The organism is Salinimicrobium sediminis (genome assembly GCF_900215295.1).
GTDB classification, from domain to species: Bacteria; Bacteroidota; Bacteroidia; order Flavobacteriales; family Flavobacteriaceae; genus Salinimicrobium; species Salinimicrobium sediminis.
Genome location: NZ_OCMF01000005.1, coordinates 1 through 57,671, shown reverse-complemented (window position 1 = coordinate 57,671; position 57,671 = coordinate 1). Strand labels below are relative to the sequence as shown.

General features: G+C 41.9%; 50 protein-coding genes and 1 rRNA gene (1 of these 51 running past the window's edge). 34 read left to right on the top strand and 17 right to left on the bottom strand.

Translation table 11 applies throughout. From position 1 onward, the window contains the following. A protein-coding gene (locus CRO16_RS16435; RefSeq protein WP_097057212.1) for an endonuclease crosses the window boundary here: on the top strand, window positions 1–1,007 show its 3' portion. The gene continues 832 nt to the left of window position 1, outside the view; only the last 1,007 of its 1,839 coding nucleotides appear in the window; its start codon lies beyond the left edge, outside the window; its stop codon occupies window positions 1,005–1,007. A gap of 126 nt (window positions 1,008–1,133) precedes the next feature. Then, window positions 1,134–4,811 (top strand): phosphoribosylformylglycinamidine synthase, encoded by a 3,678-nt coding sequence (purL, locus tag CRO16_RS14930; RefSeq protein ID WP_097057211.1) that lies wholly within the window; start codon window positions 1,134–1,136, stop codon window positions 4,809–4,811. Between the two features lie 268 nt (window positions 4,812–5,079). Here the strand turns inward: purL and CRO16_RS14925 are convergent, their stop codons facing one another. Continuing rightward, on the bottom strand, window positions 5,080–6,684 hold the full coding sequence (locus CRO16_RS14925; protein ID WP_097057210.1) for a hypothetical protein: 1,605 nt from the start codon (window positions 6,682–6,684) through the stop codon (window positions 5,080–5,082). A gap of 200 nt (window positions 6,685–6,884) precedes the next feature. Here CRO16_RS14925 and CRO16_RS16230 point away from each other — a divergent pair, with 200 nt between their 5' ends. The 4 genes from CRO16_RS16230 (at window position 6,885) to mgrA (ending at window position 11,209) form a co-directional block, all read left to right on the top strand. Continuing rightward, window positions 6,885–7,025, top strand: a complete 141-nt coding sequence (locus tag CRO16_RS16230; protein ID WP_179670558.1) for a hypothetical protein — start codon at window positions 6,885–6,887, stop codon at window positions 7,023–7,025. Window positions 7,026–7,214: 189 nt separating this feature from the next. Continuing rightward, the gene (locus CRO16_RS14915; RefSeq protein WP_097057208.1) at window positions 7,215–8,990 is read left to right on the top strand and encodes an AMP-dependent synthetase/ligase; all 1,776 of its coding nucleotides are present in this window, start codon (window positions 7,215–7,217) and stop codon (window positions 8,988–8,990) included. 134 nt (window positions 8,991–9,124) lie between these two features. Beyond that, window positions 9,125–10,207, top strand: a complete 1,083-nt coding sequence (locus CRO16_RS14910; RefSeq protein WP_097057207.1) for an SGNH/GDSL hydrolase family protein — start codon at window positions 9,125–9,127, stop codon at window positions 10,205–10,207. 3 nt (window positions 10,208–10,210) lie between these two features. Continuing rightward, window positions 10,211–11,209, top strand: a complete 999-nt coding sequence (gene mgrA, locus CRO16_RS14905; RefSeq protein WP_097057206.1) for an L-glyceraldehyde 3-phosphate reductase — start codon at window positions 10,211–10,213, stop codon at window positions 11,207–11,209. A 24-nt stretch (window positions 11,210–11,233) separates the two neighbouring features. On the opposite strand, the gene CRO16_RS14900 is transcribed toward mgrA, so the two are convergent. Continuing rightward, window positions 11,234–12,226, bottom strand: a complete 993-nt coding sequence (locus CRO16_RS14900) for a type I phosphomannose isomerase catalytic subunit (protein WP_317042536.1) — start codon at window positions 12,224–12,226, stop codon at window positions 11,234–11,236. A 120-nt stretch (window positions 12,227–12,346) separates the two neighbouring features. On the opposite strand from CRO16_RS14900, the gene CRO16_RS14895 reads away from it, so the two are divergent. The 7 genes from CRO16_RS14895 (at window position 12,347) to CRO16_RS14865 (ending at window position 20,886) form a co-directional block, all read left to right on the top strand. Next, complete coding sequence (locus CRO16_RS14895) at window positions 12,347–13,099, top strand: peptidase associated/transthyretin-like domain-containing protein (RefSeq protein ID WP_097057204.1); 753 nt, start codon at window positions 12,347–12,349, stop codon at window positions 13,097–13,099. 156 nt (window positions 13,100–13,255) lie between these two features. Continuing rightward, window positions 13,256–13,693, top strand: coding sequence for a MarR family winged helix-turn-helix transcriptional regulator (locus CRO16_RS14890; protein ID WP_097057203.1), 438 nt, complete (start codon window positions 13,256–13,258; stop codon window positions 13,691–13,693). A gap of 41 nt (window positions 13,694–13,734) precedes the next feature. Then, complete coding sequence (locus CRO16_RS14885) at window positions 13,735–16,140, top strand: 3-hydroxyacyl-CoA dehydrogenase/enoyl-CoA hydratase family protein (RefSeq protein WP_097057202.1); 2,406 nt, start codon at window positions 13,735–13,737, stop codon at window positions 16,138–16,140. A 33-nt stretch (window positions 16,141–16,173) separates the two neighbouring features. Next, window positions 16,174–16,536, top strand: coding sequence for a four helix bundle protein (locus CRO16_RS14880; protein WP_097057305.1), 363 nt, complete (start codon window positions 16,174–16,176; stop codon window positions 16,534–16,536). 57 nt (window positions 16,537–16,593) lie between these two features. After that, window positions 16,594–17,787 (top strand): acetyl-CoA C-acyltransferase, encoded by a 1,194-nt coding sequence (locus tag CRO16_RS14875; RefSeq protein ID WP_097057201.1) that lies wholly within the window; start codon window positions 16,594–16,596, stop codon window positions 17,785–17,787. Window positions 17,788–17,880: 93 nt separating this feature from the next. Then, window positions 17,881–19,701: an acyl-CoA dehydrogenase family protein gene (locus tag CRO16_RS14870; protein ID WP_097057200.1), complete on the top strand. Its 1,821-nt coding sequence runs from the start codon at window positions 17,881–17,883 to the stop codon at window positions 19,699–19,701. 264 nt (window positions 19,702–19,965) lie between these two features. Next, window positions 19,966–20,886, top strand: a complete 921-nt coding sequence (locus tag CRO16_RS14865; protein WP_245859079.1) for a mechanosensitive ion channel family protein — start codon at window positions 19,966–19,968, stop codon at window positions 20,884–20,886. Here the strand turns inward: CRO16_RS14865 and CRO16_RS14860 are convergent. Next, window positions 20,837–22,654 (bottom strand): glycoside hydrolase family 15 protein, encoded by a 1,818-nt coding sequence (locus tag CRO16_RS14860; RefSeq protein ID WP_097057198.1) that lies wholly within the window; start codon window positions 22,652–22,654, stop codon window positions 20,837–20,839. The two genes, CRO16_RS14865 and CRO16_RS14860, sit on opposite strands and share 50 nt — an antisense overlap. A gap of 95 nt (window positions 22,655–22,749) precedes the next feature. On the opposite strand from CRO16_RS14860, the gene CRO16_RS14855 reads away from it, so the two are divergent. The 3 genes from CRO16_RS14855 (at window position 22,750) to CRO16_RS14845 (ending at window position 26,837) form a co-directional block, all read left to right on the top strand. Further along, entirely contained in the window at window positions 22,750–24,966 is a 2,217-nt protein-coding gene (locus CRO16_RS14855) for a bifunctional alpha,alpha-trehalose-phosphate synthase (UDP-forming)/trehalose-phosphatase (RefSeq protein WP_097057197.1), read from the top strand. 145 nt (window positions 24,967–25,111) lie between these two features. After that, window positions 25,112–25,378 carry a YtxH domain-containing protein gene (locus CRO16_RS14850; RefSeq protein WP_097057196.1) on the top strand — a complete coding sequence of 89 codons (267 nt, stop codon included), beginning with the start codon at window positions 25,112–25,114 and terminating at the stop codon, window positions 25,376–25,378. Between the two features lie 97 nt (window positions 25,379–25,475). Beyond that, window positions 25,476–26,837 (top strand): M28 family peptidase, encoded by a 1,362-nt coding sequence (locus CRO16_RS14845; protein WP_097057195.1) that lies wholly within the window; start codon window positions 25,476–25,478, stop codon window positions 26,835–26,837. 35 nt (window positions 26,838–26,872) lie between these two features. Here the strand turns inward: CRO16_RS14845 and CRO16_RS14840 are convergent, their stop codons facing one another. Then, window positions 26,873–27,835 carry an App1 family protein gene (locus tag CRO16_RS14840; protein WP_097057194.1) on the bottom strand — a complete coding sequence of 321 codons (963 nt, stop codon included), beginning with the start codon at window positions 27,833–27,835 and terminating at the stop codon, window positions 26,873–26,875. A 64-nt stretch (window positions 27,836–27,899) separates the two neighbouring features. Between CRO16_RS14840 and CRO16_RS14835 the strand changes: the two genes are divergently transcribed. From CRO16_RS14835 to CRO16_RS14810, 6 genes are all read left to right on the top strand, one after another. After that, the gene (locus tag CRO16_RS14835; protein WP_097057193.1) at window positions 27,900–28,775 is read left to right on the top strand and encodes a diacylglycerol/lipid kinase family protein; all 876 of its coding nucleotides are present in this window, start codon (window positions 27,900–27,902) and stop codon (window positions 28,773–28,775) included. 157 nt (window positions 28,776–28,932) lie between these two features. Continuing rightward, window positions 28,933–29,565 carry a hypothetical protein gene (locus tag CRO16_RS14830; protein WP_097057192.1) on the top strand — a complete coding sequence of 211 codons (633 nt, stop codon included), beginning with the start codon at window positions 28,933–28,935 and terminating at the stop codon, window positions 29,563–29,565. Between the two features lie 24 nt (window positions 29,566–29,589). Further along, window positions 29,590–30,426, top strand: a complete 837-nt coding sequence (locus CRO16_RS14825) for a hypothetical protein (RefSeq protein WP_097057191.1) — start codon at window positions 29,590–29,592, stop codon at window positions 30,424–30,426. A 148-nt stretch (window positions 30,427–30,574) separates the two neighbouring features. After that, complete coding sequence (locus CRO16_RS14820; protein ID WP_097057190.1) at window positions 30,575–31,792, top strand: bifunctional alpha/beta hydrolase/OsmC family protein; 1,218 nt, start codon at window positions 30,575–30,577, stop codon at window positions 31,790–31,792. A gap of 115 nt (window positions 31,793–31,907) precedes the next feature. After that, window positions 31,908–32,510 (top strand): superoxide dismutase family protein, encoded by a 603-nt coding sequence (locus CRO16_RS14815; protein WP_097057189.1) that lies wholly within the window; start codon window positions 31,908–31,910, stop codon window positions 32,508–32,510. A gap of 144 nt (window positions 32,511–32,654) precedes the next feature. After that, window positions 32,655–33,425: a carbonic anhydrase family protein gene (locus tag CRO16_RS14810; protein ID WP_097057188.1), complete on the top strand. Its 771-nt coding sequence runs from the start codon at window positions 32,655–32,657 to the stop codon at window positions 33,423–33,425. Between the two features lie 55 nt (window positions 33,426–33,480). Here CRO16_RS14810 and CRO16_RS14805 read toward each other — a convergent pair whose 3' ends face one another. Continuing rightward, entirely contained in the window at window positions 33,481–34,791 is a 1,311-nt protein-coding gene (locus CRO16_RS14805; RefSeq protein WP_097057187.1) for an NAD(P)/FAD-dependent oxidoreductase, read from the bottom strand. A 118-nt stretch (window positions 34,792–34,909) separates the two neighbouring features. Here CRO16_RS14805 and CRO16_RS14800 point away from each other — a divergent pair, with 118 nt between their 5' ends. Both CRO16_RS14800 and CRO16_RS14795 read left to right on the top strand, forming a co-directional pair. Next, complete coding sequence (locus CRO16_RS14800) at window positions 34,910–35,404, top strand: RNA polymerase sigma factor (protein WP_097057186.1); 495 nt, start codon at window positions 34,910–34,912, stop codon at window positions 35,402–35,404. A 7-nt stretch (window positions 35,405–35,411) separates the two neighbouring features. Beyond that, window positions 35,412–36,050, top strand: a complete 639-nt coding sequence (locus CRO16_RS14795; RefSeq protein ID WP_097057185.1) for a hypothetical protein — start codon at window positions 35,412–35,414, stop codon at window positions 36,048–36,050. A gap of 91 nt (window positions 36,051–36,141) precedes the next feature. Here CRO16_RS14795 and CRO16_RS14790 read toward each other — a convergent pair whose 3' ends face one another. Both CRO16_RS14790 and CRO16_RS14785 read right to left on the bottom strand, forming a co-directional pair. Next, entirely contained in the window at window positions 36,142–36,957 is an 816-nt protein-coding gene (locus CRO16_RS14790) for a lysophospholipid acyltransferase family protein (protein WP_097057184.1), read from the bottom strand. A gap of 46 nt (window positions 36,958–37,003) precedes the next feature. Then, a complete protein-coding gene (locus CRO16_RS14785) occupies window positions 37,004–37,645 on the bottom strand; it encodes an NUDIX hydrolase (protein WP_097057183.1) in 642 nt (213 codons plus the stop codon). Here CRO16_RS14785 and CRO16_RS14780 point away from each other — a divergent pair. Further along, window positions 37,644–38,387: a peptidylprolyl isomerase gene (locus CRO16_RS14780; protein WP_097057182.1), complete on the top strand. Its 744-nt coding sequence runs from the start codon at window positions 37,644–37,646 to the stop codon at window positions 38,385–38,387. The two genes, CRO16_RS14785 and CRO16_RS14780, sit on opposite strands and share 2 nt — an antisense overlap. On the opposite strand, the gene CRO16_RS14775 is transcribed toward CRO16_RS14780, so the two are convergent. Beyond that, window positions 38,388–39,101 carry an RDD family protein gene (locus CRO16_RS14775; RefSeq protein ID WP_097057181.1) on the bottom strand — a complete coding sequence of 238 codons (714 nt, stop codon included), beginning with the start codon at window positions 39,099–39,101 and terminating at the stop codon, window positions 38,388–38,390. Window positions 39,102–39,137: 36 nt separating this feature from the next. Between CRO16_RS14775 and CRO16_RS14770 the strand changes: the two genes are divergently transcribed. Genes CRO16_RS14770 through CRO16_RS14745 form a run of 6 tightly spaced genes read left to right on the top strand, consistent with a single transcriptional unit; the run spans window position 39,138 to window position 45,217 of the window. Next, window positions 39,138–40,118, top strand: a complete 981-nt coding sequence (locus CRO16_RS14770; protein WP_097057180.1) for a stage II sporulation protein M — start codon at window positions 39,138–39,140, stop codon at window positions 40,116–40,118. Then, window positions 40,093–40,959, top strand: a complete 867-nt coding sequence (locus tag CRO16_RS14765) for a hypothetical protein (protein ID WP_097057179.1) — start codon at window positions 40,093–40,095, stop codon at window positions 40,957–40,959. Before CRO16_RS14770 ends, CRO16_RS14765 begins: the two co-directional genes overlap by 26 nt. Window positions 40,960–40,961: 2 nt before the next feature. Beyond that, a complete protein-coding gene (locus tag CRO16_RS14760) occupies window positions 40,962–41,708 on the top strand; it encodes a DUF4129 domain-containing protein (protein WP_097057178.1) in 747 nt (248 codons plus the stop codon). Continuing rightward, entirely contained in the window at window positions 41,692–42,885 is a 1,194-nt protein-coding gene (locus CRO16_RS14755; RefSeq protein WP_097057177.1) for a DUF4350 domain-containing protein, read from the top strand. Before CRO16_RS14760 ends, CRO16_RS14755 begins: the two co-directional genes overlap by 17 nt. After that, window positions 42,886–43,884: an AAA family ATPase gene (locus CRO16_RS14750; RefSeq protein ID WP_097057176.1), complete on the top strand. Its 999-nt coding sequence runs from the start codon at window positions 42,886–42,888 to the stop codon at window positions 43,882–43,884. It abuts the gene before it with no gap. A gap of 1 nt (window position 43,885) precedes the next feature. Then, complete coding sequence (locus tag CRO16_RS14745; RefSeq protein ID WP_097057175.1) at window positions 43,886–45,217, top strand: DUF58 domain-containing protein; 1,332 nt, start codon at window positions 43,886–43,888, stop codon at window positions 45,215–45,217. A 718-nt stretch (window positions 45,218–45,935) separates the two neighbouring features. On the opposite strand, the gene CRO16_RS14735 is transcribed toward CRO16_RS14745, so the two are convergent. Genes CRO16_RS14735 through CRO16_RS14700 form a run of 8 tightly spaced genes read right to left on the bottom strand, consistent with a single transcriptional unit; the run spans window position 45,936 to window position 52,933 of the window. Beyond that, window positions 45,936–47,246, bottom strand: a complete 1,311-nt coding sequence (locus CRO16_RS14735; RefSeq protein ID WP_097057173.1) for a cryptochrome/photolyase family protein — start codon at window positions 47,244–47,246, stop codon at window positions 45,936–45,938. Further along, a complete protein-coding gene (locus tag CRO16_RS14730) occupies window positions 47,231–47,998 on the bottom strand; it encodes a TspO/MBR family protein (protein WP_097057172.1) in 768 nt (255 codons plus the stop codon). The genes CRO16_RS14735 and CRO16_RS14730 overlap by 16 nt, the downstream gene beginning before the upstream one ends. Beyond that, window positions 47,995–48,717: a lycopene cyclase domain-containing protein gene (locus tag CRO16_RS14725; protein WP_245859077.1), complete on the bottom strand. Its 723-nt coding sequence runs from the start codon at window positions 48,715–48,717 to the stop codon at window positions 47,995–47,997. Before CRO16_RS14725 ends, CRO16_RS14730 begins: the two co-directional genes overlap by 4 nt. Next, window positions 48,717–49,184 carry a sterol desaturase family protein gene (locus CRO16_RS14720; protein ID WP_097057170.1) on the bottom strand — a complete coding sequence of 156 codons (468 nt, stop codon included), beginning with the start codon at window positions 49,182–49,184 and terminating at the stop codon, window positions 48,717–48,719. The genes CRO16_RS14725 and CRO16_RS14720 overlap by 1 nt, the downstream gene beginning before the upstream one ends. A gap of 43 nt (window positions 49,185–49,227) precedes the next feature. Continuing rightward, the gene (locus tag CRO16_RS14715; protein ID WP_143544558.1) at window positions 49,228–49,719 is read right to left on the bottom strand and encodes a hypothetical protein; all 492 of its coding nucleotides are present in this window, start codon (window positions 49,717–49,719) and stop codon (window positions 49,228–49,230) included. Further along, the gene (locus CRO16_RS14710) at window positions 49,719–50,555 is read right to left on the bottom strand and encodes a phytoene/squalene synthase family protein (RefSeq protein WP_097057168.1); all 837 of its coding nucleotides are present in this window, start codon (window positions 50,553–50,555) and stop codon (window positions 49,719–49,721) included. Before CRO16_RS14710 ends, CRO16_RS14715 begins: the two co-directional genes overlap by 1 nt. Then, window positions 50,539–52,035, bottom strand: coding sequence for a phytoene desaturase family protein (locus CRO16_RS14705; protein ID WP_097057167.1), 1,497 nt, complete (start codon window positions 52,033–52,035; stop codon window positions 50,539–50,541). Before CRO16_RS14705 ends, CRO16_RS14710 begins: the two co-directional genes overlap by 17 nt. A 1-nt stretch (window position 52,036) precedes the next feature. Further along, complete coding sequence (locus tag CRO16_RS14700; RefSeq protein ID WP_097057166.1) at window positions 52,037–52,933, bottom strand: MerR family transcriptional regulator; 897 nt, start codon at window positions 52,931–52,933, stop codon at window positions 52,037–52,039. Window positions 52,934–53,157: 224 nt separating this feature from the next. On the opposite strand from CRO16_RS14700, the gene CRO16_RS14695 reads away from it, so the two are divergent. The 3 genes from CRO16_RS14695 to CRO16_RS14685 are packed head-to-tail and all read left to right on the top strand — an operon-like array spanning window position 53,158 to window position 56,576. Beyond that, window positions 53,158–53,379 carry a DUF6095 family protein gene (locus CRO16_RS14695; protein ID WP_097057165.1) on the top strand — a complete coding sequence of 74 codons (222 nt, stop codon included), beginning with the start codon at window positions 53,158–53,160 and terminating at the stop codon, window positions 53,377–53,379. A 32-nt stretch (window positions 53,380–53,411) separates the two neighbouring features. Further along, window positions 53,412–55,778: a TonB-dependent receptor gene (locus CRO16_RS14690; RefSeq protein WP_097057164.1), complete on the top strand. Its 2,367-nt coding sequence runs from the start codon at window positions 53,412–53,414 to the stop codon at window positions 55,776–55,778. A gap of 3 nt (window positions 55,779–55,781) precedes the next feature. Then, entirely contained in the window at window positions 55,782–56,576 is a 795-nt protein-coding gene (locus tag CRO16_RS14685) for a DUF4249 domain-containing protein (protein WP_097057163.1), read from the top strand. Window positions 56,577–57,579: 1,003 nt separating this feature from the next. Here CRO16_RS14685 and rrf read toward each other — a convergent pair. Next, window positions 57,580–57,671: ribosomal RNA gene (gene rrf / locus CRO16_RS14670) — 5S ribosomal RNA — on the bottom strand; the annotation flags it as partial.

The following is a 57,671-nucleotide window of genomic DNA, read 5'->3' as shown; positions in this document are numbered from 1 at the left end:
TACCTCAAAATGTTACTGTAGATGAAGTGACCTTTGAAACCGTAACCTTAAGCTGGGAAGCTGCGACAGATAATGAAGGGGTTGCAAAGTATAATGTGAATGTTGACGGAGAATATTATACTGCCGTTTCTTCAACTTCGGTTACCGTGGAAGGTCTTGATCCCGGAGTAACTTATGAATTCACCATTACCGCAGCAGATGCTGCCGGAAATATTTCTGATGCCAGTGCCGCTGTTGAAGGTACCACTAATGCCGATGAAGAAGCTCCATCTGTTCCACAGAACCTAAAAGTTTCAAATGTAGCAGTAACCTCTGTTACTTTAACCTGGGATGCGTCTACAGATAATGCAGGAATCGCCGGCTATGATATCTACATGAACGGGGAATTCTACGAAACTGTAGAAACCAATGAATATACTGTTGCCGGACTTACAGCAGTTACGACTTACTCCTTTGCTGTAGCAGCCAGAGATCTTTACGATAATGTTTCTGAAGTTTCTGCCGCAGTTGAAGTTACCACAGAAGTAGCAACCGGAGAAACCGGAAGCACAGATCTAATCATCAGTGAATATACCGAAGGTTTTGGATATAATAAGATCCTGGAAATTGGTAACCCAACTTCTGAAGCTATAGATCTATCGGCATATTCCCTTAAGAAAATGACAAATGGTGATCCTGCAAGATGGGGTGACGCTTACCAGCTTCAGGGAACTCTTGAAGCAGGTGCAGTTCTGGTAATCGCTAATGAAGGTGCAGATTACGCCGGTTTACAGGCAGACATTGAGATCAACCATGACATCGTGAATTTCAACGGTAATGATCCTGTTGCCCTTGTAAAAAATGGCGAAATTATAGACTTGATTGGAGTTGAAGGCGGGGCAGATTTTGCCAAAGACGTGAATATGAGAAGAAAAACAACCATAACTTCTCCCAGCTCTACTTTCCTTACAGATGAATGGGTGATAAGTACCGATCATGAAGATGTTTCAGGATTTGGCGAGCTATAGGTTCTCTAAAATCTAAAATTAAAAGCCACTTTTTCAGTCTGCTGAATTAGTGGCTTTTTTCTTTTGGGACAGGAAAACAAATATTAAAAAATGTAAATTTGCGGCACAACACACAAAACCCACAGAATGATCTTATTCTTCGGAAATTACCCCAATAAAGTATATGCGGTCGATACGCATAAGGCACTTTCGGCCGAAAATATCGCTAAACTTGACTGGCTTTTTGGAGACGCACAATATTTAGAAAAATCTGCCCTGGCAGATTTTTTTGTTGGTCCGCGTGCTGCCATGATCACTCCCTGGAGTACAAATGCCGTGGAGATTACCCAGAATATGGGTATTGAAGGCATTCGCCGTATTGAAGAATTTTACAAAGTTGATGAGCATTATCATGATTTTGATCCTATGCTTTCCCAGAAGTATAAAGGTCTGGATCAAAATATCTTTACCATCAACATAGAACCCGAACCTGTAAAAGAAGTCGATAATATAGCTGCCTACAACAACAAAGAGGGATTAGCCCTTAATGATGAAGAGGTAAAATATCTTGAAGATCTTTCTAAAAGGATTGGGAGAAAGCTTACCGATTCTGAAGTATTCGGATTCTCTCAGGTAAATTCCGAACATTGTCGCCATAAGATCTTTAATGGAGTTTTCGAGATCGACGGAAAGGAAAAACCTGTCTCCCTTTTTAAGCTCATCAGGAAAACTTCTGAAGAAAATCCTAACGAGATCGTATCAGCATATAAAGATAACGTGGCTTTTATAAAAGGTCCAAGGGTGGAGCAGTTTGCGCCAAAATCGGCAGACAAACCCGATTATTATCAGAAAAAAGAATTTGAATCGGTCATCTCTTTAAAGGCCGAAACCCATAATTTCCCTACAACAGTAGAGCCTTTTAACGGGGCTGCAACCGGAAGCGGTGGCGAGATCCGTGACAGGCTTGCGGGGGGAAAAGGTTCGCTGCCCCTTGCAGGAACCGCTGTTTACATGACCTCTTATTCAAGGCTGGAAGAAAACCGCGAGTGGGAAAAAGCTTTTCCTGCAAGGCCATGGCTTTACCAAACTCCGATGGATATATTGATCAAAGCTTCTAACGGGGCTTCAGATTTTGGTAATAAATTCGGGCAGCCGCTTATTGCAGGATCGGTGTTCACTTTCGAACATTCGGAAAACCGGAGAGCTTTGGGTTACGATAAAGTGATCATGCTTGCCGGCGGAATTGGTTATGGAAAAGCAGACCAGGCCATCAAAGGAGCTCCAAAAAAGGGAGATCAGATCGTTGTTTTAGGAGGTGAGAATTACAGGATTGGAATGGGCGGTGCAGCGGTTTCTTCTGCAGACACTGGAGAATTCAGCAGCGGGATCGAACTAAACGCGATCCAACGTTCCAATCCCGAAATGCAAAAACGCGCTGCAAATACCATTCGTGCAATGGTGGAGGCAGATGAGAACACCATTGTATCCATTCATGATCATGGTGCAGGAGGCCATTTAAACTGTCTCAGCGAATTAGTGGAAGATACCGGTGGACATATCGATCTTGACAAATTGCCTGTTGGAGATCCCACGCTTTCGGCAAAGGAGATCATTGGAAACGAGTCCCAGGAACGTATGGGATTGATCATTTCTGAAGAGAACCTGCAGCAAATGAAAAGGATCGCCGAACGCGAGAGAACACCGCTCTACGCCGTAGGTGAAGTAACCGAAGACAGGAAATTCACCTTTGAGAGTCAGAAAACAGGCGCTAAACCAATGGATCTCGCGCTGGGAGATATGTTTGGAAGTTCACCAAAAATGGTGATGAAGGACAAGACCATCGAGCGAAATTATTCCGAAGTTGAATATAACCCGAAAAACTTTCAGAAATACCTGGAGCAGGTACTGCAACTGGAAGCTGTGGGTTCCAAAGACTGGCTTACCAATAAAGTTGACCGCTGCGTAACCGGAAGGGTGGCTAAACAACAAACCGCCGGTCCCCTTCAGTTACCACTGAATAACGTAGGCGTGATGGCCCTCGATTACAAAGGAAAAGAAGGTGTGGCAACTTCAATTGGCCACTCCCCTGTTTCGGCGTTGATCGATCCTGTTGCGGGTTCAAAGAATTCCATTGCCGAAGCCCTTTCCAACATCGTTTGGGCTCCCCTTGAAAAAGGCTTGAAATCGGTTTCTTTATCTGCGAACTGGATGTGGCCATGTAATAATGAAGGTGAAGATGCCAGGCTTTACGAAGCTGTGCAGGGAGTGTCAGACTTTGCAATTTCCCTCGGAATTAATGTGCCGACGGGAAAGGATTCACTTTCTATGAAACAGCGTTATGAAGATGGCAACGTACTGGCGCCCGGAACGGTCATCATCTCGGCCGCGGGGCACTGTGACAATATCATAAAGGTTGTTGAACCTGTTTTGCAAAAGGACGGAGGCGCAATTTATTATATAAACCTCTCACAGGATGAATTTAAATTAGGAGGTTCCTCTTTTGGACAGATCCTTAACCGCGTGGGTGCTCAGGCTCCAACAATTAAGGATGATCAGAAATTTGCTACCGCTTTCAATGCGATTCAGAAGTTGATCAAACAGGACCTCATTCTGGCAGGACATGATGTAGCTTCGGGTGGGCTTATTACCACCTTGCTGGAAATGTGTTTTGCGGATGTGAATCTTGCTGCCGAATTTAATCTTACAAAGCTGAAAGAAAAGGACAGCGTAAAATTGCTTTTTTCGGAGAACTGTGGAATTGTATTTCAGGGGAAAGATTCTTCTGTAGAAGACATGTTGAAGGAAAAAGGAGTCGAATTCTTCAAGATCGGAAAAGTAACTGAAGGCAAGACCCTAAAAATAAAGAACGGGGAAGAAACTTTGAAGTTCGATATTCCGAAGCTGCGCGATACCTGGGCAAAAACTTCTTTTCTGCTCGACCAGAAACAAAGCGGAAGGGATAACGCCGCCGAGCGCTACCGCAATTATGCAAAACAACCACTGCAGTTCAGGTTCCCGGAAGGATTCACAGGAAAGTTACCTGCCTCCCCCGGCCCCTCCAAAGGTGGGGAGCCGCGGATTAAGGCAGCGATCATTCGTGAAAAGGGATCGAATTCTGAAAGAGAGATGGCCTATGCTATGGATCTTGCAGGTTTTGATGTAAAAGATGTGCACATGACCGATCTTATTTCGGGAAGGGAGACGCTGGAAGATATTCAGTTTATAGCCGCAGTGGGAGGATTCTCGAATTCAGATGTTTTAGGAAGCGCCAAAGGCTGGGCAGGAGCCTTCCTGTATAATGAGAAAGCCAAAGCAGCTTTGGATAACTTCTTTGCGAGAGAAAATACGCTTTCCCTCGGAGTTTGTAATGGTTGCCAGCTGTTCATAGAATTAGGCCTTTTACATCCAGATCATGAAGAGAAGCCAAAAATGCTGCATAACGAATCTCATAAATTCGAATGTAATTTCACTTCTATGGAGATTGCAGATAATGATTCGGTAATGATGCATTCGCTTTCCGGCACCCGCCTGGGAATCTGGGCTGCGCACGGCGAAGGAAAATTCAGTTTCCCTTATGAGAAAGACCGATATAACATCATCGGTGAATATGGATATGAGGAATATCCCGCCAACCCTAACGGGTCACACCACAACACGGCAATGATAGTAAGTGATGACGGGCGTCACCTTGCCATGATGCCTCACCTGGAAAGATCCACCTTCCCCTGGAACTGGGCACATTACCCAAAAGACAGAAATGATGAGATCACTCCGTGGATACAAGCTTTTGTGAATGCAAAAGAGTGGCTGGAGAAGAAAAAATAATACCTTTAAAAATGACATTTTTGAAGCTCCTGTTTTTACAGGAGCTTTTTTATTGACCTTTTTTAGTCTATACCCAGAAACTTTTGGTTGTCGGTGTGGGGAAATACAGTTCACCCTATGAGAAAGAACCGATATAACATCTTTCATGGATAGAATTCTCGGTGAACGCCAGAAATTGGGCAGAGAAACACGAGTAACAGTAATTCTTTACAAAAGAAAGCTCCCGAAAAACCGGGAGCTTTTTTTTGTATAGGTGAACTTTTAATTTCTATTCCATCATGATACCAATAAGGATAACTACTTCTACCAGCTCGCCTTCTTCATAAGCTTCCTCCATGATTAACCCGGTGCCGTGAGCATAATATTTCAATTCATACACTTCAGGTTCGAAAGGATTAACATCGCGGGTGATCATGACATTTTCATAAATTATCCCGTTCACCTCAACTGTTTCTCCTAGTGCAATGACTTCAGCATAATCTTCTGCCTCGCCTGCATAATATTCCTGGTAATAGAATTGTCCAACAACAGGATTTCCAGGCAACCAGTAGCCGGGAAGGGCCCCGTCTACTCCGGCTTCCCATGACCCTTCAGTTCCTAAAAAATTACCCAGTTCATCGTAACTTTCTGAATACTCACCCATATACCAGAGGTTGCCGTCATCATCCTGGGCCAGCCAGTCGTCTGTATCTTCAATAATTACACCGTCAACAAACACTACATCATGCTGGATTACGGTAGTGATTCCCATTACTTCCTTGGTTGAAGTTCTACGCTCGATCAAAACGGTTTCTTCAGGTTCATCACCCCATTCTCCATCTTCCACTTCATACACTTCATATTCATAGATAGCATCGGAAGGAGGACCGTAGTATGGATTGGTGATATTTGTTGGATCTGAAAATGCGGCGGCATCAAAACTCGGAATCCCATCCGGAAGTTCCCCATTTCCATCTTCACATCCAAATCTCAAGTGCTCGTAATCTATTCCTGCATCACCATTAAAATTTTCCATTATGTCATTTCGGCTAAGGCTGCCGGTAATGGTCATTTCTTCTGCATCATATACACCTTCCCAGTCAAGCAAGGTAACAGTATAATCCAGGTACTCTTCATCGTCATCAAATTCCGGAAGGTCAGGTAAGTGGAGGCATAAAGGATCTGCATACCAATCTCCGTCTTCGTTAGTTCCTGTAGTATTGATCACTCCGGTGACAACAGGCTCTCCATCTATTGTAATGTCTACAGAATAACGGGCAGGATAATGGCGTCCATTCTCATCACAGTAATTGGCGAAGAAGCAGTATTCAAATGTCTCCGTTGTTTCAAAATCAAAGAATCCGTAACCATATTCGTTGACGTTACGATCATCATAACAAAGAACAGAAACATCCACATATTTTTTCACTCCTGCCCCGAGACTAATGTTGTAGGGCAGGGCGTTGTCTACAAATTCAGAAAGAATGCTTCCCTCCGTAGGAGCAAGCCAGATAGGATCTCCTGCTGAATTGTACACCGCAAAATATTCCAGAGTATAATTACCCGGGGTTAGTTGAAGTTCCGGAACTTCTTGTGTAAATAATTGCCCGGCAACGAGATCTATTCTAAATGGATCACCCGCAGAACCTACAATTTCTGAATCCTCCTGCATTAGAATGATCTCTACATAGGCAGGAGTGTCATCGGTACAAATTGGAATATCGGCAGTTGATTGTTTACTGGTTTCTTTGTTAGTAAGATCTTCTACAATGGCACTAAAGGTCAGGGTAGCAAAATCGGTTTCGGGGTCAATTTTATTCTCTTCCTTACTACAGGAAGAAAATACGAAGGTTAGAATTGTCAATCCCAATAGATAAACGTTCATTTTTTTCATAACTGAATGGTTTAATTAATATTTATTGAATGGTTAATTACACGCACAAAAACTCCTAGGCAGGAAGGATTCCTGACTTAGAGAGTATCTAAATATTGGGAGGCAAGGCCTATAAATTTACTGGCGAATTAAAAGTAGTTTTTATTTTTAGCAAAATAAATAGGGAAAAACACTCATTTTCAGCAAATTATTCTAAAAAATTGCCTCTTTTCAACCTTTTAACTGGAGCTGAAGGAGAGAAGTCTTGCAGCAGGATTTCTTCCGACGGCATCAAAGGTGCTGCCATAGGAATTGACTTAAAGGATGAAGAATATGCTTTTGAAGTAAAGACAAAGGATTAAAAGCAGGCTTATTGACGAACAATGAAGGCTCTCCCCTCCTCTTCCTGACAAATTTCCAGAGGACCGAAGAAACTGTGCACGAAGGCATTAATTTATTAAAAGTGAGTGTTTTGTGACAGGGTCTTAAAAAATAGTTTGAAATAGTTGCTTCTTTTGCTATTTTGCAAGAACTATTGTAATAAATCAATAATGATTGAAATAAAAAGACTTTTTGACTTTCCATACTTCCAGTTGGAAAATGCGCCCCAGGAAAAATCCCTGGTTACTAAATACAACGGAAAATGGGAAGCGCTTTCCTCCCAGCAATATATAGATCAGGCTAATGCTGTAAGTCGGGGATTACTGCGACTGGGGATACAGCCAAATGATAAAATTGCGGTGATCTCAACCAGTAACAGGACAGAATGGAATGTTCTTGATATCGGAATTCTCCAGCTGGGAGCACAAAATGTGCCTATATACCCCACAGTTTCTGAAGAAGATTATGAATACGTGATCAACCACAGTGAATCGATCTATTGCTTTGTTTCAGATAAGGAGATCCTTGACAAACTCACAAAAGTTAGAGGCAATACCCAGCTTAAAGGCATCTACACTTTTGACGAGATTCCCGGTGCCGAAAACTGGAAAGAGATTCATAAGATGGGAGAAGATAAATCTAATCAGGAAGAGGTAGAAGCCAGAAAAAAGGCTGTAAAAGAGGATGACCTTGCAACCCTTATCTATACATCAGGAACTACGGGAAGACCAAAAGGAGTAATGCTGAGCCATAAAAACATCGTAAGTGATGTTTTGCTGAGTTCAGACAGGGTTCCTTTTGAATTTGGGACTTATACTGCCTTAAGTTTTCTTCCTGTTTGCCACATATTTGAGCGCATGATCCTGTATCTCTACCAGTATTACAGCGTTTCAATACATTTTGCTGAATCTATCGATAAGATTAGTGACAACCTTAAGGAGGTGAAACCTCATGTGATCTCTGCAGTACCGCGTTTACTGGAAAAGGTATATGATAAGATCATCGCAAAAGGTTCTACTGTAGGTGGGATCAAGCAAAAATTATTCTTCTGGTCGGTTGAACTAGGTTTGGAATATGAACCCTACGGAAAAAATGGCTGGTGGTATGAAACTAAACTTTCTATTGCCCGGAAACTGGTTTTTTCAAAATGGAAAGAAGGTTTGGGCGGCCGTATTGAACTAATTGTCTCGGGAAGTGCAGCGCTGCAACCAAGGCTTGCACGTGTTTTTGCCGCAGCGGGAATCCCGGTGATGGAAGGTTATGGTTTAACCGAAACCTCTCCAGTGATAGCCGTAAATGATCAGCGTAATGGTGGCTTTAAAATTGGTACAGTGGGCAGGGTTCTCAAAGATGTTGAAGTGAAGATCGCCGAAGACGGGGAAATTCTGTGCAAGGGTCCCAACGTAATGCAAGGTTACTATAAAGAGCCCGAAAAAACGAAAGAAGCTATCAATGAAGATGGCTATTTCCATACCGGAGATATTGGAGAACTTGACAGCGACGGTTTCCTGAAGATCACAGATCGTAAAAAGGAAATGTTCAAAACTTCGGGGGGAAAATATGTTGCCCCGCAACTTATCGAGAACCAGATGAAGCAATCCAGATTTATTGCAGAAATGATGGTCGTAGGGGAAGGCGAAAAAATGCCTGCAGCGCTTATTCAACCCGATTTTGAATTTGTACGGGAGTGGGCAAAGAGAAAACATGTTGAATTAGGACCAACAAATGAAGATCTTATTAATAATGACCGTGTAAGAGCAAGAATTCAGGAAGAAGTAGATTTCTACAACCAAAAATTCGGAAGCTGGGAAAAGATCAAGAAGTTTGAGCTAACCCCGGATGTCTGGAGTATTGAAGGAGAACATCTTACTCCTACCATGAAGTTAAAACGTCGTAACATCATTAAACTTTACCAGAAGCTTTACGACGGAATTTATGAGAGATAAAATCATAAAGAATTACAGAAAATCCGGCCTTTGTGCCGGATTTTCTTTTTAATAAAATATTCCAAATTTGATAAACTCTGCAAAAGAGGATCTGCAGGAAAAGCTTAAATTTAGGTGCTTCTAAAATGTAAAAAATGCGCTTCATTGTTTTTTTCCTTCTTTCATTGCTGTTGCTTAGCTGCAAAGCAGAAAAAACTCCTCAAGATCAATATTTTGAAGCCGGTGACGAGCGGTTCACCTACATGGGACGCACCTTAACTTCGGGAGAAGGAAAAGAGCTTATTGCCTCTGGAGCTTCAGTTAAAACCAAAGTGTATGGAGATACCGTAACTGTTTTCCTGAAAAGCAAGGAAGGTAGCTACCATTATGTGGCGGTAGAATTAAACGAGGAATACAAAGGACGTTTCCGTATTACCAAAGACACTCTAAAATTCGCTCTCCCCAGGAAAGATTCAGCAAATACCATAACCATTTTCAAAGAAACTGAAGCAGCCAATGGCATTCTCATTTTTAGCGGAATTCGCGCAAATAAGATTGAAAAGATTTCCGAACAGCAGCGGGCAAAGATCGAATTTATTGGGGATTCCATTACCTGTGGTATGGGTGCAGATACAACTGAAATCAATTGTGAAGAAGGAGAATGGTTCGATCAGCATAGTGCCTATACGTCTTACGGCCCACGGGTCGCAAGGGAGCTTGGGATAGACTATGAGATAAATTGTGTGTCGGGAATGGGAATTTACCGCAACTGGAATGATGAGGACAAACCGGCACTGCCCGATGTTTATCCTTACCTGCACCTTGATGGTAATCACGGGAAAAGAGTGATCATCAACAAAGAAGATCCTCCCCAGGTGGTGAGTATTGCTCTTGGAACTAATGATTTTTCTTTAGGTGATGGTGAAAAGTTAAGAATGCCCTTTAGTGAAGATCCATTTAAAGAGAATTATATCACATTCATAGAACGCATTTTTAAAATTTATCCTGAAACTAAAGTAGCTCTTATTTCCAGTCCCATGACCCGGGAGGAAGACAGTAAAGAGTTGATAGAGATACTTCATGAAATTAAGGCGCAGTTAGCCGATAAGCCTATAGAGATCTTTGAATTTAAGAAGACCTATGCCCGTGGCTGTTCCGGACATCCAAGTGCAGAAGACCATAAGTTGATGGCCGAACAACTTGTACCTTTTTACCGTAAAATGCTGAACAAAGAATAAACTATGGAATCATATACCGCTGCCAAAGATCGCTATGAGAAAATTAATTACCGCCGCTGCGGAAGGAGTGGGATTAAACTCCCCCTACTTTCCCTGGGGCTGTGGCACAACTTTGGAAATACCACCAGCTTTGAAAACTCAAGGCAGCTGCTCCGCACTGCGTTTGACCATGGAATAACCCATTTTGATCTTGCGAATAATTATGGACCTCCTTTCGGTTCGGCTGAAGAAAACTTCGGAAAGATCTTCAACGAAGATTTCAGAAATTATCGGGATGAGCTTATAATCTCCACTAAAGCCGGATGGGATATGTGGCCGGGGCCTTACGGAAATTTTGGCTCCCGTAAGTACCTTATTGCCAGCCTTGATCAATCTTTAAAAAGAATGGGGCTGGATTATGTTGATATTTTTTACCACCACCGGCCAGACCCGGAAACACCCCTTGAGGAAACCATGGGGGCTCTGGACCAGATCGTGAGACAGGGAAAGGCTTTGTATGTTGGAGTCTCCCAATATTCTGCCGATCAAACTGCCAAAGCCGCAGAGATCCTGCGCCGTCTCGGCACGCCTTTTCTTATTCATCAGCCGCGCTATAACATGCTTGATCGCTGGGTGGAAGACGGGCTTATGGATACTCTCGAAAAAGAAGGTCTAGGCAGTATAGTTTTTTCACCTCTTGAACAGGGCATTTTGACCTCAAAGTATTTGGGAGGAATCCCTGCCGACTCGAGAGCCGCAATAGAAGGCGGATATTTAGACAGGAACAAGTTAACACCTCAACTGCTGGACCAAATTAAAGAACTGAATACCATTGCGCAGGAAAGAGACCAAAGCCTGGCGCAAATGGCAATTGCGTGGCTTTTAAAAGATGAAAGAGTAACCTCTGTACTCATTGGGGCCAGTAAAGTGTCGCAACTAGAAAATAATATTGGAGCACTTAAAAATTTGAAATTTTCTAAGGAAGAACTTGAGAGAATTGAAGACGTCCTAAAAATGACATAAAGGAATTATTCATTTTTCCGGTTTTTAAACCACAAAGATCTCCAGCAGCTCTGCGCCTTCAGAAGTAATTTGCACCTGATTGTTTTCAGCCGGGATGAGCAGGGTTTGCCCCTGTATGATTTTTTCAGAATTTTCGCCAACCGTTACCTCAGCTTCTCCACTCACACACATGTAGATGACGAAGGAGTCAAGATGAGAGTAATCTTTCACTATATTACCATTCACCGGCAGGAAATTGGTGGTGAAGTATTCACTGGTGGCAATGTTCGTCGAATGATTTTTAATCCGGGAATATTTATTTCTGAAATCTTCCTTTCTCTCAAAATCAATCGCGTCCAGAGCAAGATCAGTATGCAGTTCGCGCGATTTCCCTTCTGAATCGATCCTGCCCCAGTCAAAAATGCGGTAGGTAATATCCGAAGTTTGTTGAATTTCAGCCAAAAGTACTCCGGCGCCAATAGCGTGGACTTTCCCGGGGTTGATAAAAAAGGAGTCTCCTTTTTTCACTTTTTCGAAGTTCAGCAGATTGGTGATCTTTCCGGAATTTAGGTGCTCCAGGTATTCGGCTTCGGAAGTGCTCTTTTTGAAACCTATATTGATCTCTGCCCCTTCATCGGCCTGCATGATGTACCACATTTCGGTCTTTCCGAAGGAATTGTGGCGTTTCCTGGCAATCTCATCATTTGGATGCAGTTGCACAGAAAGTTCGGTCTTTGCATCTATGAACTTGATCAAAAGCGGAAATTTAGTACTAAACTTTTTAAAGTTCTTCTCCCCTAAAAGCCGTTCCTTATACTCAACTAAAAGATCATTTAAAGTCTTCCCCTTTAAAGGTCCATTAGCTACTACAGAAATGTCACCTTTGAGACCGGAAATCTCCCAGCTCTCACCAAGATCTTCTCTATTGGAGTCCTTATTAAGTATGTTCCTTAGTTTGTTACCTCCCCAAATCTTTTCTTTCAGAATAGGTTCGAAACGGATAGGATAATTAAGCATTCCATCTTCTTTAGTGGGCAAAGATAAGCAATGGCTTATGCTCCTTAAATTCTCCGACGCAATTTATAGGATCAAAAATGTCATTTTTAAAAAGGGATTGATTTATTAATCCTATTTTGGCTTTGATTATCGGGTTGCAGCGTGAAAAAATACATTCCAATATTTTTCTTTTTATTTTTCCTCAATCTCCACGCTCAGGAGCGTAACTCCCTACAGGGGATGGTGATGAGCAAGGATTCCCTGCTCCGGAATGTTCATATAAAAAATGTTTCTTCAGGCAAATTTTCAGTTTCGGGTGAGAAAGGGATTTTTCAGCTGAACATGAAAGTAGGTGATACTCTGGTCCTGTCGCATGTGGGGATGGAGGATCTCATAAAATTTTTAAAGGCTGAAGATCTTCAGAAGTCTCCATTGGTTTTGGAGATGATTGAAAGATCTGAAGAATTGAAGGAAGTTATGCTGAATGAAAATTCAGAAATAAACGTAGTGAGTCTGGGTATTATTCCGAAAAAAATAGAGAAGCTGTCCATGAATGAAAGGAGATTAAGGACCGCCGGAGATTTCAAACCCATTCACCTCCTGTCAATTTTAGGAGGATCCTTAGAGATCGACCCTATTTTAAACGCGATCAATGGTCGTACAAAAAAGCTGAAACGCAATATTGAAGTGGAAAAAATGCAAAGAAAGACAGCTTTTTTAGAGGTGCATTATAAGGAATACATGGAAGAATTTATGGATTTAAGCAGCGGAGAAATAGCTTTACTCATTGATTTTATGTTGGAAAGAGAAGAACTTCAGCGTCTTGTGGAGCAAAAAAATGACGCCGAAATAAAGCTCTTCCTCCATGATTCCTGGTTTCGGCTGAGCGAAAAAATGAAAGTTCCGCACAAATAGGCCCTTCAGCCATACTATTAATTTTGTTGTTAAACTCCTCTTTTTCCGGAGTTTTTTTGTGTTTTTCCAATAAATTTAAGAGAGCCTGTAAAAACAGTAAAGAATTTGCTTATTTGCTATGCGCGCATAATAAAATTTTCTTAACTTTGGAATTCTATGAAAGAAAAGACCATTGATTACGTCCTTCGCGCAACCTGGATGGCCATTGCCAAAATGTACAATGAAGAAGCCAGCAAAGAAGGAAGTACTATGGCTACAGGCTTTGCCCTTTTAAGCATCGACCCTGAAAATGGCACCCCCTCCACTTCTTTGGGTCCTAAAATGGGCATGGAAGCCACCAGTCTTTCCAGGACTCTTAAGACAATGGAAGACAAAGGGCTCATCATGCGTAAAAAAAATCCTGATGATGGCAGGAGCGTACTTATTTATCTCACCGAGTTTGGGAAGGAGATGCGAGACTATTCCAAAAAGGTAGTGCTCACATTTGACCAGGCAGTGAGAAAGGAAATTCCGGAGGAAGATCTGGAGAAATTTATTGAGGTGGCATCAAAGATCATGGATCTCATTGCGTCGCGAAAAATTTATATCGAATAAATAAAGACTGCTTTGGTGGTCGATTAAAAAATAAGAATAACATGAAAAGACGAATCAACAAAGTTGCAATTATAGGTTCGGGAATTATGGGAAGCGGGATTGCCTGCCACTTTGCCAATATTGGTGTGGAGGTTTTACTGCTGGATATTGTTCCAAGGGAATTGACCGAAAAGGAAAAGAAGCAGGGACTCACCTTGCAGGACAAGCAGGTGAGAAATCGTATTGTAAACACTGCACTACAGGATGCCCTCAAGTCCAAACCCTCTCCTATCTATCATAAAGACTTTGCCAGTCGTATTAAAACCGGAAACCTGGAAGATGATATTTCTAAGGTTTCTGAAGTTGACTGGATCATGGAAGTGGTTGTGGAAAGGCTGGATATCAAAAAGCAGGTCTTTGACAATCTTGAAAAACACCGTAAAGCGGGAACTTTGATCACTTCAAATACTTCGGGCATTCCAATTCAGCAAATGAGCGAAGGCCGAAGTGAAGATTTTCAGAAACATTTCTGCGGAACGCATTTCTTTAATCCGCCGAGATATTTAAGACTTTTTGAGATCATTCCGGGCCCTAAGACTTCTGAAGAAGTTCTTGAATTCCTGAATGAGTATGGTGAAAAATTCCTTGGAAAAACTTCAGTAGTTGCAAAAGATACTCCCGCATTCATTGGAAACCGGATTGGGACCTACAGCATTATGAGCCTCTTTCATATGGTACGGGACCTGGATCTAAGTGTAGAGGAAGTAGACAAGTTAACCGGGCCGGTAATAGGAAGGCAAAAATCTGCCACTTTTCGCACTGTAGATCTTGTAGGTCTTGACACCTTAAGCCACGTTGCTGAAGGTTTACACAAAGGAGTTCCTACAGATGAGGAGCATGATCTGTTTGCCATGCCCGATTATATAGGAACCATGGTGGAGAATGAATGGTTTGGAAGCAAAAGCGGGCAGGGTTTTTACAAAAAAATCAAGAAAGACGATGGTTCCAGTGAGATCCATTCTCTTGACCTGAAAACTTTGGAATACAGACCTCAGAAAAAAGCAAATTTTGCTACTCTTGAACTTACGAAAACGATTGACAAGGTAGAAGATCGTTTTAAAGTTCTTGTCAATGGCAAAGACAAAGCCGGAGAATTCTACAGAAAGAATTTTGCAGCTATTCTTGCCTATTCTTCCAATCGTATTCCCGAGATCACCGACGAACTTTACAAGATCGATGATGCCATGAAAGCTGGATATGGTTGGGAACACGGGCCTTTCCAGATCTGGGATGCCATTGGCGTGGAAAAAGGGCTGGAAATCATGAAAGCCGAAGGTCGTAAACCAGCGGCCTGGGTCAATGAGATGCTTGAGAAAGGATTCAAAAGCTTCTATACAGTCAAAGACGGAAATACGTGGTATTACGACATTCCGGCGAAGGAATACAAGAAGATTCCGGGACAGGATGCATTTATTATCCTTGACAACATCAGGGAATCTAAAAAAGTTTTTAGCAACAGTGGGGTTGTAGTTGAAGATCTTGGCGACGGAATTTTGAATGTGGAATTCCGCAGCAAGATGAACTCCATCGGTGGCGATGTCCTTGACGGATTAAACAAGGCCATTGATCTTGCTGAAAAAGAATATCAGGGACTGGTAGTGGCCAACACCGGAAAGAACTTTTCTGTTGGTGCCAATATCGGGATGATCTTTATGATGGCGGTAGAGCAGGAATACGATGAGCTGAACATGGCTGTGAAGTATTTCCAGGACACCATGATGAGAATGCGCTACTCCTCAATTCCCACCGTTGCGGCACCTCATGCCATGACACTTGGAGGTGGATGCGAACTTTCCCTACACGCCGATAAAGTAGTCGCTGCAGCCGAAACCTATATTGGACTGGTAGAATTTGGAGTTGGAGTTATCCCCGGTGGAGGTGGATCCAAAGAAATGACACTTCGTGCCGCAGATACTTTTCAGAAAGATGACGTGGAACTGAATCGCCTTCGCGAGCACTTCCTTACCATAGGAATGGCGAAAGTATCTACTTCGGCTTATGAGGCATACGACCTCAACATCCTGCAAAAAGGAAAAGATATTGTGGTAGTAAATCCCGACCGCCAACTGGCTATAGCGAAACAGCACGCCTTGCTTATGGCTGAGAACGGATATACTAAACCTATCATGAGAACAGACATTAAGGTTCTCGGTCGTCAGGCACTGGGAGCTTTTTACGTGGGAACAGATCAAATGCTCGCAGGGAAATACATCAGCGAACACGATAAGAAGATCGCAAACAAACTTGCCTACGTGATGGCCGGAGGTGATCTTTCTGAAAACTCATATGTTAGCGAACAATATTTGCTTGATCTTGAAAGAGAAGCTTTCTTATCACTTACCGGGGAAAGAAAAACTTTGGAAAGATTGCAGCATATGTTGCAGAAGGGGAAGCCTTTAAGAAACTAGAGTCTAGAGTCTAGAAACTAGACTGTGAAGAAAATGGGACGACATAACTTTAAAAAATTAAAAATTTGGAATGAAGGGATTTCACTCGTTGGGGAAAGTTATAAGCTTACGCGAACATTTCCTGCCAGTGAAAGATTCAATTTGATAAGTCAGTTAAACCGTTGTGCCGTTTCTATTCCTTCTAACATAGCTGAAGGCTCCAGCAAAAGTACCGACAGGCATTTTAAAAAGTTTTTGGAAAACAGCCTGGGATCGGCTTTTGAATGGGAGACACAATTGATCGTCGCCTACAATGAAAATTTTCTTTCTAAAGAAAGATTTGAAGAACTGGAAAATAAGATTTTACAAATACAGAAAATGATAGGTTCCTTTATGGATAACCTTGGAAATGATTGAGTCTAGACTCTAGGCTCTAGTTTCCAGACTCTCGTTTTCATATTAATATTAAGAACTATGAACAAGACAGCTTACATCGTAAAAGGATACCGAACTGCAGTGGGAAAAGCCCCGCGGGGGGTATTCAGATTTAAAAGGCCAGATGACTTAGCGGCAGAAACTATCCAGTTTATGATGGATAAGCTGCCCGACTTTGATAAAAAAAGAATAGATGACGTCATTGTGGGTAACGCAATGCCGGAAGCCGAGCAGGGCCTTAATGTGGGTCGCTTTATCTCGCTGATGGGACTCGACATTAAAGATGTTCCGGGGATGACCGTTAACCGTTATTGTGCGTCTGGATTGGAGACCATTGCTATAGCAACAGCCAAGATCCAAAGCGGAATGGCAAATTGCATTATTGCAGGGGGAGCCGAAAGCATGAGCTATATTCCAATGGGAGGTTATAAACCTGTACCTAATTATGAACTGGCAAAAGCAGGTCGGGAAGATTACTACTGGGGAATGGGCCTTACCGCTGAAGCAGTAGCCGAAAAATATAACGTTTCCCGGGAAGCACAGGATGAATTTGCCTTCAATTCTCACCAGAAGGCGCTAAAGGCTCAAAAAGAAGATCGCTTCCAGGATCAGATAGTTCCTATTACCATTGACCAGACCTATGTCGATGAGGATGGAAAGAAAAAGACCCGTTCCTATACGATAAATAAGGATGAAGGTCCGCGGGCAGACACTTCTAAGGAAGTTTTGGCTAAACTGCGTCCTGTGTTCGCAGAAGGTGGTAGCGTAACTGCCGGAAACTCTTCACAAATGAGCGATGGAGCTGCTTTTGTAATTGTAATGAGCGAAGAAATGGTGAAGGAACTGAATCTTGAACCAGTCGCAAGACTGGTAAGTTATTCCGCAGTTGGTGTAGAACCAAGGATCATGGGAATCGGACCTGTCTATGCAATTCCAAAGGCTGCAAAACAAGCCGGAATTTCCATTCAGGACCTGGAGCTTATCGAACTTAATGAAGCTTTTGCTTCTCAATCTATAGCCGTTATCAACGAACTGGGATTGGATATGAACAGGATGAATCCAAATGGTGGTGCAATTTCAATGGGTCACCCCCTGGGTTGTACCGGAGGAAAATTAACCGTGCAGCTTCTTGATGAAATGAGAAAACGTAACCTGCAGAACAAATACGGCATGGTCACCATGTGTGTAGGAACAGGACAGGGAGCAGCGGGAGTTTTCGAGTTCCTCTCTTAGTTCAAGGTTCAAGATTTAAAGTTTAAGGTTAAAATACAGTGAAGACCTGAGATAGATCTCAATACTCACTACTCAATACTAAATACTACAAAAATGAGCACACAAGCAGATAGCAACAAAAAAGACCTCCTGCGCGGGGGGCAGTTTCTGGTAAAAGAAACAAAGGCGGAAGATGTTTTTACCCCGGAAGATTTTTCCGATGAGCAAAAAATGATGCGTGAAAGCGTTCAGGATTTCGTGGATCGTGAGATCATGCCGAAGAGGGAGGAATTCGAGAAAAAGAATTATGAGCTAACCGAAGAACTCATGAAAAAAGCCGGAGAAATGGGCTTTTTGGGAGTTTCGGTTCCCGAAGAATATGATGGACTCGGGATGGGCTTTGTTACTACCATGCTTGTGGTTGATTATATCTCGGGAGCTACGGGATCGTTCTCTACAGCTTTTGGTGCACATTCAGGTATTGGGACTTTACCCATCACCCTTTACGGAACCGAGGAACAGAAAAAGAAATATCTTCCCAAGTTATCCACCGGAGAGTGGTTTGGAGCTTACGCGCTTACAGAACCCGGAGCAGGTAGTGACGCCAACTCCGGAAAGACCAAAGCTGTTCTTTCTGAAGACGGAAAATACTACAGTATTACCGGACAAAAAATGTGGATCTCCAACGCCGGATTTTGCAATATGATGATCGTTTTTGCAAGAATTGAAGACGATAAGAATATCACCGGATTCATCGTTGAATATGATCCTGAAAATCCCAACGGAATTTCATTGGGAGAAGAGGAAAAGAAACTTGGAATCCACTCCTCCTCTACCCGACAGGTTTTCTTTAATGACACTAAAGTCCCTGTGGAGAATATGCTTTCTGAAAGGGGAAATGGTTTTAAAATTGCCATGAATGCTCTTAACGTGGGAAGGATTAAACTGGCAGGTGCCTGTTTGGATGCCCAAAGACGCACCATTACTTCCGCAGTAAAGTATGCTAATGAGAGGGTTCAGTTTAAAACTCCAATCGCCAATTTTGGTGCCGTTCAGTCTAAATTAGCAGAAATGGCGGCTTCAGCTTATGTAGGAGAAGCGGCTTCTTACAGGGCTGCAAAAGATATTGAAGACAGGATCTCTATTCGCCAGGAAGAAGGGAATTCTCATCAGGAAGCCGAACTAAAAGGTGTGGAAGAATATGCTATTGAATGTTCCATTTTAAAAGTAGCAGCTTCTGAAGATCTTCAGAATTGCACAGATGAAGGAATTCAGATCTTTGGAGGAATGGGATTCTCTGCAGATGCTCCAATGGAATCTGCATGGAGAGATGCGCGTATTACCAGGATCTACGAAGGAACCAATGAGATCAACCGCATGCTTTGCGTGGGAATGCTGGTTAAGAAAGCCATGAAAGGCCATGTTGATCTGTTAGGACCTGCAACTAAAGTTGGAGAAGAACTTACCGGAATTCCTTCTTTTGACAAACCAGATTTTTCTGAACTTCTTGCCGAAGAAAAGGAAATGATCAAAAAGCTGAAAAAGGTATTTCTTATGGTTGCCGGAAGCGCAGTTCAAAAATTCGGGCCTCAACTGGAGGATCATCAGCAGTTGCTTTTAGCTTCAGCAGATATCTTAATTGAGATCTACATGGCCGAATCAGGAATTCTTAGGGTTGAAAAGAATGCTAAACGTTTTGGGGCAGATACTCAGAAAGAACAAATCGCTATGGCAAAGTTATATCTATATCACGCTGTTGACATCATCAACACCAGAGCTAAAGAAGGAATTGTTTCTTTTGCCGAAGGTGATGAGCAAAGAATGATGTTGATGGGCTTGAAACGATTTACAAAATATGAAAATCAACCCAACGTAGTGGAACTTCGCAACACCATCGCACAAAAGGTAATTGCCGAAAACCGCTACCCGTTCTAAAATTTAATTTGCATCATTAAATCTGTTGAAGGTCGCCCTGGGGCGGCCTTTTTCTTTTGTTATTTCTTTAACAGCTTAAGTGCCAGGCATTTTTTAGCTTATGAAAAATGAAAAAGACACATGGAAGATTCCACAAGAAATATTCTAATTTTTCTGGCGGGTTTATTTGTTCTTTATTTTTTATTGCATTTTTTACTTAAAAAGTTAGGTAAAGATCAGCGCAACATACTTCCTCACAACATAGCCAGCAGATTAAAGATTCCTATGATCACTCTTTTTTTGGCAGTGGCCATTCAGGCCGGGCTTATTAACCGGGAAATCATTACAGATGAAGAGCAGGTAAATTTCTTACAACATGTGCGTTCCATTTTACTGATCTTTAGCTTTACCTGGTTTATTATAGTTGCCATTAGGATCGCAAAAAATAAATTTTTAAGACAGTTTGATGTCAGCGAGACCAACAATCTCCGGGCACGGAAATTTTACACTCAATTCAATATTATTGAAAGAATAGCCATCTTCGTAGTAGTGCTCTTTGGTTTGGGAATAGCACTGCTCACCTTTGACGGGGTAGAAGAAATTGGGGTGAGCATCCTCACCTCTGCGGGAATTGCCGGTATAATTCTGGGACTTTCCGCCCAAAAGGTTTTCGGGACCATCTTTGCCGGAATCCAGATCGCCATAGCACAACCTATTCGGCTTGATGACGTAGTGATCGTTGAAGGAGAATGGGGACGCATCGAGGAAATAAAACTTACTTATGTAGTGGTTCAAATATGGGATAAGCGCCGCCTTGTTTTGCCTACGACCTATTTTATAGAAAAACCTTTTCAAAACTGGACCCGCAATTCTTCAGACATCCTGGGTACAGTTTACATCTACACCGATTTCGATCTACCCATTGAAAAACTCAGGGAAGAACTTACCAGCCTCCTTAATGCAACAGAATTATGGGATAGAAAGGTCAACGTGATCCAGGTGACCAACATGACCGAAAAAACTATGGAATTGAGAGCCTTAATGAGTGCGCAGGATGCACCTACTGCCTGGGATCTACGGGTGTATGCCAGGGAAAATCTCATTAAATACATTAAAGAGAATTACCCTGACAGTTTACCACGTACTCGTTTGGAAATTAAAGAAGATCTTCCTCACTCAAAAGAACCTTCAGACGCGCTTCGGTAGAAAGTCCCTGGGAAAAATTCATAGCAGTTTCTATCAATGCCAGGTGAGAATAAGCCTGCGGGAAATTCCCTAACAGGCGTTTGGTCTCAAAATCCAGGTCTTCACTAAATAATCCAAGGTGATTACTATAAGAAAGCAGCTCATCGAACATCTTCATCGCTTTTTCCCTTTCTCCTATTTTGTACAGGCTATTGATAAACCAAAAGGTACATATAGTAAAAGAGGAAGAAGGAATTCCAAAATCATCCTGGTTCCTGTACCTGAAAAGGAGACCGTTATAACACAGCTCTCGTTCAGTCGCTTTTACGGTACTTACAAACCGGGGATCCTTAGCTTTTATAAACCCATAGGTTTCCATGAGCAAGGTGGAGGCATCAAGATCTTTTGAACCATACGACTGGGTATAAGCCTGCATTTCCTCATTCCAGCCATTTTGGTAAATATCGTCATGGATCTCCTGTCTAAGGTTTGTCCATTTTTGATCATTGATCCCGTTTCGAAGGATCTCCCCAATTTTTACGGCTCTGTCAACGGCAACCCAGCAAAGCAACTTGGAAAAAGTAAAATGGCGCTCTTCTGTCCTGAATTCCCATATTCCCTTATCCGGTTGTTTCCAGTGTTCTTCTACGATACGCACAATTCCGCGGACGATGGTCCACAGCTCTTCACTATTTTCAAGGGTGGTTTCAAATTGCAGGAACTGTTGATAAATGACCTCCATGAGAATTCCATAGATGTCATTCTGCTTTTGGATGTACGCGGCATTTCCTATACGTACAGGTTTGGAACCCTCATAGCCTTCCAGGTGATCCAAAAATTGCTCTGTAAGTTCTTTTTCTCCATTGATACCATACATGATCTGCAATTTCTCATCTTTTTCGGGGATAAGATTGATGATGAACTGTAAAAAGCTTTCTGCAGATTCTTTATGCCCCAGGCTATTCATCACCTTAATTACCATGGATGCGTCCCTTATCCAGCAAAAGCGATAATCCCAGTTACGTACCTCTCCCACGGTTTCGGGCAAAGAAGTCGTCACTGCAGCAAGCACAGCCCCTGTTTTTTGATAGCTAAGTCCCTTAAGGACAAGAGCACTGCGATTTATTTGCTCATCGTAGTAAGGGAATTTGGTGGTGGATTCACTCCAGTTCATCCAATAGGTTTTGGTGCGCTGAAATTTCAAATATGCCCTCTCAAGATTCTGCTCCCTAAGCTTCTCATGATAACCTACAAGAAAATACTCATTTTTGGAAAGGGTGATTTCTTCCCCATTCAGGACCTCATCCAATCCAAGGCTTGTATACAAGTATAGAGAATCATATTTTCCTTTTTTGGTAAAACTCTTCAGGTAGTAACGGTGATTTTCGGTAAAAGTCTCTTCCCGTGCATAATCCAGTTTCGGCCTGTAATGCACTTTCATCTTCGGATTCCCCTTCAGAAGATAAACGAACCTAACAATATCGGGAGGCATGTAGAAAGATCCATTCTCCTCACGATACCGTGGCATAAAATCAATTACCTGGAAGGCATGAGCTTCCGAAGCAAAAGTGGTACACAGAATATTAGTCTTCCAGAGGTATTTTTGAGAAATCGTATATGTATCGTCAACCTCAAAGGAGAAATGTCCTCCCTTGTTGGAATCTAGCAATTTGGCAAAGACCGAGGCGGAGTTAAAATTGGGCAAACAACACCAGTCAAGGGAGCCCGATTTTGAGATTAATGCAGCACTGTGGCAGTTGCCGATCAACCCGTAATCTAATGTCTTCATGTAGTCTTAAAGTTCTTTTAAAATGGTAGGGTGCTTCTTTTAAATTTCGGAAATTTAAGGAAAATGAATTAGATAGAACGTGCTGAAAAAACATTATGGGTAAAACAATAATTATCTCTAATCGCCTACCCTTACAAATAAATATTTCCGAAAATAATAAAGTAGAAGTAACTCCCAGTGTAGGTGGCCTTGCCACCGGTCTTAAAAGTTTCCACCAGGAAGGTGACAGCATCTGGATTGGCTGGACAGGTATTGCTGAAGAAGATATCCCCGCGGAGCTGGAAGATGAAGTCGAAGCGGAGGTCAAAAAGCAAAGATGTGTACCGGTTTCCTTAACTTCTGAAGAGATCGAGAAATTCTACTATGGCTTTAGCAACAGGACCATTTGGCCGCTGTTTCACTATTTTATGGAATATACCGAGTTTCACAATGAACATTGGGAAGCATATAAACAGGTCAATGAAAAATATGCTGAAGCAGTTGTAGAACGACTTAATGATGATGACGTAGTATGGGTGCATGACTATCAGCTCCTACTCCTCCCCGATTACATTCGCAGGAAAAAACCAAAAGTAACCATTGGCTTTTTTAATCACATTCCTTTCCCTTCTTCGGAAGTTTTCCGGACTCTGCCCTGGAGGGAGGAGGTGCTAAAAGGAATGTTGGGTGCAGATCTTATTGGCTTCCACACCTACGATTATGAAAGGCATTTCTTAAGGTCTGTAAATCGTATTCTTAGGCTTGATATCAACTTCAACAGTGTGAATGTCGGAAACCGGGTGGTGAGATCAGACTCTTTCCCAATGGGGATAGACTATAAAAAATTCAGGAAAGCAGCAAAAGATCATAAGGCGCAGCCGCGAAGTGAAAATAGTGATATTCAGAAGAAGCTGGATTATCATAAATATGTTACCCGAAACACTAAACTTATACTTTCTATAGACCGGTTGGATTATACCAAGGGAATAGCAAACAGAATTAGGGCCTTTGGATATTTTCTGGAAAAATATCCTGAATATCAGGAAAAGGTAAGATTGATCATGCTGGCTGTACCTTCCAGGACCAATGTACCGCAATACCAGCTTCTCAAAAAAGAGATCGATGAACTGGTGGGCCGCATCAATGGTAAATTCGCAACAATCAACTGGACACCTATCTGGTACTTTTATCGCTCTATGCCTTTTGACAATCTCATAGATCTTTACACCTCCAGTAATGTTGCCCTTATTACCCCAACACGGGACGGAATGAACCTGGTGGCCAAAGAATACATCGCGACCAGAACCGATCAAACCGGAGTTTTGATACTGAGCGAAATGGCAGGTGCAGCACACGAATTAAATGAGGCCTTGATCATCAATCCTAATAATTTTGAACAAATAGTTGATACGATTAAACTCGCCCTTGAAATGCCCGAAGAGGAACAGATAAGGCGAAATAAACTGCTTCAAAAAAGATTAAAAAGATATAATGTCGAAAAATGGGCTAAAGATTTCATGAAAAGCCTTGATAATACCAAGGATTCCAAAAAGGCTTTTAAGGCCATTGAATTGACAGAAAATATTAAAAAAGACCTTTTTGACAAGTACAGTGCTGCACAAAGAAGGATCCTTTTCCTGGATTACGACGGCACCCTAAGAAAATTTGTCGATAAACCAGAAGAAGCCATGCCCGATCCTGATTTGATCCAACTCATTTCACGACTGGGAGAACAAAAAAATACCAGAGTGGTTCTTATTAGCGGTAGAGACAAAGAAACTCTGGGGACCTGGTGGAAAAATGTTCCTGTTGAACTTATTGCCGAACACGGGGTGTGGAACCGACCGGTGCGGGAGGAATGGCAGCTCACAGAAAATCTTAACAATAGCTGGATGACCAGTGTGCGGCCTGTGTTGGAAACCTATGTTGACAGAACTCCAGGCACCTTCATCGAAGAGAAGAATTATTCCCTGGCCTGGCACTACAGAAAAGCCAATCCTGAATTAGGAGATGTTAGAGCCAACGAACTTTCGGCAGTATTGAAAGATATGATCTCCAACCATGGTCTAAGTGTTTTACAGGGAAACAAAGTACTGGAGATTAAAAACAGCGGCGTAAACAAAGGAAAGGCCGCCAACAAACTACTGGTGGAAAAATATGATTTTATTTTCGCTATTGGAGACGACTGGACCGATGAATTTCTGTTTACAGAACTTCCCGATCAAACCGTCACTGTTAAAGTGGGCATGAACAAAACCGAAGCGAAATATTTCGTGGATAATGTAGATGAGGTAAGGGAATTAATAGACCAATTTGTTAGCCTTACCCGCTGAAGATTTCAGGAAAATCTTGTTAAAAATCAGCTAAAAAATTAAGGATTTTTATAGCAAACTTAACTAAGGATAACCTTACAACACCTTTAATTAGAAGTATCTTAGCAAGATATTTAACTATTGTTCAAAAAGAAAACAAATCAACATGAAAACAGGCAAAATTTTAGCAGGAATACTTTCAGGTGCCGCAATCGGCGCTATAGCAGGAATACTTTTCGCCCCTAAAAAAGGAGCGGACACACGTAAGAGTATTTCAGAAAAAAGCAATGAGTACATGTACGGAGCCAAAAACAAGTACAATGACCTGGCTGATAACCTTTCTCACAGATATGATTCAGTTAAATCCAAAATGAGGGGGAAATCCAAACAATTGGAATCCAACCTTGATGGTGATGATAAGATCATCTATTAATTGACTCATTTATGAAATATTAAGCTGCAGTTCCTGCAGCTTTTTTTTTGCCTTTAATTTAGTATTTTGTACAGCAAAAGAAATTTAAACAGAAAACATGATTAAAAATACCCTTTTCGCCACTTTATTCTTTTTAGGTTTTAATAGTGTAGCTCAGGAAGCTGCTCCACCACAAGTTGATCTAAGAATTTACGACATCATAGCATCAGTTTCTGCCGATAGTATTGAAGCGGACATTCGAACCCTTGCCGGATTCGGCACCCGTAACACCTTTAGTGACACTGTTTCAAATACCAGGGGAATAGGTGCTGCCAGAAGATTCATAAAAGCTGATTTTGACCGTATTTCCAAAAATTGTGATGACTGTCTTGATGTTTTTTACCAGAAGGATTTCGTGACCCCAGATGATGGGAACAGGATTCCGAAAGAAGCATGGATCGTGAATGTTGCTGCCATTCAAAAAGGTACAAAGTATCCAAACCGTTACATCATCATGAGCGGCGATATAGATTCCCGCGCCAGTAACACAATGGATTTTGAAACCGATGCGCCGGGAGCAAACGATAACGCCAGCGGAATGGCCGGAGTTATGGAAGCCGCCAGGGTGCTTTCAAATTATGATTTTGAAAGCAGTATTATTTACCTGGGATTATCGGGCGAGGAACAGGGCCTTTTTGGAGGTCAGGGTTTCGCAAAAATGGCTAAGGAAAAAGGCTGGGAAATTATAGGGGTCTTCAATAACGACATGATAGGAAACATCAAAGGTGTTGATGGAGTTATTGACAACAGGACCTTCAGGATATTTTCTGAACCGGTACCTCCTACTGAAACTGAGAGAGAAAGAAACATGAGAAGGTTTTATGGAGGTGAAGTTGACGGCATATCGAGGCAACTTGCACGTTATGTGCATAAAACAACGGAAACCTACATGCCGGAAATGAACCCAATGATGGTTTACAGGCTGGATAGGTTTGGAAGAGGCGGGCATCACCGACCCTTCAACGATTTAGGTTTTGCGGGTATAAGGATCATGGAAGCACATGAAAACTATGATCAGCAGCACCAGGATATTCGTACCGAAAACGGAATAGCGTATGGAGATGTTGTAGAACATGTGAGTTTTGATTATGCTGCCAAATTAACTGCAGTAAACGCAATAAATATGGCAAGTCTTGCCTGGGCTCCTCCCGCTCCTAAAAAGGTAGAAATTGGAGGTATCGTGGAACCTTCAGCAAAACTAAAATGGGAAAAAGTTTCAGGAGAAAACGTAGCAGGATATAAGATCTACTGGAGAGACACTACTGCTCCTCAATGGGAACACTCCAGGTATGTTGGAGATGTTGATCAATTTACTTTAAAAGGAATAGTGATAGATAATTCCTTTTTTGGGGTTTCCACTGTAGGAAAGAATGGCAATGAAAGTGTAGTAGTATTCCCTTCAGGAACTTTTAGAGAATAAAATTTTTCATCCGAAGGATTAAATAAAATGGGGATCTAAACGATCCCTATTTTTTTTGAGTGCCCAATTGCTGTTCCGCTGTCCTGAAAGTAACAGGTGGCGATCCCCAGGTCTTCAAGATTTTCAAGCACCTCTATAACTTTCTCCTTTTGTCTTCGGCTGGTTTGACGAATATAAACAGCTTTAATATTGACGGGAAACATTTTGACGATGCGTTCATACAAAAAGGGATCATGTTGAGAATCGTCCCCCATTAGTACATATCTTAACTGGGGATAAAAGGAAATAATGTCTTTGATCTTTATAAATTTGTGGTCGTGACCCCCCCGGCCTGTAAATAGAAAATCTCCCAGCCCGGTTTTTATGTCCTTAAGTTTAATAATAGCTTTGGGAAGTTCGTGTTTTCTTGCAAACTGTAAGATAAATTCATAGAGATTCCATTCACTGCTCGAAACATAAAAAAAGGAATTGAATTGTCCCTCCTCCTGCCCTGCCCGACTTAAAGCCTGGTAATGCGGCACTACATCATCAAAAATTTCACGGTTATCAATATTCTTGGTAAGGATGACGTAGAGCTTTTTAAAAAAATTGTGGGTATGTGAAATTAAAAAGGTGTCGTCAATATCTGAAATAATCCCGAGTTTACTTTTGAAAGGTTTGAGCAATTCTCCCCTTTCTACCATTCCTTTTCCGTTTAATTTACACGAAACCGAATAAGGATGCCAGCCGCTATCGAGAAATCTGTTATAAGGAATATTAAACCTGAAGTAGCCGTCATCCAGAGTCTTGGTAACTACTTCAAGATCTTTAAAGCGCAGTTGGACGGTAGCATTTTTGACTGGATCAATAGTGAACATTTTATACACGGATTTTGCATGTCTGTATCCACGGCGATCAATCTCGTATTTATCGGGAGCCCAGGAATTAAATACATGTCCAAAGACAACCAGCTCCTGGTCATTGACATAGCCCCTGTACAACTTAATGTCCATTTTCATATTAAAGATATTTTAACTGCCTGTGCTCTGTAAAATAGCTATTTTTAGCAACAAGCTCAATACAATGAAGGATTTTAATAGGGTTTTAATGGTTGTCAATCCTATTTCGGGAGGCAGAGACAAATCTGTATTTATTGAAGAAGTAGAAGAAGAGGTCCGTCGAAGAGGATTAGATTTCAGACTTTTTGAAACCTCAGGTCATAATGACAAAAAAGCTTTAAAAGATGTAGTAAAAACTTATGCCCCTCAACGTATTTTATCGGTGGGTGGAGACGGCACTATTAAGCTCATCGCTGAAGTTACACAATCAGAAAATATTGTTATTGGAATTTTCCCGGCAGGTTCGGCCAACGGCCTTGCGGAAAACCTGGACCTGCCTGCGGATATTTCTGAGCTTACGAAAGTTGCCCTGGGGGGAAAATACACCCAATTTGATGTTATCTTGATTAACGGGGAATTTTGTCTACACATTAGCGACATTGGCCTAAATGCTGCCCTGATCAAAAACTACCACGAGGGAAACATTAGAGGTAAACTTGGATATCTCATCCAGAGTATTCCTACTCTCATAAACAGCGATTTCCCCTTTGAATTTGAAATCGAGACCAATGGAAAAATATTCAAACGTACGGCTGTGCTTATTGCTGTTGCCAACGCTCGCAAATATGGAACCGGTGCGACAATTAATCCACATGGAAAGTACAATGATGGGAAATTTGAAATCCTCATCTTCAAGGAATTCAATATTCCTCAAATTCTACAAACCTTTAGGGAAGACGTCGAAATTAGCGAAGATTTTTTAGAGATCATTCCTGCAGTTGAGGCAAGAATTACCAGCAGTAAAAATATTCCTTTTCAAATTGATGGAGAATACCGTGGGGATGTAAAAGAAGTGCGGGCAAAGATCGCTTCAGTAAAAATGAAAATTGCAATTCCTTAAATTATTTAAGAAGACTTCCGGGAATCGATGGAATAACTGCAATCTTTTGGTCCTTTTAGTGCACAATTAACATTAGTTTAGGCTGGCTTTAAATAAAATAGGGCTCAAAATGAGTAATTTAGAAAGTCAATAATCTAACTAATAAATAAGAAAAATTATGGCAGAGATTAAGATCGAAAAGAAAAAACCAATTTGGCCGTGGATTATCCTGGCTCTCGTTATTCTTGCACTCTTATACTTTTTAGTATTTGCTGATGACGACAATGATGACGACATGGATGATACCACTACCGAACAGGTTGAAGAAGGAACAGTATGGGAGGATGAAACCGACACCACCACCTGGGAAACAGAAAACGACACTCTGGGTACCACTGAACAAGGTGTGCAAGGCTATCTAGCCTACATCGACAATGATGAGAAAATGGGTATTGATCATCAATATACCAACAATGCGATCATCGAACTTATGAACGCCGTACAGGCCAAAGCTGACGAAATCAATTATGACATTAGTGCCGATATGCAGGCTGTGAGAGCAGATGCCCAGGCAATTCAGCAAGATCCTATGGCTTTAAATCACGCAAACAGGATCAAATCTGTAGGAACTAAGTTGGCCGAAGTGATGGAAAAGATGCAGAAAGACAAATTTCCTAATCTATCGCAGGACGTAACCGAAGTTAAAACGGCTGCGCAAAATATTAATGCAACTACACCAACTCTGGACCAAAAGGACCAGATAAAAAAGTTTTTTGATGAGGCAGGTGATGTCTTGGAAAAAATGAGCTAATCAAAATAAAAAAACAGGAGAATTATGACAGATAGAAAAGAACATAGAAAGCATTTGTATTACCTGAATGAACTTTCAGATTTTAAGGTAGACAGCGATGATCCCGATGTAAGGGGATGGACAGTAAAAGATGTGGATAACCGCACCATTGGAAAAGTTGATAATCTACTGGTAAGTAAGGAGAAAAAGAGAGTTTTATATTTGGATATAGAGGTAGATAAATCTATAATTGATGCAAACCACGATCCATACGGAAAGTCATCTTCAGAAGTTCATGAGTTTATCAACAAAGACGGCGAGAATCATCTTATTCTACCTATCGGGATGGCAAGGTTAAATCTGGACGAAAAATATGTTTATTCAGACAGGCTAAATCACCAGACCTTTGCCGAGACCAAGCGAATGGAAAAAGGATATGATGTAGACCGGGATTATGAAGTTGTCGTTCTTGAGTCTTATAACAGAGACTTTGACAGAGATAGAAATGACAATGACAGGGACAGAAGTGATTTTGACAGAGACCGCAATGTAGGAACAGGAAGAACAGATTCCGACATTACCGGAACTCATACCGGTACCACCCGCAGAGAAACTTCTCTTGACGAAGAGAGAAGAAGAATGCAGGAAGCCGATCGTAACAGGGACAGAGACAGAGATTTGTCACATGATGATAGTGAACACATCGCCGGCAGATCTGCAAACAGAGATACAGATCGTGATCGTGACAGCCTTACAGGGCGTGAAAGCGGTACCCACTCCGAAAGAAACACCGGTCGTATAGCCGATAATGATTCCTTCTATGATAGAGGAGAATTTGATTACGAAAGATTCCGAAACAGGGACAGAGACAGAAACTCATAATCCTTAGAAGTTTTACTAAGGCTATTTAAAAAGCAATATTAATTCTGAGCTTCAGAAATTATGGAAGAGCCACTTAAGATCTCCCAGGTTTTTGAACAGAATCAAAATAATGCTTTTTGAATAGCCTTTTTTAATTACACCCACTCCAATGAACAATAACAAAATCGCCTTTAAGAATTCCGAAGGTATTGAACTTTCCGGATATCTGGAACTTCCCCTAAATAAACAGCCTCACAGCTTTGTGCTTTTTGCCCATTGTTTTACCTGCAACAAGAACTATTTTGCAGTAAAGAATATCTCCAGGGCCCTCTCAAAAAATGGCTATGGAGTTTTACGCTTTGATTTTGCCGGTCTTGGAGAAAGCGACGGGGATTTCGCCGACACTACTTTTTCAGGAAATGTGGAAGACCTTATGTCGGCTGCAAAATACCTGGAAGAAAAATATTCCGCTCCTACCCTTTTAATCGGGCATTCCCTGGGTGGCGCCGCTGTAATTTTTGCTGCTGCACAATTGCCCCAGGTTAAAGCTGTAGTGACCATTGGTGCTCCTTCCTCCCCTGTACATGTGAAACATTTGCTTAGATCTAATCTTGAGGAGATCCGGGAAAAAGGTGTGGCAGAGGTGAATGTGGGAGGTAGAAATTTTACCATAAAAAAGGATTTTCTGGAAGATATAAATACCCACAACTTAAGTGAATTTGCGAGGGGCTTAAAAAAGGCGTTTTTATTCATGCATTCTCCACAAGACAAAATTGTAGAAGTAAGTAACGCCGAAGATCTTTACAGGAGCGTTAAGCATCCCAAAAGCTTTGTTTCTCTGGATGGGGCAGATCACCTCCTTACAAATAAAGAAGATTCAATTTATGCGGGAAACCTAATAGCTTCCTGGGCTTCACGCTATTTAAAGATCCCTGAAGACGAAGAACTGGTTACAGAATATGAGGTTGCGGCTAATCTTGGAAAAGAGGGTTTTACCACTCAAATGAGGGCCGGCAGACATTATTTTATAGCAGATGAACCTGTTTCTTTTGGTGGCGAAGACTTAGGACCCTCTCCTTATGACTATCTTTCGGCAGGATTGGCAGCCTGTACCTCAATGACCATTCAAATGTATGCCCGCCGAAAAAAATGGCATCTTGAAAATGTGGAAACTCATGTAGATCATCATAAAATTCACGCCGAAGACTGTGAAAATTGCGAAAGCAGCAGTGCTAAAATTGACCATTTTGAAAGAGTGATTGTGTTGAGGGGAAACCTTGATGAAAAGCAACAACAAAGGTTGCTTGAAATCGCAGATAAATGTCCGGTACATAAATCACTTTCATCCAAATCCACCATAGAAACAAAGCTGGAAAACACGCTCTAATTGATTCCGGGAGTAGTAGTTTAACCGAATCCGAAATTGTTAAGCTCTCCTTAATATTTTGGCTGTAGAAGCCTTTTGGTATAATTTAGATTTGTTAACAATTTAAACTAACCATATGAAACGAATAGGATTATCAATACTTTTCTCTGCCGCCCTTGTATTTACCGGTTGTAAAAATGAAAATCAAACAGCTGATGAAAGGGTGGATGAGCACACTAATCTGACTCAGAATGAGGAAGAAGCAGGAGCTGATGACACTAGTGAAAATAAAGAACTTACACTTCAAATCGAGCCAAGAAGCGGGAGCAACGTTTCAGGAACGGTAGTTTTTACTCAGGAGAATGGAAAAGTAACCATGACAGCTGAAGTATCCGGACTTAAAGAAGGAATGCACGGAATTCACATTCATGAAAATGCAGACTGCTCGGCAGATGATGGTTCTTCGGCAGGAGGTCACTGGAATCCAACCTTTGAGGACCACGGAAAGTGGGGAGACAGCAACGGCTATCACAGGGGAGACATTGGTAATTTTGATGTCAATTCAGAAGGTACCGGAAGTATAACCTTCACTACAGATAAATGGTGTATTGGTTGTGAAGATGAAAAAATGAATATTTTAGGAAAATCTGTCATAGTGCATGACGGAGAAGATGATTTCACTTCTCAACCTAGTGGAGACGCAGGTTCTCGTGTAGGTTGTGCAGAGATCGTAGAATAGTTTCCGAAATAGGAAAATTTAACAAAAAGCGGCTAATAGCCGCTTTTTTTATTGAAGTTTAAGTCACTTTTTGCAAGGCTTAAACAGAGATTCCTTGATGTTTTTAGTAAGTTATTTTATTGTAAATCAATAAAAAAGAAAACAATGAAAAAGCTGAATCTTTTAACTTACATATTTCTTACCGCCCTCCTTTTCACCTCATGTGGAGAAACCGGGGAATCGAATGAACCAGTGGAGGAAACCCAGGACACAGAAGTAACAATTAACAACAATGAACAGGAACAACACGTTGACCGCGTCCTTACTGCGGAAGAAAGAGATGCCTTGACACCTGATGATGTTGTGGCAGAATTTCATGAAGGAAATACAAGATATATTAAGGACAGCCTTACTTTAAGGGACAGGCAAACCAGAATAGCTCAAACCGGTGAAGCTCAGAATCCAAAAGGAATGGTGCTCTCCTGTATTGACAGCCGTGTACCCGTCGAAGAAATATTCGATCAGGGGCTAGGAGATCTTTTCGTTGGACGAATTGCAGGAAATTTTGCAGATACGGAAATGCTGGGAAGCATGGAATACGCTACCAAGGTAGCCGGATCAAAAGTATTGGTGGTGTTAGGACATAAGAATTGCGGTGCAGTAAAATCGGCTATTGAAGGAGTTAAACTTGGGAATATCACAGCTTTACTGGATCATATAGAACCCGCAATAGCAATCACCGATGGATTTCCGGAAGATCAAAGAAGCATTAAAAATGAAGACTACGTCAATGCAGTGATCAAAAATAATGTAAGACACACCATTGAAGAGATGAGGGAGAAAAGTCCAATAATTGCTGAATTGGAAAACAACGGCGATATCAAGATCCTGGGTGCGTTCTATGACGTTTCCAACGGAACAGTAAAATTTCTGTAGAAAACAGAATATAAAGTCAAAGGCTGCTGAAAAGATGGTTTTCAGCAGCCTTTTTTTATACCTTTTTTTGATCTACCTCGAGATTTTCCTTGTTGCTTTTAAAGGGCCTGATGATCAATCTTGCAGCTTTATCAAAATTCACATAATTGTACACCCAGTTAAAAAAGGTGATCAACCTGTTCCTGAAACCTACTAAAAAGTACAAATGGATGAACATCCAGATGAACCAGGCAAAAAATCCTCCAAATTTTAATTTTCCGAGATCCACCACGGCTTTATTCCTCCCCACAGTAGCCATAGTTCCTTTATCATTGTACTCAAAGGGCAGCATTTGCTCTTTATTAAAAATGCGTTTTAGATTTTTTGCCAGATGTCTCCCCTGCTGTATTGCGGGTTGAGCCACCATAGGATGTCCTTTGGGATATTCTTCGCTTCTCATGACAGCTATATCACCAATGGCAAAAATGTTTTCATATCCTTTTACCTGGTTAAATACATTGACCTCATAACGGTCTGCCCGCTCCACGAGAGCGGAAGCATTTAATCCTGCTACCGGTGCGCCCGAGACTCCCGCAGCCCAAATAAAGGTGGAGGTATAAAAAGTAAGATCCTCCTGATTCGTAGTTACCTTCAGTCCGTCATATTCTTGCACCATCGTATTTAAATGAATCTGTACGCCCAGTTCCTTCAGGAATTTCTCTGCTTTTTCTGAAGCTTTTTCACTCATTGGTGGCAGCACTCTATCCAGTCCTTCCACCAGGTGGATCTCCATTTCCGCAGGATCAAGATCTCTAAAGTCTTTCGGCACGATGTGATTTCGTACTTCGGCGATCGCCCCACATAATTCCACTCCTGTAGGTCCTGCCCCCGCAATAACAAAATTGAGCAGCGTCTTTCTTTTTTCAGGATCTTCGGTAATTACCGCCTGTTCCAGGTTTTCTAAAATAAGACTCCTGATGTTTAAGGCCTGCGGAATGGTTTTCATCCACATTGCATTCTTTTCAATGCTTTTATTTCCGAAGAAATTGGTGCGGGAGCCTGTAGCGAGCACCAGATAATCATAAGCCAGTTCTCCAATAGAGGTTTGGATCTTATTTTCTTCAGGAATGATACGTTTCACTTCTGCAAGTCTAAAATAACCCTCGGTACTATGGCGGGTGATCTTCCGCAGAGGATAGGCAATGGAATCGGGTTCTAGTCCGGAAGTAGATACCTGGTACAAAAGCGGCTGAAAAGTATGGTAGTTGTGCCGGTCCATAAGCACAACCTGCAATTTTTCCTTTACAAGATGTTTGGCAAGGGAAATACCCGCAAAACCTCCACCTACGATCACAACTCGCGGATATTCTGAAATTGGAATGTTCATAGAATTTTAGCCTTTCTCTCAAAGTTATAGCTTTCCCTAAAGAAAAAAGAAGATTAAATAAATCTTTCCCCCGATTTGTAACAAGAAGGGTAAATTCGCTACTTACCATTATCTATACATGAAGAATAACCTGGAACATGAGTTTGTAAGTAATCTTGAAAAGCACCAGAATATTGTGCACAAGATCTGCCGTATGTATACCAATGACCGGGAGGCTCATAATGACCTGTTTCAGGAAGTAACTATACAACTTTGGAAAGCTTATCCAAAATTCAGGGGAGATTCCAAATTTAGCACCTGGATGTACAGAGTTGCTCTAAACACTGCCATTACCTTATATAGAAAATCGAAAAAAGACCTCCATACCCAGGATTTTGATGAGGTAAGTTTTAAAATAAAAGCAGAAGTTTACGACGATGAGGTGGAACAACAGTTACAACTCATGTATAAAGCCGTTAAAGAATTAAATGATATTGATAAAGCACTGGTATTCCTATATCTGGAAGACCAGTCATATAAAGAAATTTCAGATACCCTGGGGATTTCTGAAGTTAATGCCCGTGTGAAGATGAACAGGATCAAGAAAACCCTCAAGAATATTTTAAATCCGTAAAGACCCCATGGATGAATTAGAATTTTTAAAACAGAACTGGAAAAAGCAGGAAGAAAATCTTCCCAGGCTTTCCTATGATGATATCTATAAAATGATATGGAAGAGATCTTCTTCTATCGTTAAATGGATCTTTGTGATAAGCATTGTAGAACTTTTGCTGTCCAGCCTCTTGAGCATCTACATGGCCGATGCCAATTACTGGGCACAAATGGAACAACTGCATTTAAAGGAGATCACTATTTATTTTTACATTGCAAGCTACCTTATCACCTTCTACTTTATTTACTGTTTTTACAGGAATTACAGACGCATTTCGAGTACAGATGATGCTGCCACTCTTATGCAAAATATCATAAGAACACGTAAAACGGTGAAGACCTATATCGCTTATATCCTCATTTCCACCGGGGTGTATTCTATCGTTATTACCTGGTTTACTATCCAAAATCACCAGATCACCCAGGAGGTGCAGGACGTTTCAAAATATACTTTTGATACTATGGATTGGGTAAAATTAGCTGTTGCAGGATGTGTGATCCTGGCAATTATTTTGCTTGCTCTATGGCTTTTCTACAGGTTGGTCTACGGAATTTTATTGGGTAGACTAAAACGTAACTATAGGGAGTTGAAAAGGCTTGAAATGTAGATGGGTTGCGGGTTGCAATTTTTCTATCATCACCTATTCATCATTCTTACTGCTCAAGACTGATTACTGTTGCCTGACCTCTTTACATAGATTAATATTCTCCCTCATAATCCCAGGTTCTGGTCTTATTGAGTTCTTCCATGACTTCAAGAGCTTCTCTTGGAATCACTTTAAGGAAAGAAGGGTGTTGTTCAATGGCATACTCCAGCTTTTCCACGATCTCCTCCACGCTTTCATTTTCGTAATCAATTACCAGAGGCTCCTTGATCTGAAAGGATTGTAAAATTCCTTTTTTTCTGATCCTGAGTCCCTTTTTATCAAACGATCTTCTAAACCCATCAATAACAATAGGAATAACTACCGGCTTGTATTGTTTGATAATGTGCGCTGTTCCCTTTCTTATAGGTTTAAAAGGCTTGGTCGTTCCCTGCGGAAAAGTAATTACCCAACCATCCTTTAAGGCAATCCCAATATTCTTATGATCATCGGGGTTCACCTCCCGCTGCACTTCTTTGCCTTTTTCCCGCCAGGTCCTTTCCACCGAGACCGCTCCTGCATAGGCCATCATTCGGGTGAGGAAGCCGGCGTTCATGGTTTCCTTGGCAGCAACGTAATAAATATTTAGCTTAGGCTGCCATAGATATCCTACATTTTTTATCGAATCCACCCTTCCGCTTAAGGCCGCGTTAAAGACGTGGAACATGGCCGTAACATCAGCAAAATAGGTTTGGTGATTGGAAACAAAGAGTACGTTATTATCAGGAAGATTTTTAATAATTTCTGAACCTTCGATTTTGAGTTCATTGAAGCCCCGGTACCTGCGGTGGGATAGCACTCCAAAAATGCGGATGAGCCATTTTTTTATAAAAAGATAATGTCCAAAAGGATTCTTTTTCAATATCCCCATTTGTTCCCTTACATTTTAAAGAAGAACAAAGATACTTATTTAAAACTTACAGCGCCTGCTCCAGAATGTCTTTCATTTCACTCAACATCATTGCTGTGGCACCCCAAACAATATGTCCCCCAAGTACAAAAGCCGGCACTTCAATTTCTTTGGCGTAAGAAGTGCTTAGGGTTTCCCTGGTAAGACAGGAGTCATTGAGAAAATCTAAAAGATTGATCTCCAATACAGATTCGACTTCCTCCTCCTGCGGAATAAGTATAGGGGTCCTTTTCATAATTCCCATGAAAGGATGCACCCAGAAATTACTTGGAGGAATATATAATCTCGTTAATTCTTTGATCACTTCCACTTCATGTTGTGGAATCCCTACTTCCTCTTCGGTTTCTCTTAACGCTGTGTGTGCAAGGTCTCTGTCTTCGGGTTCCACTCTTCCCCCCGGAAATCCCACCTGATTGGAATGCACTCCCTGATAAGTTTTTCTCAGGATGAGCACAAATTTTGTTTCCTCCTGTTGTCCCGGATAAAATACAGCCATTACCGCCGCTTTCTTGGAATTTTTCTCCTCAATTTTGAGGTTTTCCAGCTCCTGCAGCCGCAGCATTGGTGCCAATTTGAAGTGCGCCTCTTCTCCGGGAAGTTTTATTTTCCTTAATTTCGGACTTATATTGAGAAAATTCTGAAAATTCATGAGATCTTATTTCCTGATAATTTGTGCAGCAGCCATATTAGCAAGTTGTGAAGATAAAAAAACTCCCTCACAAAACAGCACCTTAGCAGAGCCTGAAGTCAAAGAAACAGTGCAGCCGGATACTGTTACAAGAGACAATACCAAGGTTGAAAAAGTGCTTGAAGCCGAAAAAAAAACTCCTGAAAGAGAAGGACCTGCTATTGTGCAGGAAGAATTTATTCCTTTCATGATGAAATACCATGAAGAACATGATGAAAACCGGGTGCGGATAAAAACCCGTTTTGGAAACATTGATGTGGAACTTTACCGTGACACTCCCCTGCATAGGGCGAATTTCCTGTACATGGTGAATAATGACTATTACGATGGCACCTTTTTTCACAGGGTAGCAGATGGGTTCGTGATCCAGGGAGGAAATTCAGATACTCCCGACACCAATAAAAAACGCTTCAAGATTGGAGACTACCTTATTCCCAGCGAATTTGATGCGGGACATAAACATGTGAGAGGCGCACTTTCTGCAGCAAAATATGCAGAGCAAAACGTGAGTAAGGCTTCTTCTCCCTATGAATTTTTTATTGTACAGAGTGAACGCGGAGCACATCATTTGGACAATGACCACACCGTGTTCGGTCGGGTGATCTCAGGGATGGATGTAGTTGACAGGATCAACAAAGTGCCTGTTGATCAAAGTGAATGGCCCCTTACCAATATTCACATTGAAATGGAGGTTCTGGAGTAACTACTGCTGCGTATAATAGCTGTAATCCTTAAGTACTGTTTTGATGAACTGAAGCGGTTTTTCTTCGGGTGTTACCTGCAGTAGATCAGAAACTTTACTGGATAATTTTGCTATGACCCGATAATTGGAATTCTCAAGTGATTCACGGTAGATCTCTTTGATTTCCTGCACATCCAGGTCGCTCAACATGGTCACCTGCGGGTATTGAGGTTTGTAATCTTCAGGAACATTGACTAGTACTGTGCGGTCCAGTCCAACCCGTGATTTTTCTGAAATAACGGTTGTCCCGGCTGCAAGATCCCCCAATCTTTGTCCTCTCCCGGTTAGGAGGATCGTAACTACGGCAACACTACCGCTGGTGATACTTATATCTACAATCCTAAGAAGCCAGCGAACTAAATAATTCGAGAATGCCGGTTTTGAACCATCCAGCTTTACAACTCTTAGATCCAAAGCCGCCTTTCCCGGCGATCGCCCGTTCCACAAAGTTTCCCAGAGTAGAAAATACAATAACAGTGGCAGGAAGATCACTGTAACAAATAACCACTCCTGGTCTCCCGGGACGTCAAGCCCTGCCAGCATCAATAACGAAAACACCACATAAATGATCATAATGACCAAATCGATGAGGTATGCAAGAATGCGCTCCCCCACTCCTGCTACGTTTTGTGTAATGCTTATATTTTGAGCAGTTTCAATTTGAAAATTATCCATTTAATACGTTTCTTTGAGACAAACTTACTACAGAGAATGCGTGAGGCTGCTTTCGTGAAGCAAAATAAGAATAATTGGCAGAGATTTGAGAGTGCCCTTCAAAATAATGCTCACGTAGATCCAAATGAACTTTCGGTCCTCTACCTTGAAGTGACAGACCATCTTAGTTACGCCCAGACTTTTTACCCTAACAGCAACACCTTACTTTATCTCAACGGCCTGGCTTCAAGAGCGCATCAAAAGATCTACCGCAATAAAAAAGAATCCCGTAACCGCTTTATCACATTTTTCACTGAAGAATTTCCGGGGGAATTTTACCGTTACCAGAAGCAATTGCTGTTGGCATTTCTTGTATTCGTGATATTTGTAGCTGCCGGAAGTTTTTCCGCAGCCAGCGACGGGGCTTTTGTAAGATCAATTTTGGGAGATGCTTACATAAACATGACCCTGGAAAATATAGCCAACGATGATCCCATGGCTGTCTACAAAAAAATGGGAGAAATGGAAATGTTCCTCGGCATCACCATCAATAATGTAAGGGTGGCATTAATGGCCTTTGTCTTCGGAATTTTTGCCGGACTTGGTACGTTGTACATCGTTATGCAAAATGCGATCATGCTTGGCTCCTTTCAGTATTTTTTTTACGAACAGGGCCTGCTGTGGGAATCTGTGAGGACCATATGGATCCATGGTACCATCGAGATCTCTGTGATCATAGTGGCTGCCTGTGCGGGACTGGTGGTCGGGAAAGGCATTCTTTTCCCGGGAACTTATACCAGGCTTACTTCTTTTGTACAAGGGGTTAAGGCAGGGTTAAAAATTGTAATCAGCACTGTTCCCTTTTTCATCGTCGCAGGATTTCTGGAAGGTTTTGTCACCCGACAAACTGAAATGCCGGACTGGCTGGCAATCATCATCATATCGCTTTCTTTAGCACTCATCCTTTTTTACTACGTATTTTACCCCATATATCTAAACCGAACCTCTAACCATGTCAAAGAAGACCATCGAATTTAAAAAACAGCGCGAGCTGGGTGATATTATTACCGATACCTTTAAATTCCTCCGACAAAACTTTAAGCCCCTTTTTAAAGCCATTTTTAAGATTACAGGACCCGTGTTTGTGATCCTGCTGTTTGCCATAGGTTATTATTCCTATCTGGGAATGGATATTCTCCAAAATCCCTTTTTTGGCGATAATGAAGATATAGATGTAGAAATGTACTTTATTGCCCTGTTCATCCTGTTTTCTTCCCTCCTGGCTTTCTATGTATTATTGTATGGAACGGTACTTAATTACATTAAAAGCTATATCCGGAATTCGGGCATGGTGGATAATACCGAAGTTTTTCAGGGGGTCAAAAATGACTTTGGAAGCATGCTTGCCATCATGATTGTGTCAGGTATCATTACCATTTTTGGTCTTTTATTGTGTGTGCTTCCGGGGATATATGTATGGGTACCGCTAAGCCTGGCTCCGGCGATGCTGGTCTTTGCCCGCACTTCTATTGCAGATTCTATAAGTTATGCCTTCAGCCTCATCAAAGACAACTGGTGGAGCACATTTTTCACACTTTTTGTTTTAACCCTACTGGTGTATCTAATTGGAATGATCTTTCAGTTTCCAATGATGATCTACATGTTCATCAAAGCTTTTACCATATCTCAGCAGGGAAGCGCTGCAAATCCTGCGGAACTTATTGATTGGGTGTATGTGTTTTTTAACGTGATCTCTTCCCTGTTCCAGTACCTGCTTTCGGTCATTTTGATTGTGGCTTCGGCTTTTATTTATCATCACCTGGATGAAAAGAAAAATGCCACAGGCTCCTATGAGCGCATTTCAAATTTAGGGTCTTAAAAATGACAAAATTCTTCCTCTTTTTGTGTTTAAGCTTTAGTTGCTTCGGAATTCCCGGAGAGGCAAAGCTGCTCGCGCAAACTGCGGAAACTGAAGTTGTTCCCCTTGATTTTTCCGAAGAAACCCTCGAAAGATTCAGGCAGGATCCTGATTTTGATTATACTGAAGCTACAGCCGAAGATAACTGGTGGACCAAATTCAAGCGATATATTAGGTTGCAGTGGAACAGGTTCATGAACTGGCTTTTTGGTGATTATGAAGCTCCCCTGCTGCTGGCTATTTTCCTGGATATCCTGCCCTATTTGCTGCTGGGTTTGTTGCTGGTGTTTTTGCTCTACCTATTTGCAAAGATCAACCCCGGAAATTACTTTTTTGGTGATCCTGCAAAACCGGAGATCCATTTTGATGAAGAGGAAAAGATCATCAGGACCCGTGATATCAAAAAACTGATAGAAAAAGCGGTTTCAAAGGAAAATTACAGGCTTGCAGTACGTTATCATTTTCTTTATGTGCTTCAGCAATTGTCCCGGCAGGAGCTGGTGATCTACGACAGCGCAAAGACCGACGAGGAATATGTACAGGAAATCGGTGATCCTGCTTTAAAAGCCCGGTTCAAACGGGTGAATCGCATCTATGATTTTGTGTGGTACGGTAATTTCGAAACCAAGGCAGAAAATTACCTGAAGATCAAAAATGAATTTGAAAAAGTTGAACTTTTAATACAGCCCCAACATGAGCAAAGCCTATAAGATCACCCTCGGACTCTTGGTGGTGATGCTGGTAATGCTCACCTGGCTCGAGGCAAATGAACCCCGGGAGGTAAACTGGTTCCCCAGCTATTCGGCGGCAGATCATATTCCCCTGGGTACAAAAGTGCTGTTTGAAAATCTTAAAGAACAGGACCTCGATCTTAAAGGAGTGAATGTTCCTCCATTTGAATTTCTCGAGGATACCACACTTACCGGCACCTACTTTTTTCTGAACAACAACCTGCAAATAGACCAGAATGAACTTAAAAGAATCCTAAAGTGGGTGGAAAAAGGGAATACTGCTTTCTTTATTGCTGAAAACTTCAGCGAAAACCTGCTGGATACTTTTAACCTGAAAACCGAGATCCTCGTGCCACAGGATGGGATCTCCTCAAAACCCCGGCTCAACTTCATCCATCCTGACCTGCAGCAGAAAAATCCTTTTATATTCGATAAGGAAACCTACCAGGTAGTATTTTCTGAAAATGATACCCTGTCTCGGGATGTGCTGGGGGTGACCCAGCTGCAAACAGATACCGTTTCTCAACCTCAAATGAACTTTATAAGAGATACTGTGGGTAAAGGCATGGTATACCTGCATCTAATGCCAAAAGCCTTCAGCAATTATTTTTTATTGAATGGGGATAATGCAGCATATGCAGAACGTGCTTTAGCTTATATTCCTGCTCAAAAAACCCTTTTTTGGGACCACTATTATAAATCGGGCAAATCTTTTTATACCTCCCCCCTTTATTTGATCCTCAACAACAAACCTCTCCGCTGGGCATATTACTTCCTGCTGATAGGCAGTGTGTTATTTATCATTTTTGAAGGCAAACGCAAACAAAGAAGCATTCCTGTCATAGAACCACTAAAGAATCAAACACTGGATTTCACCCGCACTATCGCCGGGCTCTACCTTGACAGGGGCGATTTTAAAAGTATAGTTTCCAAAAAGATTAGTTTATTTTTGGAATATGTGAGATCCCACTATAGGATCTCCACACAGGAAATCAATGATGATTTTTACCGGCGCCTGGCAGCGCTGAGTGAAAATACTGTTGAAGACACACAAAAATTATGGCAGTACATGGCCCGGTTTGAGAAAGCAGAGTCCGTTTCAAAAGAGGAACTACTGCAGCTGAATAAAGCTATCAAAGCTTTTAAAAATAAGTAAATGGAAAACGAAGAAATAAGAAACGAAGAGATCACATTTGAGAACAGGATTCCGCTGGAGGATCTAAAGTCTTCGGTAGAAAGTCTCAAGGCGCAACTTTCAAAGATCATCATTGGACAGGAGAAATTTATCGAATTGTTGATCGTTGGACTTCTTGCAGATGGTCATGTCCTCATTGAAGGTGTTCCCGGCGTGGCTAAAACCATCACGGCCAAATTATTCGCCAAAACACTCAGGACAGATTTTAGCCGCATCCAGTTCACACCCGACCTTATGCCGAGTGATGTGTTGGGGACTTCTGTGCTCAATGCAAAAACTTCCGACTTTGAGTTTAAGCCGGGGCCAATTTTTTCGAATATTGTTTTAATCGACGAGATCAATCGTGCGCCTGCCAAAACCCAGGCTGCACTTTTTGAAGTTATGGAAGAAAGGCAGATCACTATTGATGGAAAACAACACCGCATGCAGCCACCATTCATGGTGATTGCCACGCAAAACCCTATTGAGCAGGAAGGAACCTATGCCCTTCCGGAGGCTCAGTTGGACCGATTCCTCTTCAAGATCAATGTGGACTATCCTCAAATGGATGAGGAATTGATGATCCTGCAAACGCACCATGAGCGGCAGGGAGCGGCTCCTCAAACCAAAATTGAAGCTGTACTGGATCCTGAAAAACTTCAGGCACTGCGATCGCAGATCCAAAGTATAAGAATAGAGCAAAAACTGTTGAAATATATAGCCGAAATTGTAAGTAAGACGCGAAACCATCCGCATTTGTACCTGGGAGCTTCCCCGCGTGCCTCTATTGCAATCATGAATGCTTCCAAGGCAGTTGCAGCCGTGGAAGGCAGGGATTTTGTAATTCCCGAAGACATTAAAAAAGTACTGGAACCTGTGCTGGGTCACCGAATCATTCTCTCTCCCGAAAGAGAAATGGAAGGCAGCACCACTGCAAGTGTCATTGAAATGATCACTCATTCTGTAGAAATCCCAAGATAATTTGCTCCGGTTCTTCAAATCACTATATCTGCACCAACGCTTCTTTGTCGTCACCTTCACCCTGGCGGCAGGATTCCTGTTTTCATACTGGTTTGAATGGCTGTACCCTATCCTGTGGTTGCTCACAATCATATTTCTCCTGATTGTTCTGGTTGATGTTATTGCTCTCTTTAAAAGCCGCGGAATCACTGCGGAAAGGATCCTGCCGGAAAAATTCTCCAACAGCGATGAGAACCGGGTGCAGGTGATGCTTCAGAATCATTATGGTTTTAAATCCTATGTGGAGATCATAGATGAGATCCCGGTGCAGTTTCAAAAAAGGGATTTTTTGCATAGGCTTCAAATTGCGCAACAAAGCGCTTCTACCTTTAACTATTCCCTCCGCCCGGTTGAACGTGGTGAATATTACTTCGGAAATCTAAATGTCTTTGCCTCCACTCCCCTGAAGCTGGTGAAACGCAGACAAAGATTTCAGAAAGAACAGATGGTAAAGGTATATCCATCGTTCATCCAGATGAAGAAGTACGATTTCATGGCCATCGACCGAAAGATCGCGCAACCGGGGTTGAAAAAGATCAGGAAGATTGGCCATACCATGGAATTTGAGCAAATACGGGATTATGTACTGGGAGATGATGTACGCAGCATCAACTGGAAAGCTACGGCCAAACAGGGTGATCTAATGGTAAACCAATACCAGGATGAGCGGTCACAGCCGGTATATTCAGTGATAGATACCGGCCGTACCATGAAAATGCCTTTTAATCACCTCAAGCTGCTGGATTATGCGGTAAATTCAGCACTGGCCTTTTCCAACATTGCCCTAAAGAAAAAAGATAAAGCCGGACTCATAACTTTTTCCAATAAAATGGAAAAAGTGATTCCTGCCAGTTCAAAAAAGACACACCTAAATCTCCTTTTAGAGACCTTATACAACGTCAATACCCGCTTCAATGATTCGGACTTTGGATTGCTGTACACTCACGCCAACCGTAGATTGCCGCAACGAAGTCTGCTGTTACTCTACACAAATTTCGAACATTTAAGCGCGCTTCACCGGCAGCTACCTTACCTGCTCGCCCTGGCCAGAAAACATCTGCTTGTGGTCATCTTTTTTGAGAACACAGAACTGGAAAGTTTTATCGGGGCCGATGCTGAAAAAGTCGGGGAGATCTTTGACCAGACAATTGCTGAACAATTCAGCTATGACAAAAGATTAATGGCAAAGGAACTTCAGAAGCACGGCATCCAAACAATTCTCACCAAGCCCGAAGATCTTACTGTCAACACCATCAACAAATACCTGGAGATCAAAAAGAGGGGAATTTTGTAGTTCTTTTTGTTAGATCCAAGAGGCAAGAATCAGGAGACAAGACTTTTTCAATATTGTCAAGTTGAGCAATTTCGAAGCCGATAGGCATGAAAATTTGGTCGAAACCCTTTTTATTGAAGGATTAAGCATCAGAACATGAAGACCTTTCGACCGTCGCCCCTCCGTCGCGAGCTCAGGGTGAAATTCTTTTGAACCAAGAGGCAAGAATTAAGAGACAAGACCTTTTCAATATTGTCAGGTTGAGCAATTTTCGATACCGATAGGTATGAAAATTTGGTCGAAACCCTTTTTTTTGAAGGATTAAGCATCAGAACATGAAGACCCTTCGACCATCGCTCCTCCGTCGCGAGCTCAGGGTGACATTTTTGGAGAATCAAGAGGCAAGAATCAAGAGACAAGACTTTTTCAATATTGTCAGGTTGAGCAATTTTCACTAACGATAGGTCTGAAAATTTGGTCAAAATCGGGTTTGTTACAAAAGTAAACTCACAACATAAATGCCCTTCGACCATTCGCTCCTGCGTCGGGAGCTCAGGATGACATTTTTCGAACAACCGAAGAGAGGACCTGGATTCCCATTTAAAAAAAATTGAAATTTGGAATTTGGAATTTGGAATTTGGAATTTGGAATTTGGAATTTGGAATTTGGAATTTGGAATTTGGTGCTTGGTGCTTGGTGCTTGGTGCTTGGTGCTTGGTGCTTGGTGCTTGGATTTTTTTAATTCAGCGCTTTCTTATAGGTTTCCAAAGCCCTCGCTCTGGCAAATTGGTGATCCACAATAGGATCAAGATATCCAGCTCTAAAATCGGGGATCCAGGTCTTCACATATTCAAGTTTTGGATCGAATTTCTTTAGCTGCGTATCGGGATTAAAAATTCGGAAATAAGGCGTGGCATCACAGCCGGTTCCGGCGGCCCATTGCCAGTTTCCGTTGTTGGAGGCCAGTTCGTAGTCCAGGAGCTTTTCGGCGAAGTAAGCTTCTCCCCAGCGCCAATCGATAAGCAGATGCTTGCAGAGGAATCCGGCAACCAGCATTCGAACTCTGTTGTGCATCCAGCCGGTCTCGTCTAGCTGGCGCATTCCTGCATCCACCAGCGGATACCCGGTTTCTCCTTTTGTCCACAACTCAAATTCCCGCTCATTATTCCGCCACGGGATCCTGTCATATTTGCTGCGGAAGTTTTGATGCTCCACCTGCGGAAAATGCCACAGGATCATCATAAAAAATTCCCTCCAGATCAATTCATTCAGCCATACCTCGCTCCATTTTAGCGCCTTTTTCACCAGCTGCCTCACGCTTATGGTTCCGAAGCGCAGATGGACTCCCACCATACTGGTGCCGCTAATGGCAGGTAAGTTCCGGGTTTCGGAATAGTTCCGGATGAGCGCTTCAGAAAGATCGGCTTCAGGAACATGATCTTCTACAGATTGAAATCCCATCTCTTCCAGGGAAGGCAGGTTTCTTTTTTGCATTTTAAGCAGGTGTTCCATATGCTCTTCCGAAGGAAAACCTGGAACTCCCTCACTGTGTAGCCGGTTTTTCCATACCCGGGAATAGGGAGTGAAAACAGTGTAAGGAGATCCATCGGGCTTCATCACCTCATTCTTCTCAAAGATCACCTGATCTTTATATGTGTGAAATTTCACTCCGTTTTCAGCTAAAACATCGGCTACTTCCTTATCTCTTTTTCGGGCATAGGGTTCATAATCGTGGTTCGTGAAAACATCTTTTACAGCATAATTGGAAAGCAGCTTCAAAAATGCTTCTTTTGGCAACTCATGCAGTACTAACAACGAAGAACCATACTGGCTGATTTTCTCATTGATCTTTTGCAGCTGTCTGTGAATAAAGGCAACCCTGCGGTCACTTTTATCGGGAAGAGTTTCTAAGATTTCAGGATCAAAAATGAATAATAATAAAACCTGTCGGCCGCTTTTGAGGGCATGGTACAGCGCACTATTATCATCAAGGCGAAGATCCCTGCGCAGCCAGCATACCGCGATTCCTGTCTCTAAAGCTGCTTCCATGGGGAAGTTTCTCTGTTTTTGAACCCATGTACTCCGCTGCTTATCACAAGGATTGCCGCGGCGATTACGGCGGTTAAAAATATCACTTCATGCTCCCCTTTATTAGCTATTCCAACAGCCACCAAACCCCATGCTCCCACGAGAGCAAATTCCCTCATATTCCGTGTCCAGGTAATGATCAGGTTTATAGCCAGGGCAGCCCCAATCATAAGAAGAGTCCAGATAACTTCAGAAATCCCAAAGCCATCCCAACCCAAAGATGTCAACCAGGCAGCAATATTCGCAATAAGAGCCACAGTGATCCAACCGGAATAGAATGAGAACGGCCACCACACAAAAGCAATGATCGAAAGTGGCGCATCATCCAATTCCATTCTTGTTTTAAATACAATCATGATCAAAGAAAACAGCAGCAACACCATGATCAACACCGAAAGACCTACAAAGTGATTCAACCAGGCAAAGATCCATGCAATATTAAGCGCACAGGAAATCACAAACCACCATCCTATTTTAGAGGCTTCTTCCCTGCCCCTGGAGTTTCCGATTTGGAATATTACAAAGGCGGCAAGCGCAAAATAGATCAAACCCCATATAGAAAATGCATACCCTGCGGGCGTAAAAAGATTCTGATAATCGGCCGAAACAGATCCCATGGTTTCGCCATTGATGGCACCGGTATTAGAAAAATAATTGAAAATTACTACCAGGATAAATGCGACGAGGTTCAGTATCTGTAATGACTTTTTCATAAGGCATGGGCTTTTCGGGTGATCTTCTGCGACATTGTTTTCCGGTTAAGAAGATACCGGTAGATCAAGAGGTTCAGCAGGATCAGCATAGCTCCGTAAAATGCATCTTCCACAGGAATGGTCCCTATCCTAAAGTTCATAAATTCCGCAGCATTATACCACACCACCTCCTCTTCGATCCAACTTCCGGTAAGGACGCCATTCACAAAAAAGAAAGGAATCAGGAGCACGGCATACACCACATAAAATCGGGAGAGCCAGTTGATCTTCAGGATAAATTCAGCAAAAAGCAGCACCAGGGAAAAGCTGATAAAAGTAGCCGCAGTATAGCTTCTGTTGAAATTCAGCAAACCTAGGATCAGCAAAAAGGCTACTAAAGTAAGGGTGATGATTTTTTGCGTTTTTGGATTCCCCACCTCGGGCATGAAAAGGTTAAGGCAATGAAAGGTGAACACGCAGGCATAGGGAATACAGAAGAAGAACAATACTTCTTCCATGGGCAGGTTTCCGATCTCTACTCCTGTGAGATATCTTTCATTGAAGCCCCAAACCCCCAGGTGTGTGAAATACATATCCCACACCACAAAAATGAATCCCGCAATAAAAACCGCAGGAAAGAAGGCACTCCAGGTTTTATGAAACTTCAGTTTAGGATGAAATGAAAATAAAAACGGAATGATGATCGTAAAAAAATTAACCAGCAGGTACGTGTATTGCATCAGGCTCTTTTACGTTGTTCCTGGAAATATTTCATGGGGACCCACAGCATTCCGAAGCATTCCCCGTCCTCTTTATTGATATGCTTGTGGTGCATTTTATGTGCCCGCCTAATGGCCTTAAAATAAGAATTATCGATCTTACGGAGTACCTTGAACCGCTGATGAATGAAAATATCATGAACGAAGAAATAGGCGGTTCCATAAAGGGTAATTCCAAAACCTATCCAAAAAAGGTAATTATAGCCTGCTTCCACCCCGAAATACAGGGAGATGATGCCGGGGATCGCAAAGATCAAAAAGAAAAAATCATTGTGTTCAAAGAAGCCCGAAGATTCCTTTTTATGGTGGTCTTTATGCAACGTCCACAGCAGCCCATGCATAATGTATTTATGAGTAAACCACGCGACACCTTCCATGGCAAGGAAAGCCGCGAGTACAATAAAAAAATTTAATGCTATTGTTTCCATAGTCTTATTTTTACTCTCCTCTAATTTACTGAAAAGCAATTAATTATTTAAGATTTTTCTTTTCGGAAGCGCTTAGCTCCTTTGAAGATAAAAGGTAAGCCAGGATCATTTGCCGAAGCTCTTCGTCTTTAAGAACAGAGGTTCGGGAGAGCAGGATTCTTTTATCCTCGCCGAGATTTTGCTTATAGTTCAAAAATCCGGGCGTCTCTGCCTGTACTGTGAACCTCAGAAATCTTAGCTCTACATTTTTGGGATCGGCCTCAATGGCTTCAGAAAAGTAATCTTTACCTTTATTGAAATAAGAAAGCTTTTTAAAAGGATTGCCCACATGTTTAGCCATCATCATCTGCGCCACCCCATAATATCCATGCATTAGTGGCTCTTTATCCTTTAATGCAGCAGTCACCTTAAGAAGTTTTTCTGCTGCTTTCTCTTCTTCGGCGGCTTCTTTATAGAGGCTCCTCACTTCTGAAATTTCCGGATGTTGAGAAAAACCTGCCATCATGATAAAAACCACGGTCAAAATAAACTTCATCAAACCATTCTCATTTTACATTCTACCAGACTGTTGATCATCAATCCCACTTTTCGGCCGTTGTTGATCCTTATTCTGCCCGATAAAATTCTTGTGGCAGGAAGTCTCTTGATCTTCTTGAACAGGGATTGATAATAAACATATGCCAAATATACACCGCCTTTTGAAGACGCAGGCAGCATTTTAATTCCTTCAAGGGCAATCCTGAAATCTTCTTCGATCTCCTGTTCTATCTGCAATTTTGCTTCCTGTGAGAAATATTCCATGTCCACGCCGGGAAAATATGTTCTCCCCAATACATGGTAATCATCTTTTAGATCCCTTAAAAAATTCACTTTTTGAAAGGCTGCACCAAGTTTCATCGCGTAAGGTTTCAACTCCTCAAACTGTTGTTTGTCTCCTTCAGTAAAGATGTGCAGGCACATTAGGCCTACCACTTCTGCAGAACCCAGAATATACTGCTGATATTTTTCGTCATTATAATCCACTTTTTGAAGGTCCATTTCCATACTCGCCAAAAAAGTATCTATAAGCTCCCGGTCGATCTCATATTCATGCACCACCTGTTGGAAGGAATTGAGAATAGGATTCGCAGAGATCTTTTGATCTAAAGCTTCATAGGTATCTTCCCTAAATTTCCTGAGCAGGTACTCCTGATCATAACCCTCGAAACTATCCACGATCTCATCGGCCACTCTAACAAACCCATAAACCGAATAGATTGGATCCCGCAGCCGGTCATGTAGAAAATATATCCCAAGGGAAAAACTGGTGCTGTAGGATTGGGTGGTAAGCTTACTCACCTTCACCGATAAATTATCAAACAGTGACTTCATATTTTTTCTTTTTAAGTTCTTTTAAAACCTGCTCGGCTGCAATTTTTCCTGAAATCAAGGAAGGCGGCACCCCCGGCCCCGGAACAGTGAGTTGTCCCGCGTAAAAAAGGTTCTTCAGCTTCCTATTTCTTATACTCGGTTTGAGGATCGCAGTTTGCTGCAGGGTATTGGCAAGCCCGTAAGCGTTGCCTTTATAGGAGTTGTAATCTGAAATAAAATCAGACACACAATAGCTCTTTTTATAGTCGATTTTGTGAGAAATACTTCTACCAATTTGTTTTTCCAAACGTTTGATCATGATCTTGAAAAACTTCTCCCGGGTTGCTTCTTCATCTTTTAGTCCCGGTGCCAAAGGCATGAGTAAAAAAAGATTTTCATGACCTGCAGGCGCTACAGAAGCATCTGTACTGGACGGGCAGCAAACGTAGAACAGGGGTTTCTTTGGCCATTGAGGTTTCTTATAAATTTCTACGGAATGATCGAACAGGTCTTCATCAAAGAACAAAGTATGGTGTTCCAGCTCGGGAATCCTTTCTGAAATTCCCAGGTAATATATGAGACTGGAGGGTGCAAATGTCTTTTTCTCCCAAAATTTCCCACCGTAATTCCTGAATTCCTGCGGAAGCAATTTCTCCTCCACATGTTGATAATCTGCCGCAGCAACAACGGCATCAAAGGAAATCTCTTCGTTATACACTTTTATTCCCCTTATTGATTTGCCTGAAGTTAAGATCTCCTGCACCGGAGCGTCATAATGCAGGCTCACTCCCTGCTTTTTTGCCACGTTAACCATAGCAGTGATCACACTACCAAAGCCGCCCTGGGGATACCAGGTGCCGAGTTTTAGTCCGGCATAATTCATCAGGCTATACAGCGCCGGAGTATCCTGCGGCATGGCGCCTAAAAACAGGACCGGAAACTCCATAAGTGAGATCAACTTAGGATTGGAAAAATATTTTCGTACATGCTTGCTGAAAGATGAAAAGACCTGCAGCCTTAATGCACCTTTGATAAGATCAATGTCCATAAATTCCCCGATAGAAATTCCCGGCATATATACCAGCCTTTCCATCCCCTGCTCATATTTATACTGTGCCTCTTCCATGAACTTATCAAGCTTTGCAGCACTTCCGGATTCGGTCTCTTCAAAAAGCTTCCGGAGTTCCCCGTAATTTTCAGGGATACTCATTTTTTCATTTCGGGGGAAAACAACTTCAAAAGAGGGGTCCAAAAGGTCAAGTTGGTAAAGGTCAGAAACATTGAAGCCAAAGTCTCCGAAAAATTTCTCGAAAACATCGGGCATCCAGTACCAGCTAGGGCCCATATCAAAAGTATAACCCTCCTGGGTATGTAGTTGCCTGGCACGGCCACCGGCAGTACTGTTCTTTTCAAAAACATGCACCTCGTGACCCGCAGCCCCTAAATATGCTGCTGCACTTAAGCCCGAAAAGCCTGCTCCTATAACTGCTATCTTAGACATATCAACCTGTATAAGTTTGTTCCAACTCCCCGTCAAGATCTTCTACAGAAGTTATTTGAAGAATGGATTTATTTTCTATTGGGCCTGCAGCATTAATTGCCCCACCTGTGACAAGTACTTTTCTCTTACCCACCACAGCTGCAAGTTCATCGAGATAATTTTTGATATTCTCCGGCAGATCATTTCTTACCATAAAGACAAGCAAGTACTGAACATCGACTTCTTCCAGAGTTCGTTCTACAGAACTAAGTGGAACATTCGCTCCAAGGTAGATCACTTTCTTTCCTTTACTTCTCAAATAGTAATTGGAGAACAACAAGCCTAACTCGTGAAATTCATCTTCGGGCAGAAAGAGCAGCCAGGTTTCTTTTTCTGCTTTTTCTACGGGATGTGAATCAATAGCGGTAGAGATCTTTTGTCTTAAGAGATTGGAAATATAATGTTCATGTGCGGGGGGAATCTCGTCTGCAGACCACATTAGGCCAATTCTGCTAAGCAACGGGTGAATTACTTCAACGTAAGTTTTTAACATCCCAAATCTTAGCAGACAGTGAGAAAATATCTTTTCGAAGTTGAACTCGTCAAAGTTCATCCCGGCAGAGATCAATTGATTTACGAAATAGGCATAATCCTTATTTTCAGCAGCGCTTTCACTATGCTCCCTTATCATTTGGAAAAGTTCCTCGTCACTCATAGCTCCAAGACGGGAAAGTTTTACTCCCGTTCCCGAAAGACTAACGATATTTAGAAGCCTTCGCAACTGGGTTCCATCGTAGTAACGGGTATTCCCCTTAGAACGATGTGGAGTAAGAGCATGATATCGCTGCTCCCATATACGAATAGTATGAGGTTTGATCCCTGAAAACTGGGAAAGCTGACTTATAGTAAAGTTATCCACTGTTTAAAATAATTTATACAAACTTAAACAATAAAAGTTTTGAAAAAAGTTAATTTCAAACTAATATTGCTCAACTTTTTTTAAAGTCTTAATACTCAAAAAACTGGAAAAGAATTAAATATAAGAAATTTAATAGATGAAAAGAGGGAGGAAAGCTAAGTTTAATTTTCAAATTTGAAGTTAGACAACAGCAAATTTCACCTGATTAAGTATCTTTGATTCCCATGAAACACACTGACAAAGACATGTTGTTCAAAGGGTTGAAATACCTGGCAGGGGCTTTACCTCTTTCATTTATTGGTCCGGTTGTTCTCTTTAGTTCCTTTAAGAATCAGGAGAACGTTTGGTTCATTCCGGTGATGATCTTTGCCCTGTTAGCAATGGCTGCCGCTGTTTTTCTAATGTTTAAGGGAATAAGAACTGTGATGAAAGCCTTATTTGATTAGGTGCCAAAAATGGCATTTTTAAAACCCTTACTTTGAAGAAATTTTTTCTCCTTTTCGTTCTATTCACTATTTATGACTTAAGTGCTCAGGAAAATTATGTGGTGAATGGAGTTATTAAAGATGCCGAAAATAACGAAACTCTCGCCGGTGTAAACATTCTGATTCCTGAACTCCAAAGAGGCACAGTGAGTAATGAATACGGCTTTTATTCCATTAAACTTCCTGAAGGAACTCATACCATCGAGATTTCATATTTGGGATACCAAACTGTAAGTCAGCAGATCACTGTCGACGGAAATCTGCAACTCAATTTTGATCTATCAGCCGCTGCGCAGGACCTGCAAGAGGTCGTAATTACTGAAGACATTGAAAGACTGAATATTTCCCGGCCCGAAATGAGCGTTAATAAACTTGAGATCGCAACCATTCAAAAGCTGCCCGTGGTATTTGGGGAAGTTGACGTAATAAAATCTCTCCTTTTATTACCCGGAGTTTCCAATGCGGGCGAGGCATCTTCGGGATTCAATGTTCGAGGCGGTGCAGCAGATCAAAATCTTATCCTGCTCGATGAAGCCACCGTATATAATGCCAGCCATCTCTTCGGATTATTTTCTGTTTTCAATCCTGATGCCATTAAGAATCTTAAGCTTTACAAAGGCGGAATTCCGTCGAATTACGGAGGAAGGGTTTCCTCTGTACTGGATATCTATCAGAAAGACGGAAACAGCCGGGAATTTGAAGCTAACGGCGGAATAGGATTAATCTCCAGCCGACTTTTAGCCCAGGGACCTATTAAAAAGGATAAAAGTTCTTTCCTGGTGGGAGGCCGAAGCTCCTATGCCCATCTTTTCCTGAAGCTTACAGATAATGAGAATTCGGCGTACTTCTATGACCTCAATACGAAACTCACCTTTAGACTGGATCCTAAAAACACAATACTTTTTTCAGGCTATTTTGGAAGGGATGTTTTTAAACTGAGTGACAGTTTTGACAATATCTATGGTAATTCTGTTTTCAACCTACGGTGGAACCATGTACTAAAGGATAATATCTTCAGCAATCTTTCCCTTATCTACAGCGATTATTACTATGGCCTCACCCTGGATTTTGTAGGATTCAACTGGAATAGTGGGATCAAAAATTTCAATTTTAAATACGACCTGGACCATTATCTTAATGAAAACCTGAACCTGGATTATGGAATTCATACTACATGGTACGAATTCAATCCCGGAGAGATCGAACCCAGTTCATCTTCTTCAGGTATTATCTCTTCTAAACTTATCAAGAAATATGCTTTTGAATCTGCTGCTTACATTTCGGTCGAGCATAATATTTCCGAAAAAATTTCCGCAGAATATGGTCTTAGATACAGCAGTTTTTTAAGGCTGGGACAGGAGGAGCTCAATCTTTATCCCGAAGAGGGGCCTGTAACTTTCAACAGCAGGTTCGGGATCTATGAAACCATAGACCCTATAGGTACAAAAAATTTAGAAAAGGCTAAGGTAGAACGTTCTTTTGGGAACCTGGAACCAAGATTGGCTCTGGCATATATTATTTCTGAAGATATGTCTGTAAAGCTAAGCTATAACCGAATGACCCAGTATCTGCACCTCATTACGAACACAAGTTCTCCTACTCCGCTGGATGTCTGGGCACCAAGCGGACGTTACATTGAGCCGCAGTCACTGGATCAGGTGGCGGCGGGATTTTATAAAACCTTTTCCGGGAACTCTTATTCATTAGAAGTTGAAGGTTTTTATAAAGCTCTAGAAAATAGGTTAGACTATATAGATGGCGCCAATTTAATAGCAAATGATGCAATTGAACAGGTGATCCTTCCCGGTGAGGCTCGTGCTTATGGCGCAGAGGTGTTACTGAAAAAGAATTCCGGAAGATTTACCGGCTGGCTTGCCTATACCTGGACAAAATCTGAACAACGGACTCCCGGCAGAACTGCTGAAGAACCGGGAATCAATGATTCACAATGGTATGCCACTGCTTATGACAAACCTCATGACCTTTCCATAACCGGCTCCTATGAACTGAGCCAAAAATGGGATTTTAACGCCAATTTTGTCTATCAAACAGGTTTGCCTACCACCTATCCTTCAGGGCAATATCAATTCGAGAGTTTAACTATTCCGGTCTATGGTTTACGCAACAGTAACAGGTTACCGGATTATCATCGTCTGGATATTTCTGCCACTTATACCCCAAAACCTAACAGAAGATCAGGATACATTTCCTCCTGGAACTTCGGTATCTATAATGTATATGCAAGAAAGAATGCCGTTTCACTTAGCTTCAGAGAAAATGAAGATACAGGTATAAATGAAGCTGTGAGATTATCTCTTTTTGGAATAGTTCCTTCGATCACTTATAACTTTAAATTTTAGCAGATGAAAAGAATATGCTTATTGCTGATGCTGTTGAGTCTAATCTCCTGTGAGGAAGTTGTAGACGTTGATCTGGAAGAGTCTGCACCGAGACTTGTTGTTGAAGCTTCCCTGCTTTGGAATAACGAACAGGAGGAAAATAAACAGGTGATAAGGCTGACGACCACTACAGCATATTTCGAAGATAAAATACCTGCAGCAACGGGAGCCACCGTTACAATTTTAACAGCTACGGGAGAAGAATATGTTTTTAATGAAGTGACAGATGGGGTTTTCACCAACGAAAATATTCCACCGGTCTTAAATGTAGATTATCAATTGGTGATCACCTATGAGGACGAAGTTTATGTTGCTACAGCACAGTTTGTGCCGGCACCACCTTTGGGTTACGTAGAGCAAAGCCTGGGCGGATTTTCGGGGGACGAAGTGGAATTTAAACTGTTTTACCGGGATCCTGCAGGTGTGGAAAATTATTACCTGTTCCGTTACATCAACGAAAAGATCTCTCTGCAGATCTATGAGGATGAATTCACAGACGGCAACCAGACTTTTGCGTTCTTTAGTGATGAAGATGCAGAACCGGGAGACATGGTAGGTTTTCAGATAGAGGGAATTTCTGAAGGCTTTTACGAATACATGTATATTCTCCGCTCCCAAAGCGGAACAGGCGGAGGTCCTTTCCAAACCCAGCCGAGTATAGTAAGAGGAAATATCGTTAACACCACCAATCCGGAAAATTTTGCCTTTGGGTATTTTAGATTATCCGAAAAAAATATGCTGACCTACGAAGTGGAGTAGACCGGGCGTTTAAGACTCAAAGTTTAAAGTTCGAGGATAGAGGTTCCAGATGTTAGTCCGCGCCAGCATCTATTAATAAAGAGAATTATTTCGGAAGACTTATCTGTCGATCTATACAGGTTTAAAGAACAACTTAACTTTTCCTGATCCAACTCTCTCAGAAGGCTAAGTGAAAGGGAATGTTTCTGAATTAATACGTGAACAGCACGGATTATAAATCCGCGCCAGCGCTTTTTACAAATGTCTCCTGGTTTCTTGTTCTCTTCCTTTCTGAGCAGGGATGGATTCGCCGGGAGGCGGAGACAGGGTGGCGCGTCACGGATTATTATTTCATGGAAGAATTTTAAGCTTACTTCAAGGCAACCCTTTCAGGGTTTGGAACCCTGAAAGGGTTATTCGGGATTCAGGGTTCCTTTTTGAGAGCAACATCTGTAGAAACCTAACCCTCCCCGTCCTGCGGACACCCCTCCCTAAGAGGGAGGCCTGCCTGCCGCAGGCAGGGGAGCTGAGATTCGATTCTCATTCAGCTTCTCGTTTAAGAACTCCCCTCCTTTTTAAGCAGGGGTGACCGAAGGCGGGGCTGGATTTATTCCATAAAAAAAGCCTCAAAATTGCTGTTGAGGCTTCTAAAGAAAGGCTGCCTGCCGGCAGGCAGGGCGGCGATCCTTCGACTTCGCTCAGGACAGTCTATCAATGACCACCTTTAAAGACAAGCCTGCAGGGCGCGGGCTTTTAAGAAGTGGGAATGGATCCCGAGAGCGACAGCGACTCGGGACTCTCAATTCAAAATTATTTAAAACAAAAAAAGACCCTTACATTGCTGTAAGGGTCTTCTATATAAAAGGCGGCGACATATTAATGACCACCTTTAAAGACAAGCCTGCAGGGCGCGGGCTTTTAAGAAGTGGGAATTGATCCCGAGAGCGACAGCGACTCGGGACTCTCCAATGCCAATAATTGAAACAAAAAAAGACCCTTACATTGCTGTAAGGGTCTTCTAAAAAAAAGGCGGCGACATACTCTCCCACGAGATGCAGTACCATCTGCGCTAACGGGCTTAACTTCTCTGTTCGGAATGGGAAGAGGTGAGCCCCG

Excerpts from the sequence above, each read along its gene's own strand:
- CRO16_RS14815 (WP_097057189.1), top strand. The coding sequence starts at position 31,908 with ATGAAACGAATAGGATTATCAATACTTTTCTCTGCCGCCCTTGTATTT.
- CRO16_RS14770 (WP_097057180.1), top strand. The coding sequence starts at position 39,138 with ATGCGTGAGGCTGCTTTCGTGAAGCAAAATAAGAATAATTGGCAGAGA.
- CRO16_RS14820 (WP_097057190.1), top strand. The coding sequence starts at position 30,575 with ATGAACAATAACAAAATCGCCTTTAAGAATTCCGAAGGTATTGAACTT.
- CRO16_RS14875 (WP_097057201.1), top strand. The coding sequence starts at position 16,594 with ATGAACAAGACAGCTTACATCGTAAAAGGATACCGAACTGCAGTGGGA.
- CRO16_RS14715 (WP_143544558.1), bottom strand. The coding sequence starts at position 49,719 with ATGAAGTTTATTTTGACCGTGGTTTTTATCATGATGGCAGGTTTTTCT.
- CRO16_RS14755 (WP_097057177.1), top strand. The coding sequence starts at position 41,692 with ATGAGCAAAGCCTATAAGATCACCCTCGGACTCTTGGTGGTGATGCTG.
- CRO16_RS14840 (WP_097057194.1), bottom strand. The coding sequence starts at position 27,835 with ATGAAAATGGACATTAAGTTGTACAGGGGCTATGTCAATGACCAGGAG.
- CRO16_RS14780 (WP_097057182.1), top strand. The coding sequence starts at position 37,644 with ATGAGATCTTATTTCCTGATAATTTGTGCAGCAGCCATATTAGCAAGT.
- CRO16_RS14915 (WP_097057208.1), top strand. The coding sequence starts at position 7,215 with ATGATTGAAATAAAAAGACTTTTTGACTTTCCATACTTCCAGTTGGAA.
- CRO16_RS14730 (WP_097057172.1), bottom strand. The coding sequence starts at position 47,998 with ATGAAAAAGTCATTACAGATACTGAACCTCGTCGCATTTATCCTGGTA.
- mgrA (WP_097057206.1), top strand. The coding sequence starts at position 10,211 with ATGGAATCATATACCGCTGCCAAAGATCGCTATGAGAAAATTAATTAC.
- CRO16_RS14800 (WP_097057186.1), top strand. The coding sequence starts at position 34,910 with ATGAAGAATAACCTGGAACATGAGTTTGTAAGTAATCTTGAAAAGCAC.
- CRO16_RS14785 (WP_097057183.1), bottom strand. The coding sequence starts at position 37,645 with ATGAATTTTCAGAATTTTCTCAATATAAGTCCGAAATTAAGGAAAATA.
- CRO16_RS14795 (WP_097057185.1), top strand. The coding sequence starts at position 35,412 with ATGGATGAATTAGAATTTTTAAAACAGAACTGGAAAAAGCAGGAAGAA.
- CRO16_RS14835 (WP_097057193.1), top strand. The coding sequence starts at position 27,900 with ATGAAGGATTTTAATAGGGTTTTAATGGTTGTCAATCCTATTTCGGGA.
- CRO16_RS14735 (WP_097057173.1), bottom strand. The coding sequence starts at position 47,246 with ATGGAAGCAGCTTTAGAGACAGGAATCGCGGTATGCTGGCTGCGCAGG.
- CRO16_RS14685 (WP_097057163.1), top strand. The coding sequence starts at position 55,782 with ATGAAAAGAATATGCTTATTGCTGATGCTGTTGAGTCTAATCTCCTGT.
- CRO16_RS14925 (WP_097057210.1), bottom strand. The coding sequence starts at position 6,684 with ATGAAAAAAATGAACGTTTATCTATTGGGATTGACAATTCTAACCTTC.
- CRO16_RS14760 (WP_097057178.1), top strand. The coding sequence starts at position 40,962 with ATGACAAAATTCTTCCTCTTTTTGTGTTTAAGCTTTAGTTGCTTCGGA.
- CRO16_RS14720 (WP_097057170.1), bottom strand. The coding sequence starts at position 49,184 with ATGGAAACAATAGCATTAAATTTTTTTATTGTACTCGCGGCTTTCCTT.
- CRO16_RS14725 (WP_245859077.1), bottom strand. The coding sequence starts at position 48,717 with ATGCAATACACGTACCTGCTGGTTAATTTTTTTACGATCATCATTCCG.
- CRO16_RS14885 (WP_097057202.1), top strand. The coding sequence starts at position 13,735 with ATGAAAAGACGAATCAACAAAGTTGCAATTATAGGTTCGGGAATTATG.
- CRO16_RS14710 (WP_097057168.1), bottom strand. The coding sequence starts at position 50,555 with ATGAAGTCACTGTTTGATAATTTATCGGTGAAGGTGAGTAAGCTTACC.
- CRO16_RS14910 (WP_097057207.1), top strand. The coding sequence starts at position 9,125 with ATGCGCTTCATTGTTTTTTTCCTTCTTTCATTGCTGTTGCTTAGCTGC.
- CRO16_RS14790 (WP_097057184.1), bottom strand. The coding sequence starts at position 36,957 with ATGGGGATATTGAAAAAGAATCCTTTTGGACATTATCTTTTTATAAAA.
- CRO16_RS14890 (WP_097057203.1), top strand. The coding sequence starts at position 13,256 with ATGAAAGAAAAGACCATTGATTACGTCCTTCGCGCAACCTGGATGGCC.
- CRO16_RS14775 (WP_097057181.1), bottom strand. The coding sequence starts at position 39,101 with ATGGATAATTTTCAAATTGAAACTGCTCAAAATATAAGCATTACACAA.
- CRO16_RS14830 (WP_097057192.1), top strand. The coding sequence starts at position 28,933 with ATGGCAGAGATTAAGATCGAAAAGAAAAAACCAATTTGGCCGTGGATT.
- CRO16_RS14765 (WP_097057179.1), top strand. The coding sequence starts at position 40,093 with ATGTCAAAGAAGACCATCGAATTTAAAAAACAGCGCGAGCTGGGTGAT.
- CRO16_RS14705 (WP_097057167.1), bottom strand. The coding sequence starts at position 52,035 with ATGTCTAAGATAGCAGTTATAGGAGCAGGCTTTTCGGGCTTAAGTGCA.
- CRO16_RS14825 (WP_097057191.1), top strand. The coding sequence starts at position 29,590 with ATGACAGATAGAAAAGAACATAGAAAGCATTTGTATTACCTGAATGAA.
- CRO16_RS14880 (WP_097057305.1), top strand. The coding sequence starts at position 16,174 with ATGGGACGACATAACTTTAAAAAATTAAAAATTTGGAATGAAGGGATT.
- purL (WP_097057211.1), top strand. The coding sequence starts at position 1,134 with ATGATCTTATTCTTCGGAAATTACCCCAATAAAGTATATGCGGTCGAT.
- CRO16_RS14855 (WP_097057197.1), top strand. The coding sequence starts at position 22,750 with ATGGGTAAAACAATAATTATCTCTAATCGCCTACCCTTACAAATAAAT.
- CRO16_RS14860 (WP_097057198.1), bottom strand. The coding sequence starts at position 22,654 with ATGAAGACATTAGATTACGGGTTGATCGGCAACTGCCACAGTGCTGCA.
- CRO16_RS14750 (WP_097057176.1), top strand. The coding sequence starts at position 42,886 with ATGGAAAACGAAGAAATAAGAAACGAAGAGATCACATTTGAGAACAGG.
- CRO16_RS14850 (WP_097057196.1), top strand. The coding sequence starts at position 25,112 with ATGAAAACAGGCAAAATTTTAGCAGGAATACTTTCAGGTGCCGCAATC.
- CRO16_RS14845 (WP_097057195.1), top strand. The coding sequence starts at position 25,476 with ATGATTAAAAATACCCTTTTCGCCACTTTATTCTTTTTAGGTTTTAAT.
- CRO16_RS14870 (WP_097057200.1), top strand. The coding sequence starts at position 17,881 with ATGAGCACACAAGCAGATAGCAACAAAAAAGACCTCCTGCGCGGGGGG.
- CRO16_RS14865 (WP_245859079.1), top strand. The coding sequence starts at position 19,966 with ATGATCACTCTTTTTTTGGCAGTGGCCATTCAGGCCGGGCTTATTAAC.
- CRO16_RS14805 (WP_097057187.1), bottom strand. The coding sequence starts at position 34,791 with ATGAACATTCCAATTTCAGAATATCCGCGAGTTGTGATCGTAGGTGGA.
- CRO16_RS14695 (WP_097057165.1), top strand. The coding sequence starts at position 53,158 with ATGAAACACACTGACAAAGACATGTTGTTCAAAGGGTTGAAATACCTG.
- CRO16_RS14810 (WP_097057188.1), top strand. The coding sequence starts at position 32,655 with ATGAAAAAGCTGAATCTTTTAACTTACATATTTCTTACCGCCCTCCTT.